At 66.0% G+C, this 57,538-nt stretch carries 49 protein-coding genes, 1 tRNA gene and 2 riboswitches (2 of these 52 running past the window's edge); of the genes, 33 read left to right on the forward strand and 17 right to left on the reverse strand.

All coding sequences use genetic code 11. From position 1 onward, the window contains the following. Positions 1–742, reverse strand: the 5' portion of a protein-coding gene (serC, locus tag DXK94_RS05745) for a phosphoserine transaminase (protein ID WP_115524209.1). The gene continues 389 nt to the left of window position 1, outside the view; only the first 742 of its 1,131 coding nucleotides appear in the window; its start codon is at positions 740–742; its stop codon lies beyond the left edge, outside the window. Positions 743–1,024: 282 nt separating this feature from the next. Here serC and DXK94_RS05750 point away from each other — a divergent pair, with 282 nt between their 5' ends. The 11 genes from DXK94_RS05750 to DXK94_RS05795 all read left to right on the forward strand — a co-directional run bounded on the left by DXK94_RS05750 (position 1,025) and on the right by DXK94_RS05795 (position 13,377). Further along, positions 1,025–1,720 (forward strand): metal-dependent transcriptional regulator, encoded by a 696-nt coding sequence (locus tag DXK94_RS05750; RefSeq protein ID WP_079597838.1) that lies wholly within the window; start codon positions 1,025–1,027, stop codon positions 1,718–1,720. A gap of 116 nt (positions 1,721–1,836) precedes the next feature. Further along, a riboswitch (cyclic di-AMP (ydaO/yuaA leader) is annotated at positions 1,837–2,081 on the forward strand. A 10-nt stretch (positions 2,082–2,091) separates the two neighbouring features. Beyond that, complete coding sequence (locus DXK94_RS05755; protein WP_115524210.1) at positions 2,092–2,910, forward strand: M23 family metallopeptidase; 819 nt, start codon at positions 2,092–2,094, stop codon at positions 2,908–2,910. A gap of 122 nt (positions 2,911–3,032) precedes the next feature. After that, positions 3,033–3,217: riboswitch (cyclic di-AMP (ydaO/yuaA leader) on the forward strand. Between the two features lie 70 nt (positions 3,218–3,287). Beyond that, positions 3,288–3,974 carry a C40 family peptidase gene (locus DXK94_RS05760; RefSeq protein ID WP_115524211.1) on the forward strand — a complete coding sequence of 229 codons (687 nt, stop codon included), beginning with the start codon at positions 3,288–3,290 and terminating at the stop codon, positions 3,972–3,974. A gap of 159 nt (positions 3,975–4,133) precedes the next feature. After that, positions 4,134–4,895 (forward strand): NlpC/P60 family protein, encoded by a 762-nt coding sequence (locus tag DXK94_RS05765; RefSeq protein ID WP_079597835.1) that lies wholly within the window; start codon positions 4,134–4,136, stop codon positions 4,893–4,895. 284 nt (positions 4,896–5,179) lie between these two features. Then, the gene (locus DXK94_RS05770) at positions 5,180–5,680 is read left to right on the forward strand and encodes an HNH endonuclease (protein WP_079597834.1); all 501 of its coding nucleotides are present in this window, start codon (positions 5,180–5,182) and stop codon (positions 5,678–5,680) included. Positions 5,681–5,729: 49 nt separating this feature from the next. Further along, positions 5,730–6,389: a molybdenum cofactor guanylyltransferase gene (locus DXK94_RS05775; protein ID WP_258868447.1), complete on the forward strand. Its 660-nt coding sequence runs from the start codon at positions 5,730–5,732 to the stop codon at positions 6,387–6,389. 15 nt (positions 6,390–6,404) lie between these two features. Then, entirely contained in the window at positions 6,405–6,698 is a 294-nt protein-coding gene (locus DXK94_RS21370) for a DUF6457 domain-containing protein (RefSeq protein ID WP_176156879.1), read from the forward strand. Next, positions 6,695–8,071, forward strand: coding sequence for a molybdopterin molybdotransferase MoeA (locus DXK94_RS05780; protein ID WP_115524212.1), 1,377 nt, complete (start codon positions 6,695–6,697; stop codon positions 8,069–8,071). Before DXK94_RS21370 ends, DXK94_RS05780 begins: the two co-directional genes overlap by 4 nt. A 111-nt stretch (positions 8,072–8,182) precedes the next feature. Then, positions 8,183–9,061 carry a formate dehydrogenase accessory sulfurtransferase FdhD gene (gene fdhD, locus DXK94_RS05785; protein WP_115524213.1) on the forward strand — a complete coding sequence of 293 codons (879 nt, stop codon included), beginning with the start codon at positions 8,183–8,185 and terminating at the stop codon, positions 9,059–9,061. Positions 9,062–9,185: 124 nt separating this feature from the next. Beyond that, positions 9,186–12,218 (forward strand): glycoside hydrolase family 38 C-terminal domain-containing protein, encoded by a 3,033-nt coding sequence (locus tag DXK94_RS05790; RefSeq protein WP_115524214.1) that lies wholly within the window; start codon positions 9,186–9,188, stop codon positions 12,216–12,218. Between the two features lie 52 nt (positions 12,219–12,270). Beyond that, positions 12,271–13,377 (forward strand): LLM class flavin-dependent oxidoreductase, encoded by a 1,107-nt coding sequence (locus DXK94_RS05795; protein WP_115524296.1) that lies wholly within the window; start codon positions 12,271–12,273, stop codon positions 13,375–13,377. Positions 13,378–13,579: 202 nt separating this feature from the next. Here the strand turns inward: DXK94_RS05795 and DXK94_RS05800 are convergent, their stop codons facing one another. After that, complete coding sequence (locus DXK94_RS05800) at positions 13,580–14,317, reverse strand: hypothetical protein (protein WP_115524215.1); 738 nt, start codon at positions 14,315–14,317, stop codon at positions 13,580–13,582. Continuing rightward, the gene (locus DXK94_RS05805) at positions 14,314–15,051 is read right to left on the reverse strand and encodes a hypothetical protein (RefSeq protein WP_115524216.1); all 738 of its coding nucleotides are present in this window, start codon (positions 15,049–15,051) and stop codon (positions 14,314–14,316) included. The genes DXK94_RS05800 and DXK94_RS05805 overlap by 4 nt, the downstream gene beginning before the upstream one ends. Positions 15,052–15,302: 251 nt before the next feature. On the opposite strand from DXK94_RS05805, the gene DXK94_RS05810 reads away from it, so the two are divergent. Then, entirely contained in the window at positions 15,303–16,958 is a 1,656-nt protein-coding gene (locus DXK94_RS05810) for an ABC-F family ATP-binding cassette domain-containing protein (RefSeq protein ID WP_115524217.1), read from the forward strand. A gap of 46 nt (positions 16,959–17,004) precedes the next feature. Beyond that, positions 17,005–18,918, forward strand: a complete 1,914-nt coding sequence (locus DXK94_RS05815; RefSeq protein ID WP_115524218.1) for an ABC transporter ATP-binding protein — start codon at positions 17,005–17,007, stop codon at positions 18,916–18,918. Here DXK94_RS05815 and DXK94_RS05820 read toward each other — a convergent pair. The 3 genes from DXK94_RS05820 to DXK94_RS05830 all read right to left on the reverse strand — a co-directional run bounded on the left by DXK94_RS05820 (position 18,915) and on the right by DXK94_RS05830 (position 19,899). Continuing rightward, positions 18,915–19,337, reverse strand: coding sequence for an NUDIX domain-containing protein (locus tag DXK94_RS05820; RefSeq protein WP_115524219.1), 423 nt, complete (start codon positions 19,335–19,337; stop codon positions 18,915–18,917). The genes DXK94_RS05815 and DXK94_RS05820 overlap by 4 nt on opposite strands. Then, positions 19,337–19,825, reverse strand: coding sequence for a DUF6314 family protein (locus tag DXK94_RS05825; RefSeq protein WP_115524220.1), 489 nt, complete (start codon positions 19,823–19,825; stop codon positions 19,337–19,339). Before DXK94_RS05825 ends, DXK94_RS05820 begins: the two co-directional genes overlap by 1 nt. A gap of 1 nt (position 19,826) precedes the next feature. Further along, positions 19,827–19,899, reverse strand: a tRNA-Arg gene (locus tag DXK94_RS05830). An 82-nt stretch (positions 19,900–19,981) separates the two neighbouring features. Here DXK94_RS05830 and DXK94_RS05835 point away from each other — a divergent pair. Next, positions 19,982–20,740, forward strand: coding sequence for a DUF998 domain-containing protein (locus DXK94_RS05835; RefSeq protein ID WP_115524221.1), 759 nt, complete (start codon positions 19,982–19,984; stop codon positions 20,738–20,740). On the opposite strand, the gene DXK94_RS05840 is transcribed toward DXK94_RS05835, so the two are convergent. Beyond that, positions 20,733–21,362, reverse strand: coding sequence for a hypothetical protein (locus tag DXK94_RS05840; protein ID WP_115524222.1), 630 nt, complete (start codon positions 21,360–21,362; stop codon positions 20,733–20,735). The genes DXK94_RS05835 and DXK94_RS05840 overlap by 8 nt on opposite strands. Positions 21,363–21,394: 32 nt before the next feature. Here DXK94_RS05840 and DXK94_RS05845 point away from each other — a divergent pair, with 32 nt between their 5' ends. The 6 genes from DXK94_RS05845 (at position 21,395) to sucD (ending at position 29,263) form a co-directional block, all read left to right on the forward strand. After that, positions 21,395–22,225 carry an inositol monophosphatase family protein gene (locus DXK94_RS05845; protein ID WP_079597821.1) on the forward strand — a complete coding sequence of 277 codons (831 nt, stop codon included), beginning with the start codon at positions 21,395–21,397 and terminating at the stop codon, positions 22,223–22,225. An 82-nt stretch (positions 22,226–22,307) separates the two neighbouring features. Continuing rightward, positions 22,308–24,857, forward strand: coding sequence for a DNA helicase PcrA (pcrA, locus tag DXK94_RS05850; RefSeq protein WP_395928401.1), 2,550 nt, complete (start codon positions 22,308–22,310; stop codon positions 24,855–24,857). A 93-nt stretch (positions 24,858–24,950) separates the two neighbouring features. Then, positions 24,951–26,231 (forward strand): glycosyltransferase, encoded by a 1,281-nt coding sequence (locus tag DXK94_RS05855; RefSeq protein WP_115524224.1) that lies wholly within the window; start codon positions 24,951–24,953, stop codon positions 26,229–26,231. A gap of 18 nt (positions 26,232–26,249) precedes the next feature. Next, on the forward strand, positions 26,250–26,957 hold the full coding sequence (locus tag DXK94_RS05860; RefSeq protein WP_258868448.1) for a hypothetical protein: 708 nt from the start codon (positions 26,250–26,252) through the stop codon (positions 26,955–26,957). A gap of 222 nt (positions 26,958–27,179) precedes the next feature. Further along, positions 27,180–28,349, forward strand: a complete 1,170-nt coding sequence (sucC, locus tag DXK94_RS05865) for an ADP-forming succinate--CoA ligase subunit beta (RefSeq protein WP_079597817.1) — start codon at positions 27,180–27,182, stop codon at positions 28,347–28,349. An 11-nt stretch (positions 28,350–28,360) separates the two neighbouring features. Further along, positions 28,361–29,263, forward strand: a complete 903-nt coding sequence (gene sucD / locus DXK94_RS05870; RefSeq protein WP_079597816.1) for a succinate--CoA ligase subunit alpha — start codon at positions 28,361–28,363, stop codon at positions 29,261–29,263. Positions 29,264–29,411: 148 nt separating this feature from the next. Here sucD and DXK94_RS05875 read toward each other — a convergent pair whose 3' ends face one another. Together DXK94_RS05875 and DXK94_RS05880 are read right to left on the reverse strand one after the other, a co-directional pair. After that, complete coding sequence (locus DXK94_RS05875; RefSeq protein ID WP_079597815.1) at positions 29,412–29,894, reverse strand: SRPBCC family protein; 483 nt, start codon at positions 29,892–29,894, stop codon at positions 29,412–29,414. Beyond that, positions 29,891–30,250 (reverse strand): helix-turn-helix transcriptional regulator, encoded by a 360-nt coding sequence (locus DXK94_RS05880; RefSeq protein ID WP_115524226.1) that lies wholly within the window; start codon positions 30,248–30,250, stop codon positions 29,891–29,893. Before DXK94_RS05880 ends, DXK94_RS05875 begins: the two co-directional genes overlap by 4 nt. A 151-nt stretch (positions 30,251–30,401) precedes the next feature. On the opposite strand from DXK94_RS05880, the gene DXK94_RS05885 reads away from it, so the two are divergent. From DXK94_RS05885 to DXK94_RS05925, 9 genes are all read left to right on the forward strand, one after another. Beyond that, positions 30,402–30,806 (forward strand): tautomerase family protein, encoded by a 405-nt coding sequence (locus DXK94_RS05885; protein WP_115524227.1) that lies wholly within the window; start codon positions 30,402–30,404, stop codon positions 30,804–30,806. A gap of 186 nt (positions 30,807–30,992) precedes the next feature. Further along, complete coding sequence (iolC, locus tag DXK94_RS05890; RefSeq protein ID WP_115524297.1) at positions 30,993–32,033, forward strand: 5-dehydro-2-deoxygluconokinase; 1,041 nt, start codon at positions 30,993–30,995, stop codon at positions 32,031–32,033. Continuing rightward, entirely contained in the window at positions 32,030–32,965 is a 936-nt protein-coding gene (locus DXK94_RS05895; RefSeq protein WP_115524228.1) for a deoxyribose-phosphate aldolase, read from the forward strand. Before iolC ends, DXK94_RS05895 begins: the two co-directional genes overlap by 4 nt. 33 nt (positions 32,966–32,998) lie before the next feature. Further along, positions 32,999–34,960 carry a 3D-(3,5/4)-trihydroxycyclohexane-1,2-dione acylhydrolase (decyclizing) gene (gene iolD / locus DXK94_RS05900; RefSeq protein ID WP_115524229.1) on the forward strand — a complete coding sequence of 654 codons (1,962 nt, stop codon included), beginning with the start codon at positions 32,999–33,001 and terminating at the stop codon, positions 34,958–34,960. 30 nt (positions 34,961–34,990) lie between these two features. Further along, positions 34,991–36,505 (forward strand): CoA-acylating methylmalonate-semialdehyde dehydrogenase, encoded by a 1,515-nt coding sequence (locus tag DXK94_RS05905; protein ID WP_115524230.1) that lies wholly within the window; start codon positions 34,991–34,993, stop codon positions 36,503–36,505. 67 nt (positions 36,506–36,572) lie between these two features. After that, the gene (locus tag DXK94_RS05910) at positions 36,573–37,484 is read left to right on the forward strand and encodes a sugar phosphate isomerase/epimerase (RefSeq protein WP_079597808.1); all 912 of its coding nucleotides are present in this window, start codon (positions 36,573–36,575) and stop codon (positions 37,482–37,484) included. Between the two features lie 32 nt (positions 37,485–37,516). Further along, on the forward strand, positions 37,517–38,530 hold the full coding sequence (locus DXK94_RS05915) for a Gfo/Idh/MocA family protein (protein ID WP_115524231.1): 1,014 nt from the start codon (positions 37,517–37,519) through the stop codon (positions 38,528–38,530). Between the two features lie 76 nt (positions 38,531–38,606). Continuing rightward, positions 38,607–39,482 (forward strand): sugar phosphate isomerase/epimerase, encoded by an 876-nt coding sequence (locus tag DXK94_RS05920; protein ID WP_115524232.1) that lies wholly within the window; start codon positions 38,607–38,609, stop codon positions 39,480–39,482. Then, a complete protein-coding gene (locus DXK94_RS05925; RefSeq protein WP_115524233.1) occupies positions 39,479–40,915 on the forward strand; it encodes a sugar porter family MFS transporter in 1,437 nt (478 codons plus the stop codon). Before DXK94_RS05920 ends, DXK94_RS05925 begins: the two co-directional genes overlap by 4 nt. A gap of 76 nt (positions 40,916–40,991) precedes the next feature. Here DXK94_RS05925 and DXK94_RS05930 read toward each other — a convergent pair whose 3' ends face one another. Continuing rightward, positions 40,992–41,441: a MarR family winged helix-turn-helix transcriptional regulator gene (locus DXK94_RS05930; protein WP_079597804.1), complete on the reverse strand. Its 450-nt coding sequence runs from the start codon at positions 41,439–41,441 to the stop codon at positions 40,992–40,994. A 158-nt stretch (positions 41,442–41,599) separates the two neighbouring features. Between DXK94_RS05930 and DXK94_RS05935 the strand changes: the two genes are divergently transcribed. Beyond that, a complete protein-coding gene (locus tag DXK94_RS05935; protein WP_115524234.1) occupies positions 41,600–42,808 on the forward strand; it encodes an MFS transporter in 1,209 nt (402 codons plus the stop codon). A 121-nt stretch (positions 42,809–42,929) separates the two neighbouring features. Here DXK94_RS05935 and DXK94_RS05940 read toward each other — a convergent pair whose 3' ends face one another. The 4 genes from DXK94_RS05940 to DXK94_RS05955 form a co-directional block, all read right to left on the reverse strand. Then, positions 42,930–48,227, reverse strand: coding sequence for a peroxidase family protein (locus tag DXK94_RS05940; RefSeq protein ID WP_115524235.1), 5,298 nt, complete (start codon positions 48,225–48,227; stop codon positions 42,930–42,932). A gap of 102 nt (positions 48,228–48,329) precedes the next feature. Further along, positions 48,330–48,845: a hypothetical protein gene (locus tag DXK94_RS05945; RefSeq protein WP_079597801.1), complete on the reverse strand. Its 516-nt coding sequence runs from the start codon at positions 48,843–48,845 to the stop codon at positions 48,330–48,332. A gap of 77 nt (positions 48,846–48,922) precedes the next feature. Next, the gene (locus DXK94_RS05950) at positions 48,923–49,621 is read right to left on the reverse strand and encodes a response regulator transcription factor (RefSeq protein WP_115524236.1); all 699 of its coding nucleotides are present in this window, start codon (positions 49,619–49,621) and stop codon (positions 48,923–48,925) included. Beyond that, on the reverse strand, positions 49,618–51,132 hold the full coding sequence (locus DXK94_RS05955) for a cell wall metabolism sensor histidine kinase WalK (protein WP_258868449.1): 1,515 nt from the start codon (positions 51,130–51,132) through the stop codon (positions 49,618–49,620). Before DXK94_RS05955 ends, DXK94_RS05950 begins: the two co-directional genes overlap by 4 nt. 315 nt (positions 51,133–51,447) lie before the next feature. Between DXK94_RS05955 and DXK94_RS05960 the strand changes: the two genes are divergently transcribed. Genes DXK94_RS05960 through lepB form a run of 3 tightly spaced genes read left to right on the forward strand, consistent with a single transcriptional unit; the run spans position 51,448 to position 54,920 of the window. Continuing rightward, complete coding sequence (locus DXK94_RS05960) at positions 51,448–52,875, forward strand: BTAD domain-containing putative transcriptional regulator (RefSeq protein ID WP_258868450.1); 1,428 nt, start codon at positions 51,448–51,450, stop codon at positions 52,873–52,875. A gap of 50 nt (positions 52,876–52,925) precedes the next feature. After that, positions 52,926–54,335, forward strand: coding sequence for a sensor histidine kinase (locus DXK94_RS05965; protein ID WP_115524299.1), 1,410 nt, complete (start codon positions 52,926–52,928; stop codon positions 54,333–54,335). A 45-nt stretch (positions 54,336–54,380) separates the two neighbouring features. After that, positions 54,381–54,920, forward strand: a complete 540-nt coding sequence (gene lepB / locus DXK94_RS05970) for a signal peptidase I (RefSeq protein ID WP_115524238.1) — start codon at positions 54,381–54,383, stop codon at positions 54,918–54,920. 18 nt (positions 54,921–54,938) lie between these two features. Here the strand turns inward: lepB and DXK94_RS05975 are convergent, their stop codons facing one another. The 3 genes in view from DXK94_RS05975 to DXK94_RS05985 are tightly spaced (at most 33 nt apart) and all read right to left on the reverse strand, a layout consistent with a single transcriptional unit that may run on beyond the window. After that, positions 54,939–55,958 (reverse strand): LacI family DNA-binding transcriptional regulator, encoded by a 1,020-nt coding sequence (locus tag DXK94_RS05975; protein ID WP_115524239.1) that lies wholly within the window; start codon positions 55,956–55,958, stop codon positions 54,939–54,941. A 33-nt stretch (positions 55,959–55,991) separates the two neighbouring features. Then, complete coding sequence (gene iolB / locus DXK94_RS05980) at positions 55,992–56,891, reverse strand: 5-deoxy-glucuronate isomerase (protein WP_115524240.1); 900 nt, start codon at positions 56,889–56,891, stop codon at positions 55,992–55,994. A gap of 18 nt (positions 56,892–56,909) precedes the next feature. Beyond that, on the reverse strand, positions 56,910–57,538 hold the 3' portion of the coding sequence (locus DXK94_RS05985; RefSeq protein ID WP_079597794.1) for a GntR family transcriptional regulator. The gene runs 112 nt beyond the window's last position; the window shows 629 of its 741 coding nt (coding positions 113–741); its start codon lies off the right edge, out of view — the gene reads right to left on this strand; it ends in the stop codon at positions 56,910–56,912.

Genomic DNA, 57,538 nt, shown 5'->3' on the forward strand with positions numbered 1-57,538 from the left:
AAGTCTGGTTCAGGCGCGAGTTGTCGATGGCGGTCTGCAGGTCCAGGAAATCCGGGATCCAGCGGTCACTGGCCTTGATCCGGGCGGCGCGTTCCACGGCAGCGGGGGAGAACAGGCCAAGCCACAGTCCGCCGTCGGAGGCAAAGTTCTTTTGCGGTGCAAAGTAGTAGACGTCGCTCTCTGCAACGTCTACGTCCAGGCCGCCGGCAGCCGAGGTGGCGTCCACCAGCACCAGCGCGCCCTCATCGGCACCTGCCACCCGCTGCACGGGAGCGGAAACACCCGTGGAGGTCTCGTTCTGGGGCCAGGCGTAAACGTCCACGCCTGCTTCGGCCGTGGGCACAGGGCGGGTGCCCGGCTCGGACTTAAGGATTGAGGAGGCATCCAGGAAAGGAGCCTTGTTGGTTGCGGCCGCAAACTTGGACCCGAACTCACCGAAGGACAGGTGCTGGGCCTTCTTCTCCACGAGTCCGAAGCTGGCAATATCCCAGAATGCCGTGGAGCCGCCCACGCCCAGGACTACTTCATAACCTTCGGGTGCGCGGAAGAACTGGCTCAGGCCTTCGCGGACCGAGCCAACGAGGTTCTTGACCGGGGCCTGCCGGTGGGAGGTACCCAGGATGTTCTTTGATGCCGCGGACAGCGCATCAATCTGCTCCTGCCTGACCTTGGAAGGTCCTGCGCCGAACCGCCCGTCCTGAGGCAGGAGGTCGGCGGGAATAGTGATGCTGGGTTCGCTCACAGGGGCTCCAATTTCGGCGTGGACGTGGCTTTGGTCCGAACGGGTGGATGGTCGCTGGCCGGCAGTCGGCAATGACTGCAACTGAGGCCTTTCCCATTCTGCCTGAACAGCTGTTTCGGCGGGAACCGGACCCGTCATAGTCCAGCCATTGAGACGTCCTGGGGGCAACCGCGAACTATTCGGACAAAGTCAAAATAGGCTAAGCTTGCCACCGGACTACGTCGCAGTGATAGGCGATACGGTGGGACAACGCAAGGTACTGCGCTCGAGGAGCTGAGCTGGATGACGGATCTGATCGACACTACGGAAATGTACCTTCGCACCATTTTGGAGCTTGAGGAAGAGAACATTATTGCCCTGCGGGCCCGTATTGCCGAGCGGCTCCGCCACTCGGGACCCACGGTCTCCCAGACCATCGGCAGGATGGAGCGGGACGGGCTGGTGGTGGTGTCCGGCGACCGGCACCTTGAGCTCACCGAAACCGGCCGTAAGCGCGCCACCGAAGTGATGCGCAAGCACCGGCTGGCCGAGAGGCTCCTGGCCGACGTCATCGGACTCGATTGGGCGTACGTGCACGACGAAGCCTGCCGGTGGGAACACGTCATGAGCGAACGGGTGGAGCGGCGCATCTACGAGATGCTCGACCACCCCACGGAGTCGCCCTACGGCAATCCCATCCCGGGACTCGCTGCCCTGGGCGGCCAGCCCCTGCCGGGCGGTTCCGACGGAGCCGTGAGCCTGCTGGAAGCGATGAAAACGTACGGTCCTGCGTCGACGGTCACCGTCAGCCGGCTGGCCGAACCCATCCAGGTGGAGCCCGAACTGCTGGTCCAGCTTGATGAGGGCGGCATCCGCCCCGGCGCCACCGTGTCGCTCGAACGGGTGGGGGACTACATCTCCGTGCGGGTACCCGGCATCGAAGGTGCGCTGGAGCTTCCTCCGGAAGTGGCCGCCCACGTGTTTGTCACGGTCCGGTAGAGGACCCGCCCGGGCGCGATTACCCTATCGAATGGCATTTAGGCAAAGATAACGGAATTGTTACTTTGGGGTTTAAGCCTCTATAGTTGAACGCGAGCGTTGATACTAAAGCGTTACCTGATCCGGAGCCGAGCTCTGCCAGCGGACCAGGTGCACGAGCAATAACTGGCAGAGGCGGGGGAACCACAAGCGGCAGCGGGGGGACTGCCTTGGGGTGAAGTCCGTCAGCAGCAAGCCTCTTCCAGCGAAGGAACCCTTTCCGGGGATATCTCTGTGCCGAAGCTTGCCTACGGCGGACCGGGTCTTTGAACTCTCTGACCCGAATCCGACAGCTAACTTCGCAGGCTTTCAGAGAGGAATCCTTCTTGTCCATGCAGACCTCCAGGGGGCGCCGCCGCGCGGCCATCCCCGCTTCGACACCGCGTGTCGTCGAAGTCATCCACACGGAGCGCCCCCGCGATCTCCACCGTGATGCGCGCCGCCGTCGGGGTCCCTTCCAGCAGATCACCGAGTTTGCCTCCGCCAGCGGCATCGGCCAAAAAGCCGGTATTGCCCTTGCTGCCACCGGCCTGGTGCTGACCGTGACTGTTCCGGCCACCAGCCCCGTGATGGCCACCGACGCCGCAGGCACACCTGTCGCTGCCTCGGCAGTTACGCCCCAGCCGGCTGTCACAGCCGAGGCGGGAGCCCAGATTGACTTCAGCCGCTCGGCGGTTGTCACGCAGGCTGACCCGGACGGCAAGCTTAAGCAGCTCCTCAGTGCCCAGTCTGCCGGCGCCGTCTCGAGCGCCGCTTCTGCCGGGAGCCTTGGTGCCCCGCTCGCCACCATGTCCACTGCATCCCCCTTCGGCTACCGTGTCAGCCCCATCACCGGCGGCTCGGGCGACTTCCACCGGGGCCAGGATTATGTGGCACAGTGCGGCACCTCCGTCCTCGCTGCTGCCACCGGCACCGTGACATTTGTTGGCTGGCACCAGTACGGCGGTGGAAACCGCGTTGTGGTGGACCACGGCAACGGCCTGGAGACCACCTACAACCACCTGTCGTCCTTCAATGTGACAGAAGGCCAGACGGTCTCCCGCGGCGACGTTGTCGCGTTGAGCGGGACCACCGGAGCTTCCACCGGCTGCCATCTCCACTTTGAGGTGCAGGTCAACGGCGAAGTTGTCGATCCCACGCGCTGGCTTTAGTCAAATGAGTGCAATGTCTCACTTGGGTGTTACCAGCCGTGACCTGAATGTGACATTGCTGCAAAACTCCTGTACCGTCTAACTCGCGTCAACTTTTCCGAAGTTGACGCTCTTGAGTGGATTGCCTAGCTCTGCCACCGCTCAAGGTCCGTTCGCATTTCATCGTCTGGCAGGGGCGGGGGAACCAATTCTGGCCTTCTTCATGAAGGCCTTGGGGTTAAGTCGCAAAGCTTCCTTGGAAGCCGCGCGGCCGGGTGACTCCCATCCGAATCCGACAGCTCACCTCGCAGGCATTGGGAGAGGCTACCTTCGTGTCTTCACGCCATAATTCTGCGCGCCACCGTGCACAAACGGTTCGTACCAACCCTTTGGATGCCATGTCCAAGGCTGTTAGTGCCAATGCCGGGACAGTAGGTCGCCAGGCAGCAGTTGTCGCAGCTGCTTCCGGTCTTGTTCTTGGTATGGGGCTGCCTGCCACTGCAGCGGACACCACCGCTGGTGTCTCCGCTTCCACCGAGTCGGGTTCCGCGCAGACCGCCCTTGCCGTCACCGCCGAGCCCACCGCGACCGTTTCCTTCGAGCGTCCCGTGGTGACCACCATCGCTGCGCCGAAGATCGAGCCGGTCCGTGCCCAGTCCACCGACGCCGACGAAGCCGACGCCGACGATGATTCAGCTGCGGCCACCACTGCATCCACCGCAGAAAAGGCAGTGGCGGCGGCCAGCTCAGCAGCCACCTCCGGCCTCGCGGCCATCGCCTACACCGGCATCGGGAGCCCCTACGTCTGGGGCGGCACCACCCCCAACGGCTGGGACTGCTCAGGCTTCACCCAGTGGGTCTACGCCCAGGCCGGCATCAGCATCCCGCGCGTCAACGCCTGGACGGCCATGACACCCACCTCCACCCCGCAGCCGGGCGACCTGGTCATGCAGAATGGCGGCGCACACGTGGGCATCTACGTTGGCAACGGCATGATGATCAGCGCCCTCAACCCTTCCCAGGGCACGCTGCTGCACTCCGTGGCCGCCACCGGAACCTCCTCCTTCTACACCCTGGGCAAATAGTTCTTGGGAGCTTCGGCCCCGGGAACTATTTCTTTGCCCCCTGTTTTTCGCTAGATCACACATCCCCGTTCGGGGCGCGCCGACATACCCCCAAGATGCCGGCGCGTCCAAAACTCTCGGGCTGCCCACAGGCCCCGAGGAAATCGAAAGAGAGAACTGATGACTACTCGTGCTACCGCACGGCACCGCGCCGAGGTCACCAAAACCAACTCAATCGCCGTCATTGCCAAGGCTGTCGGCGATAACGCAGGCGGCGTGGGCCGCCAGGCCGCGGTTATTGCCGCCGCTTCCGGCCTGGTCCTGACCAGCGGCATTGCAGCCAACGCTGCTGATGCCAACATCCAGCGGGACTCCGCTTCCGCCTCGACGCTGGAAGTCGAGTCCGCTGTTGAAGCCCCCATCTCCGCGGCTTCCACCATCGCCATCACCTACGAAAAGCCCGCCGTGACCACCACGCCGGCCCCGGTTGTTGTCGAGGAAGAGCCCGAGGTTGAGGTTCAGGAAGCCGCTCCGGCAGCCCAGCCTGTGGCAGCTCCGAAGGTCACCGCCACGGTTACCGCTGCTCCCGCCCCCGCAGCTCCGGCGTCAGCCAGCGGCAAGGGTGCGGCCATCCTGTCCGCCGCCTACGCCCAGCTGGGTGTTATGCAGGACTGCACCATGCTGGTGACCAACTCCCTGGCCGCCGTGGGCATCAACTTCCACGACTGGCCTGCAGGCTACCTGTCCCTCGGCCGCACGGTCAGCGCCGCGGAAGCCCAGCCCGGCGACCTGATCTACTACGCCGACGGCGGCGCCGGCATGGCCCACGTTGCTGTCTACGCCGGCAACGGCCAGGCCGTGCACGGCGGCTACAACGGCAACCAGACGGTTGTCTTCAGCGCCAACGTAGGTTCCGGCCCGGTATTCATCCGCGTGAACTGACGTTCCCGACGGGACGCCTGGTTGATCCCCGGCTGACCTGACGGACTGTCCGCTTGAAGGAACATGACCCCTGCCTTTGTGGCAGGGGTCATGTTCGCTTTAACGGACTGGGCGCACCCTGTGGCCCGCCCTGCGCCCCCATGATGCAGGAGGGCGATGCCGGCCAGATTAGCCGATAGTGGACTTCTTTGTTTACTCTTGTGGTGTCGATCCATAGCCCGGACCATGCCGAGGGCAGCCGGCCCTCGTGCCCCTGACGGGTGCGGCCGTGAAGAGGTACGTGCATGCGCACTCTCGTTCTGAATGCTGGATATGAACCGCTGGCGGTTATTTCATTCCGCCGGGCGCTGGTGCTTGTGCTGACCAACAAGGCGAGCGTGGTGGCTGAGGGGGACGATCCCGTGGTGGGTCCCCAGGAGATCCTGGGCCGCCCGTCCGTGATACTCCTGAACCGCTACATCCGTCCCAGATACAACCACGCCACCGCCGTCAGCCGGCGGGGTGTGCTCAGGCGGGACGGGCACAAGTGCGCGTACTGCGGAAAAGCGGCCCACACCATTGACCATGTCCATCCAAAATCCCGCGGTGGTGCCGATTCGTGGGAGAACCTGGTAGCCGCCTGCCTCCGCTGCAATAACGCCAAAGGGGACCATACCCCGGCCGAAATGGGCTGGAAGCTGCGGTTCGTGCCGGAGCCTCCTCACGGCACCATCTGGCAGATTAAGGAACTGGAAAAGCCCACGCCGGCGTGGGATCCGTTCCTGTTGCCCGAACGCGCTGCCTGACCTGCCTTCCGCACCCCGCCACATCCGTGACCGCCGGTAGGCTGGGACCGTGGAATCGAACATGCCGTCCTTTGATGCCCTGATCCTGGCGGGGGGCCGGTCCGCACGGCTTGGCGGAGTGCCGAAGCAGACCCTGCAATTCCAGGGTGCCAGCCTGCTGGAGCGCTCCCTTGCTGCCGCTGCAGCGGCCCGGCGCATTGTGGTGGTGGGTCCGCCCGGGCTGATTCCGGAGGGCATCCTGTCCTGCCGTGAACAGCCCGAGTTCGCCGGGCCGGCAGCCGCGATTGCCGCCGGTCTGGACACCCTCGCCGGCGCGGGGGCGGGGTCCGACTACACTCTGGTGCTCGCCTGCGACATGCCGCTGGTGACCGACGCGGTCAGTGTGCTCCAGGCGTCCCTGGCAGCCGGGGAACGAACGGGGGCGGACGCAGTCCTGGCCCGGACTGAAGACGGCACACCGGCAGGCCGGATCCAGCCACTGGCCGGTTTTTACCGCACAGGTGCGCTAAAAAAGGCTGCGCAGGATCTTGCGTCCCGGGGAGCCTTGATTAACGGTTCTGTCCGCTCGCTCCTTGCTAGTCTGGACGTGCAGCTTGTCAGCGTTCCCGCCGCGTCCACAGCAGACGTGGATACGTGGGACGATGCCGCCGCACTAGGGATTGCCGCCGGCAACCAGGACAAGGACCATGGCCGTCCCGGCCGCAGTTAACGTGGGAGGCAGTTCATGAAGAGCCAGGATGAAACGCTGGAGGAATGGTGCAGGTCCCTGCTCCAGGCCTATGAACTCGAGGACGTCCAGGTAGACGTCAACGCCATCCTGTCCCTTGCCGGCGTAGCAGCCCACTCCGTGGTCCGCCCGGCTGCTCCGCTCACCACGTTCATTGCCGGCTTTGCCGCCGGCCTGGCCTCCGGCTCCGGCCGCACAACGGATGCCGCGTCCATGGACTCTGCCCTGGCCGTGGCGCGTTCACTTGCTGCCGACTACGACGCTGAAGCCGCCGGGACCCCCGGCGAATGACCGGGGAACCCCAGGGAGAAGCAGGTAGACCCGAAGGGCAGGACACCCCGCACCACCTTGCCCACACATGGGAGGAAGCACGGCAGGCAGCGTTTGATGCTGCCACGCCGATTCCTGCCGGGCCGGTGGCCCTGGAGCTTGCCCTGGGCCGCCGCCTGGACCAGGACATTGTGGCACTGCAGGACATGCCGCACTATGCGTCCTCGGCCATGGACGGATGGGCTGTCAACGGCACCGGCCCGTGGATCCTCGTTGAGCCGGGAGCCAGGCTGGCGCCGCACCAGGCCAGCCCCATCGTGACCGGCGGCCTGATTCCGCCCGGCGGCAAGGCGATACTGCGCAGCGAGGGCGCCGTCCTGGGCAAGGACGACGACGGTCTCCCCATCCTGGAAACCGGTGGAACCGCGCGACCGGGGGAGCCGCGCAACGGCCAGCACATCCGGAAGGCGGGGGAAGAGGCCAGGGAAGGGGACATCCTGGTCAAAGCCGGGGTGGAACTGAATCCCGCGCATCTGGCACTCGCCGCCCTTGCCGGCCACGATGAGGTGCGCGTCCAGGGCAAACCCCTGGTGCGGCTGCTGCTGACCGGCTCCGAGGTCGTGGCGGAGGGCCTTCCGGTTCCGGGCCAGGTGCGCGACACTTTCGGCCCCCAGCTGCCGGCAGTGGTCGCGATGCTCGGCGGCATTGCCGGGGGACAGCAGAAAATCGGCGATTCCTACGGGGAATGGCTCGCGGGCCTGGAGGACGTGGTCCCGGAGGCGCCCGGCGCACCGGACTTGCCGGCCGACGTCGTGATCACCACAGGCGGGACCGGACGCTCCGGCACGGACCACCTGCGCCGCGCGGTTGCCGAGCTGGGCGGGCGGCTGGTCATCGACGGCGTGGCCATGCGCCCCGGGCATCCCGCCGTCCTGGCTGAGCTGCCGGACGGCAGGTTCGTGCTGGGCCTGCCGGGAAATCCGCTGGCGGCAATGATGGCATTGTCAACAGTGGGTGCCCCCCTGCTGGCTGCCCTGGGCCACGGCACCATGCCCTCCGTACAGGATGTGCCGTGCGGAACAATGATCGAACCCGATCCCGGGCGCACCCGGCTGATGCCTTTCCGCCTCCTCTACGGCATGGCATCCCCGGCCCAGCACACGGGGCCGGGGATGATGCGGGGATTGGCTTCTGCCGACGGCGTCATGGTGGTGCCGCCACACGGTGTGCAGCTGGGTGAGCCGGTGCCGGCTTTCGCCTTGCCGTGGGGTCCGCCAATTCCCGCCCCCGCTGAAACCCCGGCCAAGGCCAAGCCCCGCAGTGCGGGCCGGACTGCACGGACGGGCACCAAACCCGCGGACGGTCCGGTGGACTGGAGTGCCCTTCTTGGCTGAGCGGCGTGCAGGGTTATCGTGCAGGGTTAAGAGGGTTGGTTCAGCGGTGCACCTGGTTGAGCCGGGTCCCCGCGGTTGTCATGATGGAGTTATGAACAGGCAAGGTGGGACATGGGACGCGTAACCCAGCGCCGCAAGGTGCACAAGTATGTTCTGGACGGCTCACCGAACGCCATCGAGTTCCCCGTCCGGTACCGGGAGGACGTCCTGGCTGTCGAGGAACCGCTGGAGATCCGCTTGGGATCCCTCTCCTTCTCCGTCACCATGCGGACACCAGGCGACGACTTTGACCTGGTGGCCGGTTTTCTGGTGTCCGAGGGTGTCATCTGGTCTGCTGAACAGCTCGTTTCCCTGCGGTTCTGTGCCGGCGAAGACGAAGACGGAGTCCAGACATTCAACGTGGTGGAGGCGCAGCTGCGGCCGGACGTCCCGCTTCCTGCCACCGGACGCAACGTGTATACGTCCAGTTCCTGCGGCATCTGCGGTACGGACTCCATAGAATCGGTCCGCAAATCCTCGCATTACAGCCCCCAGTCCGATCCCGTGACGGTGGATGCCCAGGTCCTTGCCTCGCTGCCGGCACTGCTCCGCCAGTCCCAGCGCCTCTTTGACGACACCGGGGGAGTGCACGCGGCCGGCCTGTTCAAGGTGGAGGACGACGGCGGTGTAAAGCTTTTGTGCCTCCGCGAGGACGTGGGGCGGCACAACGCCGTGGACAAGGTGGTGGGCTGGGCGCTGCGCGAAGGCCTTCTCCCGCTGCGCGGAACGGTCCTCCAGGTATCGGGCAGGGCATCCTTCGAGCTGGTCCAGAAAGCCGCCATGGCAGGAATTCCCGTGCTGGCCGCCGTCAGCGCTCCCTCCAGCCTGGCCGCTGAACTGGCCGAGGCCGGCGGAGTGACGCTGGCGGGATTCAGCCGGGGTACCAGCCTGAACGTGTACGCCGGCAACGCCCGCATCACCGGGCCCGTGGTTCCCGTGCCGTCTGCGTGAGCTTTCCCCGCCGGGAGTTTCCGGGCACGCTCGCAGAAGGGGTTGGATATCAGGCTACTAGCGGGTAGATTTGTCCATCGAATGGACACGATAGTCCACTTTCATACTTTGAAGAAGGCCCATATTGCATGACGACCGCCGGATCACGGAAGTCCGCCTGGAGAGGTTTGTGCGTGAGCGCATCAACCCCGCCGTGTACAGCAGGAGCCTTCCCCTTGCCCTGAGCAGCTGGGACGTGCCGGACGAACCGGTCCCCGCGCTGGAGGCCATGCGGCAGGAATTCCGGCCGCAGGAGCACGGCGCCCCGTGGGGAAAGCCGTGGGGCACCAAATGGCTCCGCCTGCAGGGCGAAGTCCCCGAATCGTGGGGTACCGAACCTGATACCACCGTGGAAGTTGTGGTGGACCTCGGCTTCACCATCGAAACCCCGGGCTTCCAGTGCGAGGGCATTGCCTGGCGGCCGGACGGCACCATCATCAAAGCCGTCTCGCCGCGGAACCAATACATTCCCCTGAAGCTGCTGGGTGGGGGCATGGCCGTGGATTTCTACGTGGAGGCCGCCGCCAATCCGGATGTGGCCCAGGGCTGGACCTTCGCCGCCACGCCGTACGGTGACAAATCCACCGCCGGAACAGCCCCTCAGTACCGGCTGGGACCCATTGCCATCGCCGAGCTGAACCAGACCGTGTGGGAGCTGCAGCAGGATGTCTGGACCCTGGCAGGACTGATGGAGCAGCTGCCCCTGGAGCTGCCCCGCCGCCATGAAATCCTCCGGGCCCTGGAACGCATGATGGACGTGATGGATCCGGACGATGTTGCCGGAACCGCCGCAGCAGGACGCGATGCGCTCGCCGGGGTCCTGGCCCGGCCTGCCTACGCATCCGCCCACCAGCTGGTTGCCACCGGGCACGCGCACATCGACTCCGCCTGGCTCTGGCCGGTCCGGGAAACAATGCGCAAATGCGCCCGGACGTTCTCCAACGTGGTGTCCCTTATGGACGAGAACCCGGACTTCGTCTTCTCCTGTTCCTCGGCGCAGCAGCTTGCCTGGATCAAGGAGTTCTACCCTGAGCTGTTCAGCCGGATCCGGGAAAAGGTCCGTTCGGGCCAGTTCGTACCCGTGGGCGGCATGTGGGTGGAATCGGACACCAATATGCCCGGCGGCGAAGCCATGGCGCGGCAGTTCGTGGAAGGCAAGAGCTTCTTCCTGGCCGAGTTCGGCATCGAATGCCGGGAAGCCTGGCTGCCCGACTCGTTCGGGTACTCCGCAGCCCTGCCGCAGATCGTGAAATCCGCCGGCAGCCGCTGGTTCCTGACCCAGAAGATCTCCTGGAACCAGACCAACAGGATGCCGCACCACACTTTCAACTGGGAGGGCATCGACGGCACCCGGCTTTTCGCCCACTTCCCGCCGGTGGACACCTACAACTCGGAACTCAGCGCACGCGAACTCGCCCATGCCGAGCGGAACTACCGTGACCATGGCCGGGGAACAGTCTCGCTGGTGCCGTTCGGCTATGGTGACGGCGGCGGCGGGCCTACGCGGGAAATGCTGGCCGCAGCAGCCCGCACCGCCAACCTGGAAGGCTCCCCGAAAGTCCGGATTGGATCGGCGGAAAGTTTCTTCCAACAGGCTGAGGAAGACTACCCGGCACTGCCCGTATGGGTGGGCGAGATGTACCTCGAGCTGCACCGCGGCACGTACACCAGCCAGGCCCGGACCAAGAAGGGCAACCGGCGCAGCGAACACCTGCTGCGGGAAGCGGAACTGTGGTGCGCCACCGCCGCCGTCCGGACAAACGGCGCCCACGCCTACCCCGCGGCAGAACTCAAGCGCCTGTGGCGGCTGGTGCTGCTGCAGCAGTTCCACGACATCCTTCCGGGCAGCTCCATCGCCTGGGTCCACCAGGATGCCGAGCGCAACTACCAGGCGATCGAAACCGCCCTGGAAACACTCATCGGCCAGGCCGCTGCCGCTGTGCTCGGTCCGGGGGAACGGCAGTTCCTGCTGAACGCAGCACCCCACCCGCGTGACGGCGTCCCGGCGCTGGCAGCGGCGGAACGTGCCACCCATCCTGAGGCCGTGCGTGCCACAGCCGATGCCGGCGGCTACATCCTGGACAACGGCATCATCCGCGCCGTCCTGGACGCCGATGGCCTGCTCACCTCGCTGGTGGATTACGCCAGCGGACGCGAAGCGATTGCCCGGGGCGAGCGCGGGAACCTGCTGGAACTGCACCGGGACACCCCCAACGAGTGGGACGCCTGGGATATCGATGAGTTCTACCGGCGCAACGTCACGGCCCTGGCCACCGCACTGTCCGTGAGCCTTGAAGAGCACGGCGGCGCCGCCGTCGTGGTGGTGGAACGGCTGGCCGGTACCTCACCGCTCACACAGCGCATCACCCTGGAGCCTGGAAGCCCCTCGCTGTCCATTACCACTGCCGTTGACTGGCAGGAACGCGAGAAGCTGCTGAAGCTCGGTTTCGCCCTGGACGTCCGCGCGGACCGGTCCGCCGCCGAAACCCAGTTCGGGCACGTTTTCCGGCCGACGCACACCAACACCTCCTGGGAAGCTGCCAAGTTCGAGATCTGCGCCCACCGGTGGATCCACGTGGCTGAACCCGGCTACGGGGTGGCGGTGTCAAATGCGTCCACCTACGGGCACGACGTGGGCAGGAGCGTCAGGGCTTCCGACGGCGGCACCACCACCACTGTGCGCCTGTCGCTGCTGCGCGCCCCCAAGTTCCCGGACCCGGAAGCGGACCGCGGCGATCACGAACTGACCGTCACCATCCGTCCCGGCGCCGATATCGCCGACGCTGTCCAGGAGGGCTACCGCACCAATCTGGCTCCACGCCTGGTCCGCGGCGCCTCCCCGGTTGAACCACTGATTGCCGTATCCAATCCCGGGATGGTGATTGAAGCCGTCAAGCTTGCCGAGGACGCTTCGGGCGACGTGATCGTCCGGCTGTACGAATCATTGGGGCAACGCTCGGCCGGAAGGATCACTGCAAACTTCGAGGTGGGGGCCATCCAGCCCGTGGATCTCCTGGAGCGCGAAGTTCCCGCTCCGGGCGTGCAGGCGGACGAAACGGGCGCAACACTCCACCTGCGTCCCTTCCAGCTGGTCACCCTGAGGTTCGTCCGCCCGTAGTCCGCCTTCCCGCCGCGGGAATATGCAAACGCATCCAATGCTTGTAGTCGGCATGGAACTGGGAATTTTTACCTTCGGCGATATCCACGCAGACCCCGTCAGCGGGGTGGCTGTCTCCCCGGAGCAAAATACGCTTGACCTGCTCGAGCGCGCACGGCTGGCGGACCAGGTGGGGCTGCACTATTTTGGCGTGGGGGAGCACCACCGCCCGGACTACTCGGTTTCCGCGCCGTCGGTTGTACTGGCCGCGGCGGCCGCCCAGACGCGGAACATCAAGATCGGCAGTGCCGTGACGGTGCTCAGCACCGAGGATCCCGTGCGGGTGTTCCAGCAATTCGCCACCCTCGACCTCATTAGCCAAGGCAGGGCGGAACTCACCGCGGGCCGCGGCAGCTTCATCGAGTCGTACCCGCTCTTCGGGGCGAAGCTGGAGGACTATGACGCGCTGTACGAGGAAAAGCTGGACCTGCTGCTGAAGCTCAATGCTGCCGGGCGCGTTACATGGAATGGCAGGTTCCGGCCGCCCTTGGACGATGCACTCATCCTCCCCAGGCCCTATCCCGGTCCGGACGGGCAGCGGGCACTGGACATCTGGATCGCCACGGGCGGTACCCCGCAGTCCACCGTCCGGGCAGCTGAGCTGGGCAAGAGCGTGATGTATGCCCTGCTGGGTGGTTCAATCCGCAATTTTGAACGCCACGCGGAGCTGTACCGCGAGACGGCGGCCCGCCACGGGCATGCGCAGGATGGGCTGAAAGTTGGCGTGAGTACGCCGGGGCTTGTCCTCCGCGACGGGACATCCGGCGGGGCCAGGGCCAAGGAAACCTTCCGCCCCTACTGGCTCGACACGATGCGCCGGATTTCTGCCGAGCGGGGCTTTCCCACGCCCAGCGGACTCACGTACAACATGGAGACTGCCCCTGGCGGTTCGCTCTTCGTGGGCAACGCTGAGCAGGTGGCGGAAAAGATCATCCGGATGCACGGCCACATGCAGCAGCACCGGCAGATCTTCCAGCTGGACTTTTCATCGGTACCTCAGCGCCTGGTGCTTGAGTCCATAGAGCTGCTCGGAACGGAAGTCCTGCCGCTGGTCAGGAAGGAACTGGGTGCCGCGGCGCCGGGAGGATCCGCAGCTGCGGTGAATGCGGCTCAGGCCTGACACGCAGGCAATACCGGGCTTAAATAGGCTGAGTGGGGGCGGTCCCCAACGGCCGCCACCACTCATCCCCCCAATGTCGTGTGAAGGCCCCCGGGGCGGGAGCGTCCAAGAATTTATCCCCGTTCGTAAACGCCCTGCGCCCCACCTTCACACATTCATGATTGTTTCACATTCTAATGATTTTGTGAAAGCGCTTAGGGAGTTACTTTTCGGTATATGTCTCCCTGCCGCCCCCAGTCCTGCCGTTTTTCACCCTCGCCGCCCAAATCAGCGCCAAACCAATCACAAAACACAGCACCGCCGTATAGTTCACCACGAACTCAACCGCGGCCCAGTCCCGCGGGATGACCGGGAAAAGCAGGGTGAGGGCGATGGCGATCCCGCCCCCTGCCAGCAGTCCGGCAGCGACGCGCACCAGGCCCGGCAACCGGCTTCCCACGGCGCGGACCATGGCTGGCAGCAGAACCAGCGAAACATAGGAGGGATACGCCCGGCCGGCCGCGCCGTAGTACTCCACCAGCAGGCCGTTGCGGGCATCCTTCCTGGCCGGGCCCACAAGCCCCGCCGAGGAGCCAGCGGTGTCCATCATGAAGAACACCGCCACCATGGCCAGGGAGATCAGCAGCAGGACGGCCATTCCGGCCCTTCCCGTGATGAGCCGGTAGGCGCCCTCGGCACCAAACCCCTTCGTGACCCGGACGCCCACAAAGTAGATGGCGGCGAAAATGACGAAGCGCAGCAGCAGGTTGGCAATGTTGCTGCCGCCCAGGGCCTGGTCGATGGCAACGTAGGGCGCCTCGATGCTCAGGAGGATGGCCAGGGTCATCAGGGCGAAGATGTAGAACAGCGACCTGTTCTTCCCGCGCAGCGCACTGGGTATGCGGGCCACCGCGATCAGGCCGCACACGGCCAGCGTGGTCCACTGAAGAATTGCAATCATCCCAGGTTCTCCCAGATCTTTTCCGTCTGCGCTTGGTCGTGCTCCTGCCGGCGCAGGACTTTGCCCAGGGCCTGCAGCCTGTCACCCGCAAGGGCAGTAAGGTCGCCGTCGGACATGCTGTCCAGCGCCGCCTGCCGGGCATCCGGTGGCCACCCGGCCTCTTCCTCGGTGATAAGGCCGGTGGCAACCAGGCCGCCCGCCGGTCCCACGCCGGCCGCCAGCGCCGTGGCCACCGCGAGTTCGGGGGACAGTCGGTTGGCGGTCAACTGCGCGGAATAGTTTTGCGGCGCAACTCCTGTGGCGGCCGAGACCCGGTGCCGCACCTCGCCGTCGTCGATGGCATCCACCCAGTTCTTGACGGAGGTGGCGTGCGGTGCCGGGCTCAGCGCGGGAGGCTTCTCCCGGGATCGCCGCGCAGGGTCCATCGCCTGCCTGGCCAGCAGGGACCGGAGGAGGTCCGGCGTCGAGATCTGGCTGACCAGCTCACAGCGCCTAGGGGGACGCGGAGGCCCGGCCAGTTCCCGGTACGGCTCGAAGTCAGCCAGGGCCGCCACCGGATTGATGTTGTAGGCGCGGCTGATGCTGACCACGGTACTGACGGAGATCTTGCCCCGGACCAGCTGCTGCGCAAGGGTGGTCCGTTTGATCCCGGAGACCCTGCAGACATCTGCCGTGCTGGCATCGGGGGCGATGCCCTGCAGCCAGCGCTGGAACGCCTTGGCGGGAAGGGTCATGAAGGGCTCTCTGCAGAACGGACGGTTGACTAGATTTTAGCGCGCCGGTGCGGAGCCGATTTTACCGCCCGTGGTGTTTCGACTATGCTTGATGGTCGAGCCCGTTGGTCCGTACACCCCCCAAGTCCGGACCAGCGGGTTCTTTTATGTCTTGCGGCCCGGCGGCATTTTCCCTGCTGTTCTGCACGGGCAATGCCGGCACGGTTCCGGCAGGAAACCGGCTGCGGATGCGCCGGTGAAAGGACGGATCGATGACTGCAACCCTTGTTGCCAAGGACGTCGCCGGCGGCCACGACCACCGCCAGCTTTTCTCCCGGCTTTCCCTCACGGTTGCTCCCGGTGACGTGGTGGGAGTGGTGGGTGCCAACGGTGCGGGCAAATCCACCCTGCTGCGGCTCCTCGCCGGCGTCGACCAGCCGCAGGAAGGCTCTGTCAGCCTTGCTCCCGCCGATGCGTTCGTTGGCTGGCTTCCCCAGGAACATGAACGGGTGTCCGGCGAGACGGTGGCTGGATACATCGCCCGGCGCACGGGCTGCGCACAGGCCACCGCGGAGATGGAATCCACGGCAGAAGCATTGGGTGCAGGCGCGCCGGGTGCCGATGACGCCTACGCCCACGCTTTCGACAGGTGGATGGCCTCCGGAGCCGCGGACCTTGACGACCGCATCCCCGCCGTCCTGGCGGACCTGGGACTGGAGGCGGGCTCCGATGCACCCATGACCGGACTTTCCGGCGGCCAGGCCGCCCGTGTCGCCCTGGCGGCGCTGCTCCTCAGCCGGTTCGACGTGGTCCTCCTGGACGAGCCCACCAACGACCTTGACCTGGCCGGCCTCGCCAAGCTGGAGGACTTCGTCAAAGGCCTCCGCGGCGGCGTGGTCCTGGTCAGCCACGACCGCGAGTTCCTGGCCCGCTGCGTCACCACCGTGGTGGAACTGGACCTGGCACAGAACGCGGTAGCCGTTTACGACGGCGGCTACGACGCCTTCCTGGAAGAGCGGGCCGTCGCGCGCCGGCACGCCCGCGAAAAGTACGAGGAGTTTGCCACCACCAAGGCAGACCTTGTCTCACGTGCGCGGACGCAGCGCGAGTGGAGCTCGCAGGGCGTCCGGAACGCCATGAAGAAGAGCCCCGACAACGACAAGATCCGCCGGGCAGCCAGCACCGAGTCCTCGGAAAAGCAGGCCCAGAAAGTCCGGCAAATGGAATCCCGCATTGCCCGGCTGGACGTGGTGGAAGAGCCGCGCAAGGAATGGCAGCTCCAGTTCTCCATCGGCAAGGCCCCCCGCTCCAGCGCCGTGGTGGCAACCCTCCGCGACGCCGTGCTGCGGCAGGGAAGCTTCACCCTGGGACCGGTCAACCTGCAGCTCAACGCGGGGGAGCGGATCGGCATCACCGGCCCCAACGGAGCCGGCAAGTCCACCCTGCTTCGCCTGCTCCTGGGCGCGGCCGAACCCGATTCGGGCAGCGCCTCGATGGGCACCTCTGTTGCCATTGGCGAGATTGACCAGGCACGCGGGCTGCTGGCGGGGCACCTTGCCCTGGCAGACGCCGTCGAGGCCGTCCTGGTGGACCAGACCCCGGCAGAGGTCCGTACCCTCCTGGCGAAATTCGGCCTGAAGGCGGACCACACGGCCAGGGCGGTTGACTCCCTCTCGCCGGGAGAACGGACCCGCGCCGCATTGGCCCTGCTCCAGGCGCGCGGCGTGAACCTCCTGGTCCTTGACGAACCCACCAACCACTTGGACCTGCCGGCCATCGAGCAGCTGGAAGAGGCACTGGACAGCTACGACGGCGCACTGCTCCTGGTGACCCACGACCGGCGGCTGCTGGAGAACGTGCGCCTGGATGTACGTTGGGATGTGGACAGCGGGACGGTCACCGAGCAGCGCATCGGCAGCAGTATTTGAACGGAAACGACGATATGGGCAGTAATGTGAACGCGGAGCAGCAGCTATGAGCATGGAAGGCGTGGCCTGGAACTCCCTGTACAAGATCACCCGGGCCAAGAGCGGTTCCAAGCCGTTCTCCAAAGACACCCTGAAACGGGTCCTGGCCTTCGCCCGCCCGCACCGCGGCAAGCTGCTGGCCTTCGTGGCGCTCTCGATCGTGATGGCTTTCCTGGCCGTGGCCACTCCCGTCCTTGCGGGACAGGTGGTGGACGCGATCGTGGCCAAGGCCGGCGCCGGCGAGGTGCTCCGGCTTGCGCTGCTCATCGCCGTCGTCGCCATCGCCGAGGCGGGGGTGGGCCTGGTCAACCGCTGGCTTTCCTCAACCATCGGCGAAGGCGTCATTGTGGACCTTCGCACGCGCGTCTTTGACCACGTGCAGAAGATGCCGATTGCCTTCTTCACCCGCACCCGGACCGGTGCCCTGGTCAGCCGCCTCAACAACGACGTCATCGGCGCGCAGTCGGCATTTGCCGGCACCCTGTCCGGAGTGGTCAGCAACGTGGTGGCGCTGATCCTCACCCTGATCGTGATGCTGGGCACCTCATGGCAGGTGACAGTCCTGGCGATGATCCTGCTGCCCGTCTTCCTCATCCCGGCCCGGCGGATGGGATCCAGGCTGGCCGACCTGCGCCGCGAGGCAGCGGAACACAACGCCGCCATGGGCACGCAGATGACCGAACGCTTTTCGGCGCCCGGCGCCACGCTGGTCAAGCTGTTCGGCCGGCCCGCAGAGGAATCCCGCGAGTTTGCGGTGCGCGCGGGGCGGGTCCGCGACATCGGCATCCGCACCGCGATGCTGCAGTTTACGTTCGTCACCGCCCTGACCCTGGTCTCCGCCCTGGCCCTGGCACTGGTCTACGGGCTTGGCGGCTGGCTGGCGATCACCAACCAGCTCGCACCCGGCGATGTGGTGGTCCTGGCGCTGCTGCTCACCCGCCTTTACGCTCCGCTCACCGCACTGTCCAACGCCAGGGTTGAAATCATGAGCGCCCTGGTCAGCTTTGAACGCGTTTTTGAGATCCTGGACCTGAAACCCCTGATCCAGCAAAAGCCGGACGCCGTCCCTGTCCCGCCGGGCCCGGTGTCCGTGGAGTTCGACGACGTCCGCTTCGCCTACCCCGCGGCGGACAAGGTCTCGCTGGCCTCGCTGGAGGAAGTGTCCACGCTGGACACCCGCGGCGGCGAGGAAGTGCTGCACGGCATCAGTTTCCGGGTGGAGCCGGGCCAGACCGTGGCCCTGGTGGGCTCCTCCGGAGCGGGCAAATCGACCATCGCCCAGCTGCTGGCGCGCCTGTACGACGTGGATTCCGGCGCCGTCCGGCTGGGCGGGGTCATGCCGGGCACCGGACTGGATGTCCGGGATGCCACCTTCGACTCCCTTCGCGACACCCTGGGCATGGTGACGCAGGACGGCCACCTCTTCCACGAAACCATCGCCTCCAACCTGCGCCTGGCCCGGCCGGACGCCACCGACGAGGACATGTGGGAGGTCATCCGGCAGGCGCGGCTGGAAACGATGATCCGGTCCCTGCCCGACGGGCTGGACACCGTGGTGGGGGAGCGCGGCTACCGCCTGTCCGGCGGTGAGCGCCAGCGCCTCACCATCGCCCGGCTGCTGATCGCCCAGCCCCGGGTGGTCATCCTGGATGAGGCCACCGCCGCCCTGGACTCCACCAACGAGGCCGCAGTGCAGGCCGCCCTCGGCGCCGCACTCGAGGGGCGGACCGCCGTCGTGATCGCCCACCGCCTGTCCACCATCCGTGCGGCGGACGCCATCCTGGTGGTGGAGGACGGCCGGATCGTGGAACGCGGCACCCACACCGAACTGCTGGCTGCCGAAGGCCGCTACGCCGAGCTGTACCGGACGCAGTTCGCCGAGGCCACGGCGGTGGCACAGCAGGCCGTCCCGGAGCTTTAGGCGTCCGGCTGTGCCCCCAGCTCCGGTAGGATATGGTCCGTCAGCAGCGGGGCAAGGTCCGGGGGCAGTGCTGCGCCCCGGTCAAGGGCAGCGAGGTCCAGCCAGCGGATCTCCGCGATCTCGGCCGACGGGTGGGCCTGCCACGTCCCCGGCGCTCGGAACACGGTGGCTTCGATGTCCGTGGCGGCCTCGTTGGCGGCATCGGCGATCCAGACGCCCATCAGCTCCAGATCCCGGGGATGGATGACGATGCCCACCTCCTCCGCCAGCTCGCGGGCGGCTGCCTGGACTGCCGTTTCGCCGGCCTCGGGCTTGCCGCCGGGGTGCATGAACATGCCGGTGCCGCGCTTCCGCACTGTCAGGAGCCGGCCCGCGGGGTCGAACACGCAGACGGCGGACACAACGATGCGCGCCTTCATCAGGCAGCACTCCGAACGAGGCGGGACGCCAGCAGAAGGTCCTTGCGCGGCCCGGTGACGTCCCAGCTGAAGCTGAACGCGTCCGGCCCCTCAAGCGTGTAGGCCACGCGGTAGGTGTCGGGATCGCACCAGTGATTGTCCAGGTTGGCCTCCGGGGTGAAGCTCATCCGGTGGAACGGACGCCCGTCGGGGAAGAACACATCCAGGGCGTCGGGGCGTCCCGCTGCCGGCTTCAGCAGGTATTCGCGCGAGGCGGGGCCGGTGAAGGAGGGCCAGCGCATGGTGCCTTCTTCGCGGAGGGCCAGGCCGCCGTCGTCCGTTGGAGTGAAAAGTACGACGCCGGAAAAGGTTCCGCGGGTGCCATCAGCACGGTCCAGCAGGTCCCGCTCAAGGGTCCAGCGGCCGGCCGCCGGACCGCCGGCGGCGCCAGGCTGGGCAGCGCCCAGCAGATAGGCGCGGAGATCAAACTCCGGAGGACGAAGGTTCAAGTGCCCTCGATTGGAATCGAACCAACGACACCGGCTTTAGGAGAGCCGTGCTCTATCCACTGAGCTACGAGGGCGGGCGTCCGAAGATCGGCAGGGCCGGTCCGGCCGGACACGGATACAAGCATACAAGGTGTGGGGCCGTACTACGCTCAAAGCATGAGTTCAGCCGCGTCCGCTACCCCCGCAGTGGCCTTTATTCCGGATACAACCTCCACCCGGCAGTACATCGGCGCGTGGTCCGTACTGAGCGTGCTGCAGTATTTTGCGGCCGAAGCTGCAGTGATCGGGGCTTGGGCGGGTCCCCGGCCGTACGACCTGCGGACCGGCTACATCAGCGATCTCGGTGCAATCAACTGCGGCATCTATGACGGCCGGGAGGTCTGTTCCCCGCTGAGCTGGCTGATGAACGCCTCGTTCGTGGTCCAGGGCCTGGGGATGCTGCTGGGCGCCCTGCTGCTCAGTTCCGGGCTGCTGTGCGTGGCAGCCCGCGCCGGCGTCCGGGTCCAACCCGGGCAGCGCAAGCCGTGGCTGGCGGCCGTCTGGGTCCGGGTGCTGGCCGGGACGGCAGGGGCAGGAACCGTCATTGTGGGACTGGTCCCCGAGGACGTGGGTTCCTTCTGGCACTTTGCCGGAGCGGTCATGTACTTCCTGGCCGGCGCCGTTGCCCTGCTGGTGCTGGGAACCCTGTGGTTGCGGAAATCCGGGATGGCCTGGTTCATCCTGGTGTGCGGCGGGGTATCCCTGGCTGCGCTGGCCACCGGAGCCCTGACCGGGATGGACGTCCCCGAGCCCGGCACCCTGGAACGGCTGATGGGTTATCCCGTGACGGTGGGGATGGCGGCGGCGGGCCTGGTCATTGCCCGGCGCGTGCACCGGCACCGGAAGCAGGTACGCGCCGCAGCGGCCGTCAGGTAGCGGTTTTTGCCTTCCGCGCCTTGAGCACCACAGCCGCGGCGCCGGTGAGCAGGCACAGGACCAGGAGAACCCAGCCGGCAACGGTGAGGCCGGACGCCACGGCCACCTGGCCGGCATCGGGCGCACCGGCAGCGAGCATTCCGTCGATAGCGACGTTGCCCCACAGACGGGCCACCACGAACAGCAGGAGCAGCGCCCACAGCGTCCAGCGCGCCGCCCTGCGGGCCACGTTGGTCCCGATCAGCAGCAGCCACGTGAAGCCGAAAATCAGCGGGAAGAGGGTTCCGGCGGTCTTGTGGACGTAGTTGAGCTGCCCGCGCGCGTCATCGTCCATCGCCGCCTGCAGCTGGCCGATATACCCGGGATCGAAACCGCCCACCAAGGAATCCGGCATGGCCAGGCCGCCGGACAGCTGCCGGAGCTGGTCCAGGGTCAGCAGGTGCAGGTACCAGAACAGGAACAGGCTTGCCACCACCCCGAGAACCAGGATCAGGTTGCTGTTGCTTTCCGCTTTCTCCGGCGTGCGGGCCGTGGTGGGGTTGACCACCGGCGGCAGGTGGTGCTGCGGCACCACCGCCTTGGAGCCGTGCTTCTTGATCCGCTGGGCAGGGGTTTTGGCCATGGCACCATTATCCCGCCCCATAAACTGAAGCCATGACCAATGGCCGGCACAGCGCAATAGAACTTGACCCCTCACTGGACGACCACCAGCTTGCGGCGGCACTGGTCCGCGAAGCCGGGCAGCTGGCGCTGCTGATGCGGATGGCCGGGCTGCAGTCCCAGCAGAAGACCTCCATCTCGGATGTGGTGACAGCCGCCGACCATGCCGCAGAAGCCTATGTGCTGGAGCAGCTCCAGCGCTGCCGGCCGGAGGACGGCATCCTCGGCGAGGAGGGGGCCTCGGTCAAGGGCAGCAGCGGCCGGACCTGGGTGATCGATCCCGTGGACGGCACCTACAACTTCCTGCACGGCTCCACCTACTGGTGCTCCGCCATCGCGCTGAAGGACACCTCAGACGTGCTGCTCGGCGCCATCTACCAGCCGGAGGAGGACAAGCTCTGGCTGGGCGGCCGTACGCATCCGGCCACCCTGAACGGGGAGCCGCTCACCGTCTTCCAGGACAACAGGGGAGCGCGGAACGCGACGGCGGTCGCCGAACTGGGTGCCGCCACCTACATCCATCCCCGCTGGCTCATGGACCCGTTGTGCGCCATGCCGTGGCACGCCGCGGCAACGTCCGCCGCGACGCTCCGCATGCTGGGTTCGGGCTCCTGCGACCTGGGCAGGGTGGCGGACGGACAGATGGGCTGCTGGTTCCAGCACAGCTGCCCGGAATGGGACTGGCTGCCCGGCAAGGCCATTGTCCGGGCAGCGGGCGGCGCGGTGGACACGGTCCGGGTCAACGGCCTGGAATGGTTCATGGCAGGAGGAACGACGGCGGTACGGGAGTTGCGTGCGGCCCTTGAGTCCGGCTCGGTCGCCTGAGAATTACTGCCCCGTCCTTCCGTAATCCACAGGCTGGAAGTGCGTGTCGGTCCCACCGCCTAGACTTGTAGGCACCATGGATATGTTGTTTGACCCGTACTCTGACGGACCGTTCAAGGCCGCTCCCGCAGCGGCAACCCGCACCAAAACGCGTCCTGACGGCGTGGCCACCGCGGCCGGTCCGGGCGGCAGCGCGCCCTCCTGGGATTCTGCGGGCAGCCGCCACGGGGGCAGTGGGCAACCTGGCGTCCAGCACGGGGACGACCAGTCGGGGAGCCATCAGCAGGGTGCCCGGCGGCCGGACGCGGCCCAGCTCCTGGAGGGACTGAACCCGCAGCAGGAGGAAGCGGTTAAGCATGCCGGCTCCGCACTGCTGATTGTGGCCGGTGCCGGATCGGGAAAGACCCGTGTGCTCAGCAACAGGATCGCCTACCTGATCGCCACCGGGCGTGCCCACCACGGCGAAATCCTGGCCATCACCTTCACCAACAAGGCCGCCGCCGAAATGCGGGAACGCATCGAAGCCCTGGTGGGCGGCCGGGCCAAGATCATGTGGATCTCCACGTTCCACTCGTCGTGCGTGCGGATCCTGCGGCAGGAGGCCGCAAACGTCGGCCTGAAATCGAACTTCTCCATCTACGACTCCGCCGATTCCCTGCGGCTCGTCACCCAGGTGTCCAAAGCCCTGGACCTGGATCCCAAGAAGTTCGCACCCAAAGCCATCCAGCACAAGATCTCTGCGCTGAAGAACGAACTGATCGACGCCGATTCCTATGCCTCGGCAGCGAACTACAACGATCCCTTCGAACAGGCCGTGGCCGAGGTGTACAAGGGCTACACCCAGCGGCTGCGCCAGGCCAACGCCATGGACTTTGACGACCTCATCGCCGAGACGGTCTTTATGTTCCGCGCGTTTCCGGCGCTCGCCGAGTCCTACCGCCGACGGTTCCGCCACGTCCTCGTGGACGAATACCAGGACACCAACCACGCCCAGTACGCCCTGGTCCGCGAAATCGTGGGGGAGGGGCCCGGCGCATCGGAGCTCACGGTGGTGGGCGATTCCGATCAGTCCATCTACGCCTTCCGCGGCGCGGACATCCGCAACATCGTGGAGTTTGAAAAGGACTATCCGGAGGCCCGCACCATCAAGCTGGAGCAGAACTACCGCTCCACGCAAAACATCCTCAGCGCGGCCAACTCGGTGATCTCCCGCAACCCCAACCGCCCGGAAAAGCGGCTATGGACCGCGGAGGGCGAAGGCCACAAGATCATTGGCTACGTGGGCGAAAACGAGCACGACGAAGCACAGTTCATCGCCAAGGAAATCGACCGGCTCCAGGACGAGGACAACCTCCGTCCCGGCGACGTCGCCATCTTCTACCGGACCAACGCCCAGTCCCGCTCCATCGAGGACGTGCTGGTCCGCGTGGGCCTGCCGTACAAGGTGGTGGGCGGCACCCGCTTCTACGAGCGCAAGGAAATCAAGGACGCCCTCGCGTACCTCCGGGTCCTGGTCAACCCCGACGACGACGTCAACCTCCGCAGGGTCCTCAACGAACCCAAGCGCGGGATCGGCGACCGCGCCGAAGGCGCCGTGGCCGCCTTGGCGCAGCGCGAGCGGACATCATTCATGGCTGCCGCCCGCCGGGCTGAACACGCGCCGGGCATGGCAACCCGTTCGGTCAACGCCGTCCTTGGCTTCGTGAAGCTGCTGGACGACCTTGCAGAGGTGGCATCCGGTTCCGGCGCCGCCGCGGCACTGGAAGCCGTCCTGGAACAGACCGGCTACCTTGCCGCGTTGCGTTCCAGCACCGATCCCCAGGACGAGTCCCGGGTGGAAAACCTGGCGGAACTTGTCGCCGTCGTCCGTGAATACGAACGCGACAACCCGGAAGGCTCGCTCGCAGCGTTCCTGGAACAGGTGTCCCTGGTGGCTGACGCCGACCAGATCCCCGATGCCCCGGGAGCCGATATCGACTCCGCGGTAGCCGAGGCAAAGCGGCTGGGCGTGGTCACCCTGATGACGCTCCACACGGCCAAGGGGCTCGAATTCCCGGTGGTGTTCCTGACCGGCATGGAGCACGGCCTGTTCCCGCACCAGCGGTCGGCAACCGACCCCAAGGAACTCGCCGAAGAACGCCGCCTGGCGTACGTGGGCCTGACCCGTGCCCGGAAGCGGCTGTACGTCACCCGCTCCGAGGTCCGCAGCATGTGGGGCCAAAGCCAGTACAACCCCGCCAGCCAGTTCCTGGAGGAGATTCCTGCCGAGCTGCTGGAGTGGAAGCGTGAAGGTACCAGCCGGCAGGCCGGCGCCTGGGGCGGCGGATCCATCGGTTCGGGCCGCTACAGCGGATCCTTCTGGGGCGCGGGCACTGCCCGCGGCGCGGCAGCTGACTCTTCTGCCGGCTTCAACGCAGACGTTCCCGCCGTCATCGCCCGGAACCGCGTGCAGCCGCAAAAGGAAATCGTGGCCGTCAGCGTGGGGGACAAGGTAAACCACACGAGTTTTGGCAACGGGACGGTCCTGGCGCTGGAAGGCGCAGGGGACAAAACGGTAGCCAAGGTGAAGTTCGACGTCGGCGAAAAGCGCCTGCTGCTGCGGTACGCGCCGCTGACCAAGCTGGACGCGTAGGCGAACGGGGGCGGGCCCTTGCCCGCTTCCGCCATTCGCGGCTACAGTTCAGGAACTTCCCCCAGCAGCGGTACCCGAGGTCGGAGTGGGACCATGAACATCCTGTTCGCGAGCCAGGCAATTGATGGCCACTTCAATCCAATGACCGGTGTAGCCATGAAGCTCAAGGAGCGGGGCCACGACGTCCGGTGGTACACCGGCCCGGTGTTCACGGGAAAGCTCAAGGGCCTCGGAATTCCCCTGGTTCCCTTCAAGCGCGCCATCGAACACCGCGCCGACAACCTCTTTGAGCTGTATCCGGAGCGGGCCAGGCTCAAAGGGCCCCGGGCCATCGGCTTCGACGGCGAAAAGATCTTCGCCAGCAACATCAGCAACTTCTTCGAGGACATCCGTGACCTGCAGCAGGAGTTTCCCTTCGATGCCCTGGTGGTGGACAGCTCCATGTTCGTCCAGCGGCTCGTGTCGCACCTGCTGGGCAAGCCGGTGGTGAATGTCGCGGTGATACCCAACATGGAGAGCGATCCGCTGGTGCCCCCGCTCTTCTTCGGCTTCCGGCCGCCGCGGAACCCGGCCGAGAAGGCCCTGCAAACCGTGGCCGGTCAGCTGTCGGACAAAATCATCCTCCGCCCTGCGCACCAAAGCTACCGGCGCCAGCACACCTTCTACGGCCAGGACGTGCCCAAAAGGGGCAGGCTCACCGACGATGCGTACCGGTGCTCGGACGCCGTCATCCAGGCCGGCACGCAGTCCCTTGATTTTCCGCGCCGCAACACCAACCCCAAAGTGCACTACGTCGGGGCGCTCCTGCCATACCGCCGCCCCGGCGCCGACGTAGCGGAAGAGCTGCCGCCCGGATACTCCACAACCATCGTGGTCACCCAGGGCACCGTGGACAACGCGGACCAGGACAAGCTCATCATTCCCGCGCTGGAGGCGCTGCAGGACATGGATGCCCTGGTGATTGTGGCAACAGGCGGCAGGGGAACCGCCGAACTGAACCGGCGCTACCCGCAGCCAAACATCCTCATCCGCGACTATGTGGACTTCGCCGCCGTCTTTGAGTCCACGGACGTCTTCGTCACCAACGGCGGGTTCGGCGGCGTGCAGTTAGCCCTGTCCAAAGGCGTCCCGCTGGTGGTGTCCGGCATCAATGAAGGCAAGAGCGATGTCAACGCCCGCGTGGAATATGCCGGTGCCGGCATCAACCTGCGGACCGAGGCTCCCTCGCCGGAGAAGATCAGGAGGGCCGTGCACTCCATCCTTGCCGAGCCGGGGTGGAAAGAACGGGCGCAGCAGATGCGGCAGGACTTCGCCCGGCAGGATCCGGCCGAGGCCGCGGCAGACGTTGTGGAAAGGGTGCTCGCCTCCAGGTGAACCCCGGCATGAAGCATAATGGGGGCCATGCGACGGACTGTTTGGGGGATGCTCGCCGCCCTTGTGCTGGCGGCCGCCACGGGATGCACCGTGACCACCGAGGACCCCGGCTACGTGCCGCCGCCTCCGCCGGCACCGATGGACCAGCTGGAACAGGCGGCGTTGGCCAATCCCGACGATTTTTCCAGCACTGAGGGCGTCCTCTCCTTCATCACCGAGGACCGCAGCATTGTCTGTTCGCTGACCTCCGCGCGCGGCGAGCATGTGAACCTCCCCTACGAAACGAACAGCTTCACCGACTTAGCGAACAACAAGCTGGCCATCGTCCCCGTGGCCCACTGTGAACTGGCCAAATACCCGAAGCCCGCCCACGGCGACGTCCGGGATGACTGCGCCGGAACATCGCTCGGCTACCTGGGCGGCGTTGCCTTCCTGACCCCTGACAACGCAACGTACGGTGAGTGCCGCTCCGGCGTCACACAAATGGAGGCAACCTACGGCCCCAACGGCAACAGGGCGGGTGCCCTCGCCCAGCTGCCGGTCCTGGCGGAGGGCCTGAACCTCGAACGCAACGGGCTGCGGTGTTCCGCCTACAACGGCGGCGTGGCATGCGGAAACGTGTCCGCCGGCGTGGGATTCTTTGTTTCCCCGGAGCGTTACGAACTGATCTCCAGGCCGGAAAACGCTGCCCCGCCTCCACCCGCCGAGGCCTCAAAAACCCCGTAAATACGCGGTTTTTCTACGCCTCATAGAATAGTGTCCTTACTCACATAAGAGGTAGTCTGGGACGGCCCGGTCCCTCCAAAGGACTAGAGTTCCCCATGGAGCATCACGCCGCGTGGCTCGTTTCCAACAGGCCTCCGGTGCGTGCAATTCCGCAGCCCGGTCATCGTCTTCGATGGTGCCCGACTGTACAGAAACTACTTCGACGTAGAAGGACACTAAACCGTGGACCTGTTTGAATACCAGGCGCGCGATATGTTCGAGGCGCACGGTGTACCCGTGCTTGCCGGCATCGTGGCGTACACCCCAGAAGAAGCAAAGGCAGCTGCCGAGAAGATCGGCGGCGTTACTGTCGTAAAGGCTCAGGTCAAGGTTGGTGGCCGAGGTAAGGCCGGCGGCGTGAAGGTCGCAAAGTCCGCCGACGAGGCGCTTGAGCACTCCACCAACATCCTGGGCATGGACATCAAGGGCCACACCGTCAACAAGGTGATGATCGCCCAGGGTGCGGACATCGCCGAGGAATACTACTTCTCCGTCCTGCTGGACCGGGCCAACCGCAACTACCTGGCCATGTGCTCGGTTGAGGGCGGCATGGAAATCGAACAGCTCGCCGTCGAACGCCCGGAAGCGCTGGCCAAGATTGCCATCGATCCCGCCATCGGCATCGACCAGGCAAAGGCCGACGAAATCGTCGCAGCCGCAGGCTTCGCTGAGGAACTGCGCGGCAAGGTGGCCGACGTCATCCTCAAGCTCTGGGACGTCTTCAAGAAGGAAGACGCCACCCTGGTGGAGGTCAACCCGCTCGTCAAGACCGGTGCCGGCGAAATCGTGGCACTGGACGGCAAGGTGTCGCTGGACGAGAACGCCGAATTCCGTCACGCCAAGCATGCCCTCCTTGAAGACAAGGACGCTGCTGACCCGCTTGAGGCCAAGGCAAAGGCGCAGGACCTCAACTACGTCAAGCTGGACGGCGAAGTGGGCATCATCGGCAACGGTGCAGGCCTGGTCATGTCCACCCTGGACGTCGTTGCCTACGCCGGTGAAAACCACGGCAACGTCAAGCCCGCCAACTTCCTGGACATCGGCGGCGGAGCTTCGGCCGAGGTCATGGCCGCCGGCCTGGACGTCATCCTGGGCGACGAGCAGGTCAAGTCCGTGTTCGTGAACGTCTTCGGCGGCATCACCGCCTGTGACGCCGTGGCCAAGGGCATCGTCGGCGCGCTGGCCGAGCTCGGCCACACTGCCAACAAGCCGCTGGTAGTCCGCCTCGACGGCAACAACGTCGAAGAAGGCCGCCGCATCCTGAACGAGGCCAACCACCCGCTGGTTACCCTGGCCGCCACCATGGACGAGGGCGCCGACAAGGCCGCCGAGCTCGCCAACGCAGCGAAGTAAAGGGACGCACCATGTCTATTTATCTGAACAAGGACTCCAAGGTCATCGTCCAGGGCATCACCGGCGGTGAAGGCACCAAGCACACCGCCCTGATGCTGAAGGCCGGCACCAACATTGTGGGTGGCGTCAACGCCCGCAAGGCCGGCACCACCGTCCTGCACGGCGACGCCGAGATCAACGTCTACGGCACCGTCAAGGAAGCCATGGCAGAGACCGGCGCCGACGTCTCCATCGTCTTCGTCCCGCCGGCATTCACCAAGAACGCCGTTGTTGAAGCCATCGAGGCCGGCATCGGCCTGGTGGTTGTCATCACCGAAGGCGTGCCGGTCCAGGACTCCGCCGAATTCTGGGCCCTCGCCCAGTCCAAGCTGGACGCTGACGGCAACCAGGTCACGCGCATCATCGGACCGAACTGCCCCGGCATCATCACCCCCGGTGAAGCACTGGTGGGCATCACGCCGGCCAACATCACCGGCAAGGGCCCCATCGGCCTGGTCTCCAAGTCGGGCACCCTGACCTACCAGATGATGTACGAACTGCGCGACCTCGGCTTCTCCACCGCCATCGGCATCGGCGGAGACCCCATCATCGGCACCACGCACATCGACGCCCTGGCTGCGTTCGAAGCCGACCCCGAGACCAAGGCGATCGTGATGATCGGCGAAATCGGCGGCGACGCCGAGGAACGTGCTGCCGACTTCATCAAGGCCAACGTCACCAAGCCGGTTGTCGGCTACGTTGCCGGCTTCACCGCTCCTGAAGGCAAGACCATGGGCCACGCCGGCGCCATCGTCTCCGGTTCCGCCGGAACCGCCCAGGCCAAGAAGGAAGCCCTCGAAGCTGCAGGCGTGAAGGTCGGCAAGACGCCGTCCGAGACCGCCACGCTGCTGCGCGAGGTTTTCGCAGCCCTCTAGGGTTCTCTCCAACAACGCGGGGTCACTTCCCGCCCTTTCCACACTCTGGATTGGGCGCGGAGTGACCCCGCGTTGCTGTTTTAAGTACGACGACGCCAGGTCACCTTCCGCGTGGGAGGTGACCTGACGTCGTCGTACTTTCTGCGTTTCAGGCTTTGGCAGCGGTGAGCAGCTCGTCGAGCCGCTCGTAGCCTTCTGTCATGCCGCCCTCCATGCCGGACTGGGCCATGCCGTCACGTGCCTCCATGCTGGGGTAGACGGAGTGGCCGCGCAGCCTGCACCGGCCGCCGCCGAGGTCCTCGAACGTCATGAACTCGAGGCTGACCACGTCCGGATAACCGCCGAACTCGAAGGTCTGCAGGGCAAACTCGTTTTCACGGACCGTATGGAACACCCCGGTGAATTCGTAAGCCACGCCGTCCGGCCCGGTGTGGATGTATCGGTAGGTGCCGCCGCTGCGGAAGTCGTAGTGGTCCATCTCCATTTTGAGGCCGCGGGGGCCCAGCCACTGCGCAATAAGATCCGGTTCCTTGTGCGCCCGGAATACGTCCGCGACGGGGAAATCGAACTCACGCTCGAAGTCGATGAAGGGAAGGCCTTCGGGGACACTGAGTTTCAGGGGATTGGTCATGGCTTTTCCTTTGCCTTGGCGCCGTGGTGCCCGGCGCTGGATTGAAGCACGGCATCAAGGCTGCGGAACTGCTCCTCGCGGACCAGCCGGTACTGGTCGATCCAGGCGGTGAGTGCCTCCAGCCGTGCGGGGTTCAGGTGGACGGGCCTGCGCTGGGCATCCCTGGTCCGGGTAACCAGTTGCGCCTGCTCGAGTACCTGGATGTGCTTCGAAACTGCCTGCTTGGAAATTTCGAATGGTTCCGCCAACTCATTAACTGTGGCCGGGCCCCGGCTGAGCCGGGCAATGATGCTCCGCCGCACGGGGTCGGCCAGGGCCATAAAGGCCGAGTCCAACGCAGTACTTTCGAAGTTCATGTGCGGCCTCTTGCTAATCAACTAAATTGTTTATCAACCTCTTGGTTGTTTAAGGCTACTCCTTCATCCCGCGTCCTTCAAGACCTCTCGGCCTTGTCGCGCCGCTCCCGATATTGTTAGTATGTCAGGACAAACCCTCAGAGGAGCGAAAATGCCACTTGTACGTATTGATGTGAACGAAGGACGCACTCCGGAGGAGCTGCAGCGGCTGAGCCGCGGCATCCATGACGCAATCCTTGCCGAATATGGCATCCCCGAGCGGGACTACTTCCACATCCTCAGCGAACACCCGCAGGGGCAGATCTTCGCCCAGGATGCCGGTCTCGGGTTCGAGCGGACCGGCGGAGTGGTGATGATCCAGATATTCACCCAGGGCGGCAGGACACAGGAGGCGAAGCAGCGGCTGTTCGCGGCTGTGGCCGAGAAGCTTTCCGGGGTGGGAGTTGCCGGCGAGGATGTCTTCATCGGGTACGTGGAAAACACCGCCGGTGACTGGTCCTTCGGGTTCGGGCGGGCCCAGTATGTGACCGGAGAACTTGCCGTACCCCGCAAGTAGGCGGTGTCTGCCGCACCGCTAAAGTAGCGCGCTCTAACTTTGCTGTAAGTATGTCAGTACAAACTTTTGACAGGACATGAAATGTGCGGCAAAGTAGTCCCTGTGGCCTTCACCACGGCCTGCCAGTCCCGGAGCTCCTGCACTTCAGAGGTCCAGAGTTCCACACCAGAAAGGTCCGCGATCACCGTGACCCACGAGCTTCTTACGATCGGGCGCATCAGCGTTGATATCTACCCGAACGATATTGGGGTGGACCTGGAGGACGTCACGTCCTTCGGGAAATACCTCGGCGGTTCGCCGTCCAACGTCGCCGTTGCGGCTGCCCGGCACGGCCGCCGCGCAGGCGTGATCACCCGTACCGGGGACGACGCCTTCGGCAAGTACCTGCACCGGGAACTGCACAAGTTCAACGTCGACGATTCCTTCGTCGCTCCCGTGAAGGAGTACCCCACGGCGGTCACCTTCTGTGCCATCAAGCCGGCGACGGACGAGTTCCCGCTCTACTTCTATGGCCGGTTTCCCACCGCGCCGGACCTGCAGATCCAGGCTTCCGAGCTGGACCTGGACGCCATCCGCGGGGCGGGGATCTTCTGGTCCACCGTGACCGGCCTGTGCCAGGAGCCCAGCCGCAGTGCGCACATTGCAGCGCATGAGGCACGTCCGCGGACCCGCCTGGCCGAGGGGCAGTTCACCATCCTGGACCTGGATTACCGGCCGATGTTCTGGGCGTCGGAGGACGAGGCCCGCGCGGAGGTGGCCAGGATCCTGCCGCACGTGACGGTCGCCATCGGCAACGACAAGGAATGCGCCGTCGCCGTCGGTGAGGGCACGCCCGATGAGCAGGCCGACCGGCTGCTCGCCGCCGGCGTCGAGATCGCCGTCGTCAAGCTCGGCCCTGACGGCGTGATGGCCAAGACCCGCACCGAGCGCGTGGTGTCCGCCCCGGTCCCGGTGGAAACCGTGAACGGCCTGGGCGCAGGTGACTCCTTCGGCGGCGCCTTCTGCCATGGTCTGCTGTCCGGCTGGCCGCTGGCCCAGGTCCTGGACTACGCCAACGCCGCCGGCGCGATTGTCGCCTCCCGCGTGTCCTGCGCGGATGCCATGCCGACGCCGGATGAGGTCACCTCACTGCTGGCCGAACGCGGCCGACCGGTTCCGGGTACTGTTCCCGGCGCCCCTGTTCCTGATGCCGCTGCCCAGCTTGCCACCGAAGGAGCAGCACTGTGACCCTCACCCCTATCGCCGCCAACCAGGCTGTCAACGACGATCCCCGTCGCTATGAACACCTGAGCGTCATCCGGCTGGAGGACCCGGAAGCGGTGGCCCGTGCCGCCGCGTCCCGCCGCCGCCATCCCGGCGTGAAGTCCGGCCGGCAGAACTTCATCGTGGCAGCGGACCACCCGGCCCGCGGGGCCCTCGCGGTCGGCGCGGACCCGGTGGCCATGGCGGACCGCCGCCAGCTGCTGGACCGGCTGCAGATCGCGCTGGCCAACCCCGCCGTGGACGGAATCCTGGCGTCTCCGGACATCATGGATGACCTGCTGCTGCTGGGCGCACTGGACGGCAAGCTGGTCTTTGGTTCCATGAACCGGGGCGGGCTGTCCGGACTGGTCAACGAATTCGATGACCGGTTCACCGGCCACACCGCTGCCGCGCTCGAAGCTTTGGGCGCTGACGGCGGCAAGATGCTCACCCGGATCTGCCTGGGCGACCCGGACACGGTGGTGACACTGGAGGCCACCGCCAAGGCCATCGATTCCCTGGCGGAGCGCAAGCTGATCGCGATGGTGGAGCCATTCCTCTCCGTCCGCGAAAACGGGCGGGTCCGCAATGACCTGTCCACCAACGCCGTGATCAAGTCCATCGCGATTGCCGAGGGCCTGGGGTCCACCAGCGCCTACACCTGGATGAAGCTGCCCGTGGTTGCCGGGATGGAACGCGTCATGGCCGCCACCACCATGCCCACCGTGTTGCTGGGCGGGGATCCGGCCGGTACCCAGGACGAGGTCTTTGCCAGCTGGCAGGCGGCCCTGGCCTTGCCGGGGGTGCAGGGCCTGACCGTGGGCCGCACCCTGCTCTACCCCCAGGACGGGGATGTGGCCGGCGCTGTCGCCACGGCCGCTTCCCTTCTTCACCACACCGCAGAAGTATCGGAGTAGCTTCCCATGGGAACAACAACAGGAACACGCAGGATGACGGTGGCGCAGGCGGTCGTCGAGTACCTTTCGAAGCAGTACACGGTCGATTCCATCAACGGGGTTGCCTACCGTGAGCGGCTGATCCCGGGAACGTTCGGCATTTTCGGGCACGGCAACGTTGCCGGGGTGGGCCAGGCCCTGAAGCAGTACCAGCAGCTGGACCCGGCCATCATGCCGTACTACCAGGGCCGGAACGAACAGGCCCAGGTCCACCAGGCTGTGGGCTACGCCCGGCACACCCGCCGCCGCCAGACCTTCGCGGTCAGCACCTCCATCGGCCCGGGCTCTTCGAATCTGCTCACCGGCGCCGCGCTGGCCACCACCAACCGCCTCCCGGTCCTGCTGCTGCCGTCCGACACGTTCGCTACCCGCGCCGCGGACCCGGTCCTGCAGCAACTGGAGCAGCCCTACGCGTACGACCTGACGGTGAATGACGCGTTCCGGCCGCTCTCCAAGTTCTTCGACCGGGTGAACCGGCCCGAGCAGCTGTTCTCCGCGTTCCACCACGGCCTGCGCGTCCTGACCGACCCCGCCGAGACCGGCGCCGTAACCATCTCGCTGCCGCAGGACGTCCAGGCCGAGGCCTTCGATGTCCCGGAGGAGTTTCTGGCAGAACGGGAATGGCGGATCCGCCGCCCGGACGCGGACGACGACGACATCGCCCGCGCCGCCGAGGCCATCCGGGCCGCGAAACGGCCGCTGATCATCGCCGGCGGCGGCGTCCTGTACGCCTACGCCAACGAGGAGCTTGCGAAGTTTGTCGAGCTGACCGGTATCCCGGTGGGCAACACCCAGGCCGGCGTCGGCGTCCTGCCGTGGGACCACCCGTTCTCCCTTGGCGCGATTGGCTCCACGGGGACGACGGCGGCGAACGCCATCGCTGCCGGGGCGGACCTGATCATCGGGATCGGCACGCGCTACGAGGACTTCACCACCGCGTCCCGCACGGCGTTCCAGAACCCTGACGTGCGTTTCATCAACATCAACATCGCACCGATCGACGCCTACAAGCACGGGACCACGCTCCCCATCGTCGCCGACGCCCGCAAGGCACTGGTCAAGCTCAACGCAGCCCTCGGCGGCTACCGCGTGGGCGCCGACCTGGAACAGACGGTGGCTTCTGAGAAGAAGCGCTGGGATGCCACCGTGGACGAGGCCTTCGACACCCGCCACACCCCGCTGCCGGCGCAAAATGAAATCATCGGCGCCACCTCCCGGGCCATGGACGCCCGCGACGTGGTGATCTGCGCGGCCGGGTCCCTGCCCGGGGACCTGCACAAGATGTGGCGGGTCCGGGACCCGTTCGGCTACCACGTGGAGTATGCGTACTCCTGCATGGGCTACGAAATCCCCGGCGGCCTCGGCGTGAAGCGCGCGGCCCTCGCCGAGGCGGCCAGGACGACGGCGGCAGGCGGCGCCGGCGGGACGGAAACCGCCGAGGTGCGGGACGTCGTCGTGATGGTAGGGGACGGCTCCTACCTGATGATGCACACCGAACTGGTCACCGCCGTCGCCGAACGCATCAAGCTGATCGTGGTCCTGATCCAGAACCATGGCTACGCCTCCATCGGCTCGCTCTCGGAGATGCTCGGTTCCCAGCGGTTCGGTACCCAGTACCGGACGCTGAACGAGGAACAGCACAGCTTCGACGAGGGCGAAACCCTGCCGGTGGACCTGGCCCTGAACGCCGAGTCCCTGGGTGTGAAGGTCATCCGGATCGAGCCGGGGGAGAAGGTTATCGCCGAACTCGAACAGGCCATCCGCGACGCCAAGGCCGCGCCGGAACGCGGCGGTCCAATCCTGATCCACGTCGAATCCGATCCCCTGCTGGACGCGCCCAGCTCCGAGTCATGGTGGGACGTCCCGGTCTCCCAGGTCTCCGAACTGGACTCCACGAAACAGGCATTCCAGACCTACACCGGCCACAAGAACCGCCAGCGCAAACTGCTCGGCTAACCCACACCCCTTACTCAAGGAAGAGTCCCCATGACTGCCACCACCACTGAGACCACTACGATTCACCACTTCATCAACGGCGCCGAAACTGCCGGCGAGGGTGACCGCACCACGTCCGTCTACAACCCTGCCACCGGGCAGGTCACCGCGGAGCTGCGGCTGGCCAATCGCGCAGACCTGGACGCCACCGTTGCCGCCGCCCGCAAGGCCGCCGATACCTGGGGCGACATCTCCCTGGCCAAGCGCACCGCCGTGCTCTTCAAATTCCGCGAACTGGTCGCCGGCCACGTCGACGAACTGGCCGCCCTCATCACCGCCGAGCACGGCAAGGTCCTTTCCGACGCCAAGGGTGAAATCGGCCGCGGCCTGGAAGTCATCGAATACGCCTGCGGTATCCCGACGCTGCTCAAGGGCGACTACTCCGACCAGGTTTCCACCGGGATCGACGTGTTCAACTTCCGTGAACCCCTCGGCGTTGTTGCCGGCATCACGCCGTTCAACTTCCCCGTCATGGTGCCGCTGTGGATGGCCCCGATGGCCATCGCGACCGGCAACGCCTTCATCCTCAAGCCCTCCGAACGCGACCCCTCCGCGTCCATGCTGCTGGCAAAGCTGTGGAAGCAGGCGGGCCTGCCCGACGGCGTGTTCCAGGTCCTGCACGGTGACAAGGAAACCGTGGACGGACTCCTGACCCACCCGGACGTGGACGGCATCTCCTTCGTCGGTTCCACTCCCATCGCGCAGTACGTCCACGAGACCGCCACCAAGCACGGCAAGCGCGTCCAGGCCCTCGGCGGGGCCAAGAACCACGCCATCGTCATGCCCGACGCCGACCTGGACAACGCCGCCGACCACCTGGCCGCCGCCGCGTTCGGCTCCGCCGGCGAACGCTGCATGGCCATCTCCGTCGCCGTGGCGGTCGGGGACGCCGCGGACCTCATCGTCAAGAAGGTCGAAGAACGCGCCCTGGCCGTCAAGGTCAACAACGGCACCGCGCCCGACGCCGAAATGGGCCCGGTCATCACCCCCGCCTCCAAGGAACGCATCGTCAGGATCGTCACCGAAGCAGAACAGGCCGGCGCCGCCATGGTGGTGGACGGCCGCGACCTGGTGGTCCCCGGCCACGAAGACGGCTTCTGGGTAGGACCCACCGTCATCGACCACGTCAAGACCGGAATGACCGCCTACACCGAGGAAATCTTCGGCCCCGTGCTCGTGGTGGTCCGGGTCGACACCCTCGAGGACGGCATCAAGCTGATCAACGCCAACCCCTACGGCAACGGCACCGCCATCTTCACCTCCTCCGGCGCAGCAGCCCGGAAGTTCCAGCGCTCCGTCACCGTCGGCATGATCGGCATCAACGTGCCCCTGCCCGTCCCCGTGGCGTACCACTCCTTCGGCGGCTGGAAAGCCTCGCTTTTCGGTGACAAGCACATCTACGGCCCCGAAGGCGTCTCCTTCTACACCCGCGGCAAGGTCATCACCTCCCGCTGGCCTGAAACCCACCACGCCTCCGGCGCCTCCTACAACTTCCCGTCGAACTAATAACCGCCTTGGTTTCGACAGGCTCAACCACCGGTGGTTGAGCCTGTCGAAACCAAAAGGAGTGAAAATGACTGAGAACAAACTGATCATCGGCACCGCTCCGGACTCCTGGGGTGTGTGGTTCCCGGACGACCCCAAGCAGACGCCATGGGAGCGCTTCCTCGACGAAGTGGCTGAGTCCGGCTACAAGTGGATCGAGCTGGGCCCGTACGGCTACCTGCCCACCGACCCCACCCGCCTCGCAGAGGAACTGAAGCAGCGCGACCTCAAAGTCACCGCCGGCACCGTGTTTACCGCGTTCCACCGTGGCCTGGACCAGTGGGAAACCGCCTGGGAGCCGGCCCGCAAGGTGGCTGAACTGACGGCAGCCATGGGCGGCGAGCACATCGTGGTGATCCCGGCCATGTGGCGCGATGACGTTACCGGCGAAGCCGTGGAAAGCGGCACGCTCAGCGACAAGGCCTGGGGTGACCTGTTCGCCGGGCACAACCGCCTGGGCAAGACCCTGCTGGAGGACTTCGGCCTGAAGCAGCAGTTCCACTCGCACGCGGACTCCCACGTCGGCGTGCAGGAGGACATCGAAACGCTGCTGGGCGCAACGGACCCGCAGTACCTGAACCTGTGCCTGGACACCGGACATGCTGAATACTGCGGCGCCTCAAGCCTCGAACTCATCAAGAACTACCCGGACCGAATCGGCTACCTGCACCTGAAGCAGATCAATCCGGAGATCCTCAAGAAAGTCAACGAGGAAAACATGACCTGGGCGGCCGCCAACCTGGCCGGGGTCATGACCGAACCGCCGAACGGACTGCCGGACCTCCGCGCCGTCATCGAAGCCGTCGAAGCGCTGGACCGCCCCATCTTCGGCATCGTGGAGCAGGACATGTACCCCGTCGCCTTCGACGTGCCCATGCCCATTGCCAAGCGCACGCGCAACTACCTGCTGTCCTGCGGCTCCCGTACCGCCGTCAGCTAACCCCCGCCACAGACACTCAAAAGGACAGAACAATGACTGAAACCCTCCGCGTAGCCGTCATCGGCGCCGGACGCATGGGCGCCGACCACATCCAGCGGCTCCACACACGCATCCACGGAGCCGAAGTTGCCGCCGTCGTGGACGTTGACCTGGCCCGTGCAGAGGCGGCCATCGAAGGCATCCCGGGCGCCGTCGCCCTGGCCGACGCTGAGGAAGCCCTCAACAACGGCGACGTCAACGCCGTGCTCATCGCCACGCCCGGTTTCCTGCACGAGGACATCCTGCTCAAGGCGATCGCGAAGGACATCCCGATCCTCTGCGAAAAGCCCCTCACGCCGGATGCCGAGTCCTCCTGGAAGATTGTCCAGGCCGAGGTTGAACTGGGCCACAAGCGCATCCAGGTGGGCTTCATGCGCCGCTTCGACGCAGAGTACGCCTCGCTGGGCAAGATCATCCGCGACCATGAACTGGGCGAGCTGCTCATGCTGCACCACCAGCACCGCAACCCCACCACGCCGGAGGGCTTCACGAACGAGATGCTGATCAACGACTCCGTTGTCCACGAGTTCGACGCGATCCGTTTCTTCACCGGCGAGGAGATCACCAGCATCCAGGTCCGCCTGGGCAAGGCCACCAAGAACGCGCCCTCCGGACAGCACGATCCCCAGCACGTCCTGCTTGAGACAGAGTCCGGCGTCCTGGCCGACGTCGAGATCTACGTCAATGCCAAGTTCGGCTACGAAGTGGCCACCCAGGCTTCCTTCGAAGAGGGCGTCGTCAGCATCGGCGGCGACAAGGGCCCCTACACCCGCAGCGCCGGCCGCTGGGGCGGCAACGTCACCCCCGGCTTCGAAGAACGTTTTGGTGCGGCGTACGACGTCGAAATCCAGTCATGGGTGGATGCCGCACTTCGCGGCGAAATCGGCGGTCCCACCGCCTGGGACGGCTACGCCACCGCGGCTTGCTGTGAAGCCGGCGTTGAGGCGCAGAAGAACGGCGAAAAGGTGGCTGTGAAGCTGGCCGCCAAGCCCGACCTGTACAAGTAGATGCAGGAGAAGGGGACGGACACGTCCGTCCCCTTCCCGGCTCCTCCCATAACTGATCCACAATGGAGTGTTTTACGTGAAAATCGCGCTTGACCCCACCCCGTTCCACCACTCGCACAGCCTGCTCGAGTTCCCGAAGGTGGTTGCGGACCTCGGTTACAAGTACATGCAGATGACCCCGCACGCGGACTTCATCCCCTTCTACAACCACCCCAAAGCGGATGATGAACTGGTGGGCCAGCTGAACAAGGCCTGCAGGGATGCGGGAATCGAAATCGCATCCGTCCTGCCTGTGCTGCGCTGGTCCGGCCCGGATGAGGATGCCCGGGAGGCGGCGGTCCGCTATTGGAAGCGTGCCATCCAGATCACCGTGGACCTCGGCGCCAGCACCATGAACACTGAGTTCAGCGGACGCCCGGAGAAGGCGGAGGAGTCCGAGCGGGCCTTCTACCGCTCCATGGAGGAACTGCTGCCCATCATCGAGCGGGAGGGCATCGACCTGCTGATCGATCCACACCCGGACGACTTCGTTGAAGAAGGCCTCGCCGCTATCCGCGTGATCCGCGGCCTGAACTCGAAGAACGTGGGCATGGTGTACGTGGCATCGCACAGCTTCCACATGAAGAACCAGCCACTGGACATCATGCGGGCGGCAGGGGACAAGCTGCGCCTGGTGCACGTGGCCGACACCATGAACCACCACGCCTCGCACGGACTGCGCTACATCACCAACCCGCCGGGCAACCCCGTGCGCGTCCACCAGCACCTGAAAATCGGCGACGGCGACGTGAACTGGGACGAGTTCTTCGGCGGCCTCAAGGAAATCGGCTTCCTTGACAGGGACGACACCGTGATGGTGTCCAGTGTCTTCGCCGAGGACGAGAACGCCGAGGACGTCTCCCGCTACCAGCTGGACGCCATGAAGCAGTACATCCAAAAGGTCAGCCAATGAGTGGCCCTGTGCCTGCGGCAACCGGAACGAAGCCCCCCAACCACAAGAAGGCGCTCCGGACCGTCACCATCATCTCCACGTTCGGTGGCCTGCTCTTCGGCTACGACACCGGCGTGATCAACGGCGCCCTGCCGTACATGCAGGAGGACCTGGGGCTGACTCCCCTGACCGAAGGGCTGGTGACGTCCTCGCTGCTGTTCGGCGCAGCGTTCGGTGCCCTGTTCGGCGGCCGCCTCGCGGACCGCAACGGACGACGCAAGATGATCATGGTCCTTGCGATTATTTTCCTGGTGGGAACGCTGGCCTGCACATTCGCCCCCAACACCGAGGTGATGATCGCCGCCCGGTTCGTGCTGGGCCTCGCCGTCGGCGGCGCGTCCGTCACCGTGCCCGTCTACCTCGCCGAAGTATCGCCAAGTGCCCGGCGCGGCCGGATCGTCACCCAGAACGAACTGATGATCGTGACCGGGCAGTTGCTGGCCTTCATCTTCAACGCCTACCTTGGCAACACCTTCGGGGAATCCGGCGGCATCTGGCGCTGGATGCTGGTGATCGCCACGCTTCCCGCCATCGCACTGTGGATCGGTATGAACTTCATGCCGGAGAGCCCGCGCTGGCTGGCGTCGATGGGCAGCTTCGGTGAGACCCTCAGCGTGCTGCAGCGCATCCGCTCACAGGCCGAGGCCCGGACGGAGTTCGAAGAGGTCAAGGCGATGGCCGTTGAGGACTACAAGTCCAAGATGGGTTCGTGGAAGGACCTCGGCATCCCGTGGCTCCGCCGAATCTTCTTCGTGGGCCTGGGGCTGGCCGTTATCCAGCAAATTACCGGCGTGAACTCCATCATGTACTACGGCACGCAGATTCTGGCACAGTCAGGTTTTGGCCGGGAAGCGGCGCTGACGGCCAACATCGCCAACGGCGTGATCTCGGTGCTTGCCACGTTCGTGGGCATCTGGCTGCTGGGCAAGGTGGGCCGCCGCCGCATGCTGATCACGGGCCAGGTGGGAACGACGTCGGCCCTGCTGCTGATCGGCCTGTTCTCGTTGATCCTGCCCGAGGGCGCCGCCCGCGGCTTCGTCATCCTGTCGCTGACGGTTACCTTCCTCGCGTTCCAGCAGGGGGCCATCTCGCCGGTTACCTGGCTGATGCTCTCTGAGATTTTTCCGCTCAAGATGCGCGGCCTGGGCATGGGTGCTTCCGCGTTTGTGCTGTGGATTGTGAACTTCCTGGTGGGCTTCGGCTTCCCGCAGCTCCTGGCCGCTATCGGACTCTCCAGCACGTTCTTCGTATTTGCCGTCCTGGGCGTCGGCGCCATCGCGTTCGCCGCGAAGTACGTCCCGGAGACCAAGGACAAGAGCCTGGAAGACCTGGAGCACTACTTCAAAAACGTGGCGGGAAAGAAGCCTGAAGCCGCAGTGGGCCACAGCCTCTAACAGCAGCCGCCGTACAGCACGGGACGGACGGGTGCCCCTTTGAGCCAGTCTCAAAGGGGCACTCGTGGTTGTCGTGTCAGGCCCGGACGTGCAGCTTTGGCAGGGCGTCCACGAGGGGTGCCAGTTCGGGGATGTCCAGCGCCCCGGCCAACGCGCGTTCCAGCGTTTCGTCATGAACCGGCCGGGCTTTTTCGAGGAGGCTGATGCCGCTCGAGGTGAGTTCGGTGTAGATTCCGCGCCGGTCGTCGTCGCAAAGAATCCGCGTCAGGAGTCCCCTGTCCTCCAACCTGTTGACCAGCCGGGTTGTGGCGCTGGGGCTCAAGGCGGTGGCCCGGGCGAGCTGCTGCATGCGCATGTGCCAGCCATCCTGGCGGCTGAGTGCGTCCAGGACCGTGTACTCCACAACGGACAGCTTCGAGTGCGCCTGGAGTGACCGCTCCAGTTCGTTCTCAATCAGTCCGTGGAGGGCCGCCAGGGTCCGCCATCCCTGCGCGCGGACCTCTACGGCGTCGTCCTTGATGCCCATGGTGTTTGCTCCTTTTGGCTGGCGGCCCCGAAGTGACCGCCGGCGGATACGGAAATAGTTGCTTGCGCGGTATATTTGCATGTGCAACAATAAATACCGCGTCTGCAACTATCTTAGGCGCCTTCCCGTACCGAGTACAGCTCAAAGGAGCATTTCCCATGCCTACTGGTTTACTGGCCCTTGCCCTCGGCGGGTTCGGAATCGGACTCACGGAATTCGTCATCATGGGGCTGCTGCCCGAGGTGGCCGCCGACTTCGGTGTCAGCGAGGCATCGGCGGGGTGGTTCATCTCGGGCTACGCACTGGCCGTGGTGGTGGGCGCCCTGGGGCTGACGGCAGGGGTGACCCGTTTCGACCGGAAACCCGTGCTGGCCACCCTGTTGCTCCTGTTCATCGTGGGGAACCTGCTGTCCGCAACGTCGTCAGGCTATTGGCCCATGATGCTTGGCAGGGTTATCGCAGCCCTTGCCCACGGCGCTTTCTTCGGCATTGGTGCCGTTGTGGCGGCGGACATGGTGGCGCCGGCGAAGAGGGCAGGCGCCATTGCCCTGATGTTCACCGGCCTGACCGCAGCCAATGTCCTGGGCGTTCCGTTCGGGACCCTGCTGGGCCAGGCTGCCGGATGGCGTGCCACCTTTTGGGCCATTACCGTGATTGGCGTGGTGGCGCTCGCCGGGATTCTGGCACTTGTTCCTGCCACCGCCGGCACCAGGGGGCAGGCCGGCGGCCTGCGGCGGGAGCTGCAGGCCTTCCGGTCGGGGCAGGTCTGGCTATCCATCGCAGTGACCATCCTGGGATTCGGCGGCATGTTCGGGGCCTTCACCTACATTGCGTACACACTGACCGAAGTGTCCGGTTTTGCTGCCACCACCGTGCCGTGGCTGCTCATTGTGTTTGGCGTTGGCCTCTTTGCCGGCAACACCCTGGGCGGCAAGGCCGCCGACCGGAATGTGGACCGGACCCTGCTGGTGGTGCTCGCCGTCCTGGGTGCAGTTCTGGTGGCCTTCGCGCTCACGGCCGGTAACCAGGTGCTGACGGTTGCCTCCCTGGTCCTGATGGGCGGCTTCGGTTTCGCCACTGTTCCCGGACTGCAGATGCGGGTGATGAAGTATGCCAGCACTGCGCCCACGCTGGCGTCCGGCGCCAATATCGGTGCATTCAACGTGGGCAACGCGTTGGGCGCGTGGCTGGGCGGGGTGACCATCACCGCGGGGCTTGGCTACACTTCGCCGATCTGGGCCGGCGCGGGCATCACGCTCCTGGGCCTGGCAGTGATGGCCTTCGCCGCGGCAGCCGCCAGGCGGAGTGATGCACCCGGTCCGGTGGAAGTGCCGGAGCGGGCCGGTGACCCACTTCCCGCCCGCTGACACCGGCGGGGCCCGAGTGCAGGGACTGTTGCGCAGCGGGGTTAACCAGATGTGACCTGCACAGCCTGTTGGCTGGCAGGTCACACCTGGCATTGGCGAAGATGCCGTGGACTATGCGGACTTACTCAGGTTTTGGACCTGCATCCGAGTTGGCAAGTGCTTTCCTGGCGTAGGCCCGATACCGGAGCACCTTGTACGCCAACAAGGCGGCAGCAGCCAGGAGGCCGCCGGTGGTGATGGCCGCGACCACGGCACCGGGACCGGTGGAAACGTACCCGGCCAGGGCCGCGAGGGCAATCGGTGCCACCGTGCCGAATGTGCCCCCGAAAGGTGCACTGCCCGTAGCCGGCGGCTGGTCCTGTCCGGCGGCTGCCAAAGGTGCTTCCGCATCCCGCTCCACGGTGCCGCGCTGGTTAGCCCTGGTGCGTTCCTCGGCTGTGGCGCCGGGGGTGACGGGCTTACTCAGCTCGGAAAAGACGGGTTCGCCTTCCCCGGCGGGGGCAACCTGGAACCGGTATGCTGCACCGTTCTCCAGGCCACGGACCACCATCCTCGAGGCGCCGTTCTCAGCAGCCTGGATGGCACCCACCTGGTTACCGTTGGAATCGACGGTCCGGACGAGGAAGCCTGCGGGTGCGGGATTCGCAGGTGCCGGGTTGACCGGTGCGGGATCGACGGGTGCCGGGTCCGCGGGTGCGGGGTCGACCGGCGCGGGATCCACGGGTGCCGGGTCCACTGGTCCCGAATCCACGGGTGCGGGATCGACGGGTGCGGGATCGACGGGTGCCTGGTCCACCGGTCCCGAATCCACGGGTGTGGGGTTCGGGTTGGCTGGAGCGGGATCCACGGGCGCGGGGTTGGGAGCTGGATCCGTACCCGGCGCCGGGTCAACGATCACCACAACCTCGCCATCGCCCGGAATGACGTCCACGCCGTCGTTGGCACCGTCGTCGGTTCCGCCGTCGGTCCCTTCGTCGACCTCGTCCTCGGTCACGTCCTCAGTCCCGTCGTCGGTTCCGCCGTCGACGCCGTCTTCGACCTCGTCCACGTCGTCGTCCACGTCTACGGGATCCTCATCCTCCACCCCGTCCCCTTCACCGTCGTCGAGCCCGTCGCCGAAGACCAGGGTTTCGATGTTGTGAAGGGTGTCTGTACCGTCCTCACCGCCGTTGTGGGTGACTGTGGTGACAGAGCCAGGGGAGCCCATGGTGCCGTCGCCGCCGGTGGTGGTGATGGTGTAGTTGGCTTCGAGGTCCGAGAAGACCGCGCTGTCCGTCCCTTCGGCGGAGCTCAGGATTTCCCGCACCACGATGATGTTGGCTGGATCCACGGTCCCTGCGAATACCGCCTGCTGCAGCGTGGGTCCGGTGAGGGCGCCGTCGGCGTTGCGCTGGTACTGTGCGGTCATTGAGGTGGCGCTGCCGATCTCCGTGGACGCATCTGCAGCGTTGGTGCGGATGCTGAGCCGGATGCTCATGTAGCGGTCGCCGTCGATGATGTCGTTGCCGCCGCGGCCTTCGAGGACGTCGTCGCCGCCGCCGCCGAGAAGGATGTTGCCTTCGCCCCAGACCTGGGGCCCGTTCAGCACGGGGCATTCCTGGGATGCGGATGCGTTGACGACGTCGGCGAGGGGCGTCGGAAGGGACGGGATGAGCTGGTTGAGCCCGGCGATGCGGTCCACGCCGGCCTGGTCCAGGACGTCGCAGCCGATGAAGCCGCCACCGCCCCTTGTGCTCGGGATGATGTCATCCCCCCGGAGCACGTCATTGAGCGGGCCGCCGGAGAGGGCTTCCACCTCGTTGTACCTGTCCCGGACGCCAACCTGGAGGATGTCCAGCGGCTCGATCGGAAGCTCGAGGTCGGCGTCCTGGGGCTGGGGATCGAAGAGCCCCATTTCCCAGTCGTAGCCGGACGCGCCCGCCACTTTTTCGACGCCGGGGCCGGCAATGCCGATGTCGTCGCCGCCCTCCATGTCATAGTCGTCGTCGCCGCCCTGGCCCATGAGGATGTCATTGCCGGGCTTCTGCGAGTCGTCCAGGAAGAACAGGTTGCTGGAGTCGCCGATCAGGAGGTCGGGGCTGTCGCCGCCTTCCACCCAGTCATTCCCGCCGCCGCCGAAGACGGCGTCCAGGCCTTCACCGGCGATCACGAAGTCGTCATCTTCACCGGCGAACGTCTCGTTCGAGTTCGCACCGCCGTTGATGAAGTCCCTGCCGTCCCCGCCGATGAGGATGTCCAGGCCGGGGCCGCCGTCGATCGCGTCATTGTCCGGCCCGCCCTTCAGGATGTCGTCCCCGGCGAGGTCGGTGATGATGTCGTTTCCGTCGCCGCCCAGGACGGTGTCGGCGCCGTCACCGCCCTCGATCACGTCGTTGCCGAGGCCGCCCCACATGGTGTCGTTGTCCACACCGCCGTAGATGCGGTCGGCATTGCTGGAGCCGTTGTACACGGCCTGGCCGTTGATGCCGGCCGGGTCCACCGAGTTCGAAGCACGGTACTTGATGGTGCCGTCGGGCATGCGGATCAGCAATGCTGCCTCGTTGCACTCCGACGCCGGATCGTCCGCCACGGTGTTGCCGGAAGCCGCGAAGCCCTCCGGAGTTCCGGCCAGGTTCTTCAGCTCGAACTTGCAGTCTGCAGTGGCAAATGCGTCGGCTTTCAGCGCCTGGGCATTGGTGTTGCGCATGATGATCTCCGCGAAGGAGTTTCCTTCGAGCTGCGCCATCAGGTTCATCCCGGGGGTGCGCGCCAGGTAGTAGAGCCGGTCACCGTTCTGCAGATCGGTCATCTGGCTCTCGAAGACGTAGTTGAACGTGCTGCCGAGCAGGCCGCCGAACAGGTTAGTCCGTTCGGCCAGGCCGCCCATCCACAGGTCGATGTCATCGAGTCCGGTGGTTGAGGCGGTGCCGTTGTTGGCCCAGCCGTCGATGCTGTTCATGAACGCCACGGCGTCCTCCGGCGCAACCTCACCGGCCAGGGTGTCCGGGCTGACGATCAGCCGGGCCGCCGTGCGCTTGGCCTCAAGGGTGGTGGCCTGCACGATCGACGGGTGCTTGCCGTAGGCGGCCACGAAGTTGACCAGCGACTCCGGGTGCTTGATGTTTTCGCCGAAGTCGATCCAGTTGGTGTACGGCTTGAGCTGGCTGTCGTTCGTGGCGCCATGCAGTTCCCGGCGCAGCGCATTCAGCGTGGGCAAACCTTCGGACCGGGCACGGGTCAGGTTGATCGCGGCCAGGTCCATGGGCAGTCCCAGCAGCTTGTTCCGCAGCGTATCCGTGACGAACTCGTCCAGCTCGCTCCCGACCTGGTCCGACATTCCCATGATGATGCTGCCCGCGGCCTCTTCGGAGGTCAGCGGCCCGGCGGGGCCGCCGTCGGTGTATTCGGGCGGATTCAGGAAGCCCTCCAGGAGGGAGATATCGTTCTGGGACCCGCGGACGTCGTCGGAATTCCCCCACACGCCGTCGGCACCCGGGCCGTCCTCGTTCCGGCGGGAAATGGTCTCCGTCAGCATCGAGTGGCCGAACCGGTATACGGCGTGGGCGAACTCGGCGCTGACCGCGGGATTGATGTCCGTCTGCGAGAAGGCGAAGGGTTCGAAGAGGTTGATGGCGGGCTGGATTTTCCGCGCGAACTCCTCGAAGACCAGGTGCTGGTACTCCATTTCCGCGATGAACCGCGCGGCCTGGAAAAGCCGTTCGCCGTTCCAGCCGTCTGCCCCGGTGGCAAGCTTCCACTCGGGCAGGGCGGCAGCGCCCCGGGTGGACGCATCGGTGCTGAGGACCCTCTTGATATCTTCCACCAGGCGGTCATGCTCGGAGTGGAAGACCTGGTGGATGGCGGTCAACCCGATGTTCTCGTTGACCCTGCCGTCGCCAGCTATGAAGTGTGCGTTCAGCATTTCGTCGTCATACGTGCCGGGAGCCTGGCTCATGAAATCTGCAGACGCGGAGGTGTCTGCATCCGGCACCGGCGCGACACGCGGTGTTGCCGGATTGTGGTCGGTGTCCTGCAGCGACGGATCGGCGTTGTGCGCGATGTCCGTCAGGAACGGTGTGTGGAAGTACAGCACGTCCTGCGGCACCAGGGTTCCCAGGCCACCGTTCGCGGTGCGGTCTGCCTCGACCAGTCCTGACCTCGTGACAAACTGCGGGAGCCCGTTCTTCGGGCCCGGGATGAACTTCCCATAGGCATCGGCGGCGAGCATGGGGACGTTGAGGACGTCCTTGTCCAGCAACTGGATGCCGAGCAGCTCCCGGGCCTGCTTCTTGGTGGTGGCCCAGGTGGCCATGCCGCCGGCCTCGGGCGTGCCGGCCGGGCCGCCCAGCAAGGCACCCGTCGATACCGGCTGCCCGGCTGCGTTATTGACGTACTCGCGCAGGAACACCTGGTGGGAGGCATGGGACGTGTACGTCTGGCTCTGGTCTACCCAGGGCGAGTTGGTGTTCAGGGCATCCTGGACATCGTCCTGCGTCCCCGGGACACCGTCCGCGCCCGGCTGGTTCATGCCGCGCGTCAGGACCATAAAGCGCATGTGCGGATTGAGGTCATCCGCGTTGCCGAACACGTGGTCCGGCCCCGCGATCAGCGGGTCATCGGCCTTGAGCGGAACATAGACGGTGCCGCCGCCCTTGACCGTCTGGTCGATGCCATGGTCAAAGAACTGGCCGAAGAGGGTGAAAAGGGAGTTGTAGGGCGGTGAGAGTCCGACGTCGGTGGTTACGTTGGGAATGAACAGGGTGTTGTGCGAGGGGACGCAGCCGTCCGGCTCGGCAGCAACGGGAGGAACCGCCTCCGGGTCCGGGTCGACGACGCAGGGCACCACGCCCTCGTTGCCCTGGGTCCGCGCCGGGAACCCGGCGGCGGCCACAGCGGCGGGGTTGGTTGACGTTTGGTCGGCGATCAGGTTGCTGATGGTTCGCGGCCGCGAGTCGAAAACGCTGCCGGACTTCTGCGTGTAGCTCGTGGCGACGGGGGGACCGCCAAAGGAGCCCCTTTCGGCGTCGCCGAACGACTTGGATCCCAGCCGCGGGAACACCTGGTCTGCCGCGCCGAAGGTCTCCTGGCCCTGCTGGAGGTTGTTGCAGCTTCCGTCAACTGTGCGCAGCCCGTGGGACAGCAGCGGGCTGGCAAGCTGGTTGGGGCCGGGTCCCACCAGGGCGCCGCAGGGCCCGGTCTCGGACGTGGTGTTGGCCACGTGCGCTTCGGCGATCTTGATCTGCTTCAGGATGAAGGACAAGTCCGAAGGTGTCACCGTGAACCCTGCGCCCACGGGGGCCTGCACGGCATGGGCCGCGAGCGGCGGCAGGCCCATGGAGGCAGCCAAAGCGACTGCTCCTGATGCTGCCAGCGCCTTAAGGCCCCTTCCGCCGGTTTTCTGCTGTCCTGAGTGCGCTGACCCGCGTCGTATCGCTTTCATGCTGCACATGCTCCCCAGTAGCGCCGACTTCCCAGTCGAGTCGGCTGAACAAGGTCATGGTGCAGGGATGTTCTAGGGAAAAGCTTGGTGCCATCCCAAGGTCTACCGGTCACCGCCTTTGTCGTCGCCCGGGCCGTCGTCTGACTCGCTGTCGTCCCTGAGCCCGCCTTTGTCGTCGCCCAGGTCGTGCAGGGGGCCGTCGTCGGAAACCCCGTCCGGCCTGAGCCCGCCCTTGTCGTCACCCACATCGTGCAGGGGGCCATCGTCGGAAACCCCGTCCGGCCTCAGTCCGCCCTTGTCATCGCCCACGCTGTGGGTAGGGCTGTGGGTCGGTTGCAGCGGGGGATACGTCTGCAGTTCAACCTGGATGCGTTGTGTCTCCGGGGCCGTGTGGTCAGGTATCGCGGTGATGCTGGGCGTGGAAGTGGGCGTGGGCGTCGGAGTGGCAAGCAGGGCCGGCTGTTCCCCAGGTTTGGCGGTGCCGCTGCCGGACTGCACGTCGGCCACCACCACTCCGGGAGAGACTGCAGGGGGCGGGCCCGCATTGGCCTGTGCCCACACCGTAAGACTCGCCGCACCTGCCACTGCTGCGATGGGGAGGTACCAAAACTTTTTCATCGGTTCGCCTTTCCTTGTTGTGTTCCCACCCTGCCGGGCCACGGTGAGAGGGGGATGAGACTTTTATGAGAGACCTCTCATCCGCCGGAACGGGCAGGGGATGGGGCATCCTGAAGGGCCACGAACCGGTACCCGGCGCCGCGGACTGCCACAATTCTTTGGGGGCCGAGCTTGTTGCGCAGGTACCCCACGTAGACATCCACCACGTTGGAGGACCCGTCAAAGTCGTAGCCCCACACCCGGCTCAGCAGCTGTTCCCTGGTCAGCACCTTGCCTTCGTTTTCCACGAACACCCGGGCCATCGCGAACTCCCGGGCGGACAACGGCACCGTCCTGCCACGGACAGTTGCGCTGCGAAGGTCGACGTCCAGGCTGAGGTCACCGCTTGTGGGGGCCGGTGGGGCCGGAAAGCCCGCCGTGTGGCGCAGCCGCAGGCGGATCCTTGAGAGCAGCTCCTCGAAGCGGAACGGTTTGCTCATGTAGTCGTCCGCGCCGCCGTCGAGCGCTGCCACGGTGTCCTGGACGGAATCCTTGGCGGTCAGGACGATCACCGGAACCGTGCAGCGCATAGCGCGCAGCGCGGTAAGCACCGCAAAGCCGTCCATCCGCGGCATAGCGATATCCAGGATGAGCAGGTCGAAGTCGCCGGAACTGGCGTAGTCCAGCGCCCGGATGCCGTCCTCCGCCGAGGAGGTGATGTACCCGGCAGCCGTGAGGCCCTTGGCGATGAAGCTCACGATCCGTGGTTCGTCGTCGGCGATCAGTATTCGGGTCATGGGGTTCCTCCGGGCAGGGAGAGTACGAATGTGCTGCCTTCATTGACCTGCGAGATCACCCGCAGTGACCCGCTGTGGGCTTCGGCGATGGCCTTGACGATCGGCAGCCCCAGGCCGGATCCTTCCGTGCCACGCGATACTCCGGCCCTGGCGAAACGGTCAAAGATCCGTTCCTGGTCGGCAGCGCTGATGCCGCATCCCGAGTCCGCCACCCAGATTTCGACGCCGGCTCCGGAAAGTGCGGAAGGTGCAGGCGGCACAGTGACGTCCAGCGCCCCAACCCAGGCTGCGCCGAGGGATATCACGTCATGCGGCCGGGTGGACTGCACTGCATTAGCCGCCAGCTGCTCCACCGCCTGGGTGAGGCGGTTGCGGTCCGCGCGGAACCGTCCGCCCGGCATGGTGTCGATCTGCCACCGCCGGTCCGCCAGGACCTTGATCCTGTCCATGGCCGCCACAAGGAAGGAATCGGCGTCGACCCACTCCAGCCGGACAAAGTCGGGCCGGCCGCTCCTGGCCAGCAGCAGGAGCTCGTCCACCAGGGACTGCATCCGGTCCAGTTCCTCCAGGAGCAACGCCTGGGTCTCACGGACGTCCCGGGGGTCTTCCGCCTGCAGCAGTTGAAGATGGCCGCCGATGATGGTCAGGGGAGTCCGGAGCTCATGGCTGGCGTCATCCACAAATTGGCGCTGGTCCGCGATGCCCGTCTCCAGCCTGTCCAGCATGCGGTTGAAGTCCGTTGCCAGCTGCGAGACGTCGTCGTCACCAGGCGGCACAAGGACGCGGCTGCTCAGGTCCTCGAACGTAATGGATTCCGTGGCCTGGCGCAGGCGGCGGACCGGAACAAACAGCCGGCCCGTGACGGTGAAACCTACCGCTCCCGCCAGCAGCAGCGTAGCCAGCGAAGCCACGCCGAAGGTGCCAAACGACGCCATCATCTGCTCGCGCTGGCGGCCAATTTCGTTCGCTGCCACCAGGAGCCCGCCGGGGGCTCCGCGTTCCAGGGATACGGACGTGATGGCCAGGCGCACCGTCCGGCCGTCCAGCGTCACGTCATGGAAGGCGGTGCGGCCCTCCACGTGCGCGGCGCGTGCTGCATCCAGCACTTGGGAAGCATCGGGGGTGCCGGGTTGCCCGGCGGCTGGCAGGAAGGTGTTGCCGCCGATCACGGTGGCCATCACCGATTCGTACCTGCCCGGAGCGTCACCCTGGAGGAACACGGTGAACAGCTCATCCAGCGAGGTATACGGCCCTCCACCCGGAACGCCCTGCTCCACGATATCGTGCAGCCGCCCGGATTGAAGGAGGAGGTCCTCATTGACCCGGTTGTTAAGGTTGCCCAGGTCAAGGGTGAGGGTGGTGATACCGGCGGCCAGCAGCCCGGCCGCCAGGAACCCAAGGACCGTGGCCAGGACACGGAACCGGACCGTCCGCAGTCCTGCCCGTACCACGTGCCAACCCCGGCCCACCCGGATGGTGGCCACCCTCGCGGTTCCGGTACGCAGTTTCATCGTGTTTCCCATCCTTTGCCGGACGGCTGCACCACTGCAGCTGCCCGTTGCAAACCGCCCAGCAGCGGTTTTCTGCCACCGTAGGCTGGCCGGCTTGGGGAATTCTTTGGCGGCGGCGCGCTGGCTCCGGGCAGGACTACCTAGGTTTTTCCCAACATTTGAACCCCAAAATGAATCCGCGTGTTGACCAGCAAAAACGTGCTAATAGGCGGCTTTTATCCCCGCACATCTGCCGGGCTTCCGCCGGATGGATTCCGAGTACCTGCCCCCAGGTACTAAGTACCTGGAAGGAAAGGCCACGTGAAGAAGCGAGTAATGAGCACTGTTGTTCGCCTGCTGACCCGTCAGTTCAATGGGACGCAGGCAGTACTCAACTACTTGGGGGGCACCATCGTGGCTACATTGGAGATGGCGAAGAAAAGCGGCGGTCCGGGGCTGGTTGCCGAAGTGTTGCCGCAGGCACCGGTGCTGACGATTTCGGTTTTTGGTCCGTTGACCATCCGCCGCGGGAGTATGGAGCTGGGCTCGAATGATCTTGGCGGGCCCAAGCCCCGGCAGGTGCTGGAGATCCTTTTGTTGAACTTCGGCTCGGCGGTGTCCAAGACCCGCATCATGGACCTGCTGTGGGGTGACAATCATCCGTCGGTGGCGTTGCCCACCCTGGAAAGCTATGTCAGTGTCCTGCGGCGGCACCTGCAGCCGGGCACCGGCCGGACTGGGCCGTTGCGGACGGTCACCGGCGGCTACGCGATTGACCGGTCGCTGGTGGACCTGGACCTGAACCGGTTCGACACGCTGACCAAGCAGGCCAGCCAGGCCGACGCGCCGGCAGCGCTGGCACTGCTCACCGAAGCACTCGAGATCGCTTCGGCCCCGTTGCTGGGGGATGAGCTGCTGCCGGCCTGGGCCGAGGAGGAACGGGCCCTGCACGCAGCCCGGGTCAGCCTGGCCCGGGTCCAGGCTGCCGAGACCGCCCTGGCCGTGGGGGACGTGGCCAAAGCGATAACGTGGGGCGGCGCGGCGGCCAAGGAAGACCCCCTGAACGAACGGGCCTGGACCGCCCTGATTCTGGGGCTGGAGCGCAACGGCGAAAAAACCGAGGCGCTGCGGGCATACGACCGCTGCCGCCGGGTAATGGACGAAGAACTGGGCTGCGCGCCCAGCCCGGTGCTGAAGGAGGCACACGCCAGGCTCCTGACCAGCACCGCAGCCGCCCAGGGGCCAGCAGAAGCCCGTCCCTCCATCCGCGTGGTGGCCGGCAGCCGCGACGCTGCACCGCAGCTGACCAAGCAGGACACCGATCGGCTGCGGATCCTGATCGTTGATGACCACACCACCTTTTCGGACCTGCTGGCCGGGGCACTGGACCGGGAACCGGACCTGAAAAGTGTGGGGGCGGCGAAGTCGGTGGAGTCCGCGGTGACCATGTTCCGCGAGCTGCAGCCCGACGTCGTCATTATGGACCTTTACCTGACGGACGGCTCCGGCCTCAAGGCCGCCGAACACATCCTGTCGGAAGCCTCGGAAGCCCGGATCGTGATGCTCACCGGCAACCCCTCGCAGGACGCGCTGCGTGAGGCTGCCTCGATGGGTATTTGCGGGTTCCTCCCCAAAGACGGAGCCCTGGGAGTCATGCTTGACACCCTGCGGCACGCCCACCCCGGCAACATGATCGTCCACCCGGCCCTGGTGGCGGGACTGGGCGGCGCTGCCGGATCCCTTCCGGAACCTGCGGGCATGTAGTTAGGCCACCTACAGTGCGCGTACACCACGTGGAAGCGGCCTCCCACAGCATGAACAAGGCCCCTGGAGTAGACGAGCGTCGTGAGGTCCGGTCAGCTGTTACACGGTTCCTCACCGCGGGGTTCGTGGCCCTCGTCCTGGTTGCCACTCCCGTCGCGTTCTGGATCTGGGCTGAAGCGGAACGGCACGCCCTTGCCAACGCAAGGGACTTCACGCAGCGCCTGGCCGATAACGTGGTGGGGCCGCTGCTAACCGACCAACTCCTGGCCCGCGATCCCGCCGCGCTGGAATTACTCGACGAGCGGTTGGCGCCATGGCTGGCCAACGGCGGCGTAACCAGGATCAAAGTGTGGGACGAGCACGGCCGGGTGGTCTATTCGGACGTGAAGTCGCTCATCGGGCAGGATTTTGAACAGGAGGAATGGGCGCGCCGCCTCCTTGAGGGCGGGCCGGCGACCGCCACCTTGGAATCCCAGACCGGGGAAGAGAACGAGTACGAGGCTGATTCCGGCGAACTCGTGGAGGTCTACGCCCGCTCTTCTTCCGCGAGCGGCGCACCGATGATCTTTGAAACATACTCGTCAGGTGTGGCGGTGCGCGGCGAACAGCGGGCAGTGCTGATGGGCATGATTCCACCGATGCTGCTGTCCCTGGCAGTCCTGCAGCTGACGCAACTGATTCCCGCCGTCCGCCTGGCCCGGCGGATCCAGCTCGATCAGGTGACGCGCAATGCGCTGCTGCGCTGCGCGATTGAAGCGTCTGACCAGGAGCGCCGGCAGATCGCCAGCGAACTCCATGATGAAGTGATCCAGGACTTGTCGGGGCTGGCGTACGCTTTGGAATCGGAGGAGCGCTACGGTCCGCCCGAACTCCAGGCGGTTTTCTCCAAGGCCAGGACGATGCTGCAGAACAACATCCGCAGCCTGCGCGCCATGACCAGTGAGCTCTATCCTCCGGACCTCGAAGAGCTTGGGCTGAAGGCTTCCCTCCTGCGGCTGGAGACACCCTTGGTGGAGCGCGGTATTGCCTTGACAATGGAGATCCCGGACAAGCTAGTGCTGGACCGGGACCGGGCCGTCCTGGTCTATCGTGTGGCGCGGGAAGCCCTGGTGAACGCCACGAAGCATTCCGCGGCTCAATCGGTGGCACTCCGGATCCGCCATGCCGGCCAGCGCACCCAGATCACGGTTTCAGATGATGGCCGCGGCTTCGATACAAGCCAGCCCCGCCCGGAAGGCCACTTTGGCCTAAGGATCCTGGGGGACACGATCCGGCAGGCGGGCGGCACCCTTGAGGTCCTTTCCACGCCCGGCGCAGGAACGTCCGTCACAGCGACCTTCGGGGCCGCCGCGCCTTCCGTCCGCTGGGCAAGCCGGCATCCCGCTGCGTCCCCACGCGAGGACTCCTTGCCACAGCGTGTGCCGCTGAGGTCCCTGCCCGAACGCGGCGCCCTGAGGTAGCCGCCAGATGCGACTGGATGACGAAGAGGATTGAAAACGGTACTGATGGACGACAGCGGCCGGCGGCGCGCCCCCCGGCACCGGCTGCCGGGTACGACCCCCGGGCCAGCCGGGAGACACTGGCCCCGCCTCATCGCGTTGGCTGTGATTCCGGCCCTGGTGATCCTCGCCGTGAGGGCGTGGCTGCTGGAACCGTTCACTGTCTCGTCGGACAGCATGGAGCCGACCATCCCCATGGGGTCGGTGGTGCTCCTGTATAAGCCGGGTGCGGGCCTGATCAGTAACGGGGTGGTGGTGGCTTTCACCAGTCCCGTCGACGGGCGCACCGCCATCAAGCGGGTCATTGGCCTTGAAGGGCAGACTGTGGCTATCCGCGACTCGGAACTGTATGTGGACGACGTCGCCGTCCCGGAGCCCTTCATCGACCACAGCCGCATCGACGCCACCTACTTCGGCCCCGAAAAAGTCCCGGCAGGAAGCGTTTTTGTGCTGGGGGACAACCGGGGAGTATCGATCGATTCCAGGGACTTCGGCGCCGTGCCTTTGTCCGCGGTCCGGGGCACCCTGCTGACCGGCCAGAAGTAGGAACCGGGGGAGTCCGTGCTACCCGGCGGCCGGGTCCGAGGAACGCCGTACCAGGAGGACGGGGTCCAGCTTGCGGGTCACCGCCGGGCCGGCCGTACCGCCGATCCGCTCCAGCATGACCTGCGCCGCCAGCTGTCCCAGCTCCCGGGCATGCTGGTCGATGGACGTCAGCCCGATCAGCGGTGAGGCCGCCACTTCGATGTTGTCGCAGCCCATCACGGCAACGTCGTGGGGGACCGAAAGACCGTGGGAGGCCAGGGCTTCCATGATGCCGATGGCCGTCAGGTCGTTGTGCGCAAAGATGGCCGTGGGCACCTCGGCGCCCGAGGCCAGGAACTTTTCCATCACGGCCCGGCCGCCGCGCTCGGTCATGTCGCTGTGCACCAGCATCGGCGCCAGGCCAAGCTTCTCCATGGCATGCAGGTAACCTTCCCTGCGGGCCGTGTACGGAAGCCAGTCCGAGATGTCCACGTGCGCAATCCGCCGGTGCCCCAGTCCGTGGAGGTGCTCCACCGCAAGCGCTCCGGACCGGAAGTCGTCGCACAGGACGGAATCCACGCCGTCGATCTCCAACTCCCGGGTGATCACCACCGCCGGCGTCCCGCGCAGTGCGGCGGCCAGCTCCTCGGCTGAACCGGTGTAGCCGGCCAGGATGACGCCGTCCACCCGCAGGTCCACAAACGAGCGGACCGCCTCCAGCTCCGTCCCCGGGTCGGCGGAGCCGACGGCGACCATCACCTGGTTGCCGCTGCCGGCGGTCCCTTCGGTGATGCCGTCATAGATGTCCGCGAAGACGGAGTTGTGCAGGTCCAGGAACAGGACGCCCAGCGTCCTGGTGCGGTGGCTGGCAAGGCGGCTGGCCAGCCTGTTGGGGGAGTAGCCCAGCGCGGCGGCGCTCTCGAGCACCGCCGTGCGCCTGGCAGGCGACACCTTGGGGGAATTGCGCATCACCAGTGACACCAGCGCACGGCTTACCCCGGCCTCGCGGGCCACGTCCTCCATGGTCACTGACCGCTGGGCGGGGGAAGTCTGCTTCACAAGACTCCACTATGCCATTTGCGGAAAGGGCGGCTACGCGCCGAAGGGCAGCCTCGGGTCGATGTCCTGGCCGTCCCAGCCCTGGCGTACCCAGCCGTGGTGCGGGTCGTCGCTGATCAGCCACTCGCGGACCGGGCCGGGGCCTGCCATGACGTTGAGGTAGTACAGGTCGTAACCGGGGGCTGCCATCGCGGGGCCGTGCCAGCCGTAGGGGACCAGGACCACGTCGCCCGTGCGGACTTCGGCGGAAACGTCGATGGGGCGTTCGTCGGAGGCGTAGACGCGCTGGTAGCCAATGGCGTCAGCGTCAGCGTCGGCGGGCGCGGCGGAACCGGCTGCCACCTGGGTCTCGAAGTAGTAAATCTCCTCGAGATGCGTCTCGCCGTCCTTCTCCTCGTCGTGCTTGTGCGGGGGATACGAGGACCAGTTCCCGGCGGGGGTGAGGACCTCGCAGACGATGAACCGGTCGGCTTCCAGGGCGGCGGGAGTGCCGAAGTTGTGTACCTGGCGGGAGCAGTTGCCGGCCCCGCGCAGCTCCACCGGCGTCTCCGCTGCGGTGATGAGGCGGGTGGGATAGGACGCGTTGGCTGGCGCCGTGGCGACGGCAACACGTCCGCCGTCGGACGAGCTGATGGTGACCGTCCGGCCGGTGCCCGAGTACAGGACGTCGCTGGGACCGGAGAAAACGGTGGCGCGGCCGTGCAGCTCATAGGGGTCCCCGTCCACCGTTACGGTGAAGGATCCGTTGAGCGGCACCACGATGCGTTCCTCATCGGAGGCGGGAAGTACGACGTCGGCCCCTGCGGCCAGGGTGGCCACCTTCAGTCCCGTGTGTGCCCACCCCTCCACGATGAGGGAAGAGTCGGAGGTTCCGATCGAGACGTCCCACTTGCCGTCAGTGGCGGTGCCCAGCGGGTAGACCCAGTTGGTCATGGAGTGTGCTCCTTGCGGTTAGCGCTGTACGAGTGTCATTTCAAAGCTGTAGGAATCGGCGCGGTAGACGTGGTGGCCCGTCTCCACGCGCCGGCCGGTGTCGTCGACGGCGGTGCGCTCCATGGTGACCAGGGCTGAGCCCTCGGCGGCTTCCAGCATGGACGCCTGGTATTCGTTGGCGGTCATGGCGCCGATGCGCTGGGTGGCCAGCCGGAAGTTGACGCCGCCGCGGCGGAGGATCGAGTAGAGGCCTTCGGCGGCGAGCATGGCTTCGTCCATGTCCGCGATGTCGTCACGCACCCAGTTCTCCATCAGTGCCAGCGGCTTGCCGCCCACCTTCCGCAGCCGGGTGAAGTGGTAGACCTTCGATCCCGCCGGGAGCTGGAGTGTGGCGAGGGTGGCCTCGTCCGCCTCGAGGTGGGCGAAGCTCAGGACGTCCGTGGTGGGCTTCTTGCCGTTGTTGGTGAGGTCGTCATACAGGCTGGACAGCTCCAGCGGACGGCGCACCTGGCTGGAAACCACCTGGGTGCCCACCCCGCGTTTGCGCACCAGCAGGCCGGACCGGACCAGTTCGTCCATGGCCTTGCGCATGGTGGGACGGGACAGGTTCAGCTGGGCCGCGAGGTCGATCTCGTTGTCCAGACGGC

It is taken from the genome of Arthrobacter sp. RT-1, from assembly GCF_003367205.1.
Taxonomy (GTDB): domain Bacteria; phylum Actinomycetota; class Actinomycetes; order Actinomycetales; family Micrococcaceae; genus Arthrobacter.

Excerpts from the sequence above, each read along its gene's own strand:
- DXK94_RS05750 (WP_079597838.1), top strand. The coding sequence starts at position 1,025 with ATGACGGATCTGATCGACACTACGGAAATGTACCTTCGCACCATTTTG.
- DXK94_RS05755 (WP_115524210.1), top strand. The coding sequence starts at position 2,092 with ATGCAGACCTCCAGGGGGCGCCGCCGCGCGGCCATCCCCGCTTCGACA.
- DXK94_RS05760 (WP_115524211.1), top strand. The coding sequence starts at position 3,288 with ATGTCCAAGGCTGTTAGTGCCAATGCCGGGACAGTAGGTCGCCAGGCA.
- DXK94_RS05765 (WP_079597835.1), top strand. The coding sequence starts at position 4,134 with ATGACTACTCGTGCTACCGCACGGCACCGCGCCGAGGTCACCAAAACC.
- DXK94_RS05770 (WP_079597834.1), top strand. The coding sequence starts at position 5,180 with ATGCGCACTCTCGTTCTGAATGCTGGATATGAACCGCTGGCGGTTATT.
- DXK94_RS21370 (WP_176156879.1), top strand. The coding sequence starts at position 6,405 with ATGAAGAGCCAGGATGAAACGCTGGAGGAATGGTGCAGGTCCCTGCTC.
- DXK94_RS05780 (WP_115524212.1), top strand. The coding sequence starts at position 6,695 with ATGACCGGGGAACCCCAGGGAGAAGCAGGTAGACCCGAAGGGCAGGAC.
- fdhD (WP_115524213.1), top strand. The coding sequence starts at position 8,183 with ATGGGACGCGTAACCCAGCGCCGCAAGGTGCACAAGTATGTTCTGGAC.
- DXK94_RS05795 (WP_115524296.1), top strand. The coding sequence starts at position 12,271 with ATGGAACTGGGAATTTTTACCTTCGGCGATATCCACGCAGACCCCGTC.
- DXK94_RS05800 (WP_115524215.1), bottom strand. The coding sequence starts at position 14,317 with ATGATTGCAATTCTTCAGTGGACCACGCTGGCCGTGTGCGGCCTGATC.
- DXK94_RS05805 (WP_115524216.1), bottom strand. The coding sequence starts at position 15,051 with ATGACCCTTCCCGCCAAGGCGTTCCAGCGCTGGCTGCAGGGCATCGCC.
- DXK94_RS05810 (WP_115524217.1), top strand. The coding sequence starts at position 15,303 with ATGACTGCAACCCTTGTTGCCAAGGACGTCGCCGGCGGCCACGACCAC.
- DXK94_RS05815 (WP_115524218.1), top strand. The coding sequence starts at position 17,005 with ATGAGCATGGAAGGCGTGGCCTGGAACTCCCTGTACAAGATCACCCGG.
- DXK94_RS05820 (WP_115524219.1), bottom strand. The coding sequence starts at position 19,337 with ATGAAGGCGCGCATCGTTGTGTCCGCCGTCTGCGTGTTCGACCCCGCG.
- DXK94_RS05835 (WP_115524221.1), top strand. The coding sequence starts at position 19,982 with ATGAGTTCAGCCGCGTCCGCTACCCCCGCAGTGGCCTTTATTCCGGAT.
- DXK94_RS05840 (WP_115524222.1), bottom strand. The coding sequence starts at position 21,362 with ATGGCCAAAACCCCTGCCCAGCGGATCAAGAAGCACGGCTCCAAGGCG.
- DXK94_RS05845 (WP_079597821.1), top strand. The coding sequence starts at position 21,395 with ATGACCAATGGCCGGCACAGCGCAATAGAACTTGACCCCTCACTGGAC.
- pcrA (WP_395928401.1), top strand. The coding sequence starts at position 22,308 with ATGTTGTTTGACCCGTACTCTGACGGACCGTTCAAGGCCGCTCCCGCA.
- DXK94_RS05855 (WP_115524224.1), top strand. The coding sequence starts at position 24,951 with ATGAACATCCTGTTCGCGAGCCAGGCAATTGATGGCCACTTCAATCCA.
- DXK94_RS05860 (WP_258868448.1), top strand. The coding sequence starts at position 26,250 with ATGGGGGCCATGCGACGGACTGTTTGGGGGATGCTCGCCGCCCTTGTG.
- sucD (WP_079597816.1), top strand. The coding sequence starts at position 28,361 with ATGTCTATTTATCTGAACAAGGACTCCAAGGTCATCGTCCAGGGCATC.
- DXK94_RS05875 (WP_079597815.1), bottom strand. The coding sequence starts at position 29,894 with ATGACCAATCCCCTGAAACTCAGTGTCCCCGAAGGCCTTCCCTTCATC.
- DXK94_RS05880 (WP_115524226.1), bottom strand. The coding sequence starts at position 30,250 with ATGAACTTCGAAAGTACTGCGTTGGACTCGGCCTTTATGGCCCTGGCC.
- DXK94_RS05885 (WP_115524227.1), top strand. The coding sequence starts at position 30,402 with ATGCCACTTGTACGTATTGATGTGAACGAAGGACGCACTCCGGAGGAG.
- iolD (WP_115524229.1), top strand. The coding sequence starts at position 32,999 with ATGACGGTGGCGCAGGCGGTCGTCGAGTACCTTTCGAAGCAGTACACG.
- DXK94_RS05905 (WP_115524230.1), top strand. The coding sequence starts at position 34,991 with ATGACTGCCACCACCACTGAGACCACTACGATTCACCACTTCATCAAC.
- DXK94_RS05910 (WP_079597808.1), top strand. The coding sequence starts at position 36,573 with ATGACTGAGAACAAACTGATCATCGGCACCGCTCCGGACTCCTGGGGT.
- DXK94_RS05915 (WP_115524231.1), top strand. The coding sequence starts at position 37,517 with ATGACTGAAACCCTCCGCGTAGCCGTCATCGGCGCCGGACGCATGGGC.
- DXK94_RS05925 (WP_115524233.1), top strand. The coding sequence starts at position 39,479 with ATGAGTGGCCCTGTGCCTGCGGCAACCGGAACGAAGCCCCCCAACCAC.
- DXK94_RS05930 (WP_079597804.1), bottom strand. The coding sequence starts at position 41,441 with ATGGGCATCAAGGACGACGCCGTAGAGGTCCGCGCGCAGGGATGGCGG.
- DXK94_RS05935 (WP_115524234.1), top strand. The coding sequence starts at position 41,600 with ATGCCTACTGGTTTACTGGCCCTTGCCCTCGGCGGGTTCGGAATCGGA.
- DXK94_RS05940 (WP_115524235.1), bottom strand. The coding sequence starts at position 48,227 with ATGAAAGCGATACGACGCGGGTCAGCGCACTCAGGACAGCAGAAAACC.
- DXK94_RS05945 (WP_079597801.1), bottom strand. The coding sequence starts at position 48,845 with ATGAAAAAGTTTTGGTACCTCCCCATCGCAGCAGTGGCAGGTGCGGCG.
- DXK94_RS05950 (WP_115524236.1), bottom strand. The coding sequence starts at position 49,621 with ATGACCCGAATACTGATCGCCGACGACGAACCACGGATCGTGAGCTTC.
- DXK94_RS05955 (WP_258868449.1), bottom strand. The coding sequence starts at position 51,132 with ATGAAACTGCGTACCGGAACCGCGAGGGTGGCCACCATCCGGGTGGGC.
- DXK94_RS05960 (WP_258868450.1), top strand. The coding sequence starts at position 51,448 with ATGAGCACTGTTGTTCGCCTGCTGACCCGTCAGTTCAATGGGACGCAG.
- DXK94_RS05965 (WP_115524299.1), top strand. The coding sequence starts at position 52,926 with ATGAACAAGGCCCCTGGAGTAGACGAGCGTCGTGAGGTCCGGTCAGCT.
- lepB (WP_115524238.1), top strand. The coding sequence starts at position 54,381 with ATGGACGACAGCGGCCGGCGGCGCGCCCCCCGGCACCGGCTGCCGGGT.
- iolB (WP_115524240.1), bottom strand. The coding sequence starts at position 56,891 with ATGACCAACTGGGTCTACCCGCTGGGCACCGCCACTGACGGCAAGTGG.